Below are 50,301 nucleotides of genomic sequence, written 5' to 3'. Positions count from 1 at the left end.
CCCCCTGGGCCGCCGAGATTGCTGCCTTTGCCCCCGGCGCCCCCGGCGCCGCCGTTGCCGATCAGCCCGGCGTCGCCGCCGGCGCCGCCGGGCTGTCCGGTAGCGCCGGGCGCGCCGTTGCCGCCGTTGCCGTACAACAAGCCACCGGCGCCGCCGGCCTGGCCCGGCGCCGTCGCGTCGGTGCCATTGCCGATCAGTGGGCGCCCCAGCAGCAAATTGGTGGGCGTGTTAATCACGTCGAGCGCCTGCTGCTCCAAGATCTGCAGGACGTTGGTGGTCTCGGCTCTGGCATACACGCCTGCGCTGGCGTTCAACGCCTGGACAAACTGTTGATGAAACGCTTCCATCTGGGCGGTGAGCGCCTGATATGCCTGGGCCTCTTTGGAGAACAGCGCGGCGATGGCCGCCGACACCTCATCGGCGCCCGCCGCCAGTATCGCCGTCGTCGGAGTTGTCGCCGCCGCATTGGCCGCGCCAAGCGCCGAGCCAATATTCGCCAGATCCCCCGCCGCCGCAGCCAATATTTCCGGGACCGTCACCAGGTAGGACATTGCAGCACTCCCACCCGGTCATCCTTGACCGCAGTACATTAAAGAGTATCGCCGTCGCCACGGCCTGAGTTTGCCAATCCGGAACTTTTCGCAAGTCGTTATTCGGAGCTGCCGAGCGCACCCACTGGCCGGGTCGAACTACGCTGACTGCAAATGGCTTTGGGGGGTGGCCCGTCGTCTCGAAATACATCACGCCCCATTACCCGGGTTTCACGGTGGCGAACGCCCAAGGTCTGTTCACTCCCGAGGCGTTCTATCCGCTCACCGGCATCAAGGATTTGACCCCGAATGTGTCTGTGGCCGAGGGCGTTACGATTTTGGAAAGCGCTATAAAGCAGCAAGTCGACGCGGGCAATAACGTTGCCGTTGTGGGCTTCTCGCAGAGCTCCATCATTTCGTCGCTTTGCGCCGGGTCGACCGATGCCAGGCTCGACATCTCGGCATTCAAGGCGGTGGCGAAGTCGTTTGCGCTGTCGTCGATTCAGTCGATTCAGCCGTCGTCGTTCAGCCCGCCGCCGATCACCAATGTCGCGAATACCCTCGCGAGCGCGATCTCGACCAGTTACGCGGTTCTGCTTCCGACGGCAGACTTCGTGACTGCCGCCGTCGTATCTGTCCCGGCGTATGACCTCCACCTCTTCGCGAACGCGATCTTGCAAGCGCTCGGTGGTGACCCGTATGGGCTGGTCAGGGCGATCGGCGACCCGATCGCCGCCGACACCGCGCTGTTCTCGATCGCTGCCGGTTTCGAAGCGATCGTCCTTATAAATGCGGCGCAGTCGATAATCCGGGATCTGAGCGGTCTGACATAGCGCCGAACTCAGTTCTCCCACGATACGAGCATTGATACCTATATCGCAAGATATAGCGTTGACCAAGGCCGGTCGGTTTCTTACACTTCTTGCATAGCGGGCCAATATGCCCGTATTGCGGGAATAGGTGAACGATCATGACGACGACGCAGCGGGCGCCCAGCATGGCCATGAGGCTGTTCAGCGTGCAGGACAAGTCAATCCTGATCACCGGCGCGACCGGTTCACTCGGCAGCGTTGCGGCCAGGGCGCTAGCTGAAGCGGGGGCGCGGCTGACCCTGGCCGGCGGCAACGCCGCGGGTCTAGCCGAACTGGTCGAAGACGCCGGCATCGCAGACGCCGCGGTGGTCACGCGCAGGCCCGAAACCCCGGTGGACGCGCGGGCCATGGTCGAAGCGGCGATTGCCCGCCACGGACGTCTCGACGGGGTGCTGGTGGCCTCGGGCAGTAATCACGTCGCACCCATCACGGAGATGGCGGTCGAGGACTTCGACACCGTGATGGACGCCAACCTGCGCGGCGCTTGGTTGGTGTGCCAAGCCGCCGGGCGAGTGCTGCTGCGGCAGGGCGGAGGAGGCAGCGTCGTCCTCGTCTCCTCTGTTCGCGGTTCGCTGGGTCATGAGGCGGGCTACAGCGCATACTGTCCTTCGAAGGCGGGCACCGACCTGCTGGCCAAAAGCTTGGCCGCCGAGTGGGGCGCCGCGGGCATCCGGGTAAATGCTTTTGCCCCAACGGTTTTCCGGTCGGAGTTGACCGAGTGGATGTACGCCGACGACGCGAAGGCACGCGTGACCCGCGACGCGATGTTCGCCCGAATCCCGTTGCGCCGCTTCGCCGAGCCCGAAGATTTCATCGGCCCACTGATCTATCTGCTCAGCGACGCGTCCAGCTTCTACACCGGCCAGGTGATGTATCTGGACGGGGGCTATACAGCATGCTGAGCTCCCACGGGTTTTCCCGCGCGGCGGTCGTTGGAGCCGGTCTAATGGGTCGCCGGATCGCGGGCGTCCTGGCGTCGGCGGGTTTGGATGTAGTCGTCACCGACACCAACACCGAAATCCTTGACGCCGCAGCGGTGGAGGCTCGCGAGGTGACCGGTGCCGGTCGTGGCTTGGTCACCGCCGTTGCCGATCTCGCGGCCGCGGTACGGGGTGCTGACCTAGTGATCGAGGCCATTGTCGAAAACCTGGCTATCAAGCAAGAACTCTTTGAACGCCTGGCTGCGTTTGCGCCGAGGGCGGTGCTGGCGACCAACACTTCGGTGCTTCCTATTGGCGGCGTTGGTGAGCGGGTGGACGACGGCAGCCGCGTGATCGGGACGCACTTTTGGAATCCGCCGGACCTTATCCCGGTCGTCGAGGTGATACCCAGTGCACGAACCACTCTGGAGACCGCGGACCGCGTTGTTGCCCTGTTGACTGATGCCGGCAAGTTGCCGGTGCGTGTCGGACGCGACGTACCAGGATTTATCGGCAACCGCCTGCAGCATGCGTTGTGGCGCGAGGCGATCGCGCTGGTTGCCGAAGGCGTGTGCGATGCGCGAACCGTGGACCTGGTGGTACGCAACACAATCGGGCTGCGACTGGCGACTCTTGGGCCATTGGAAAACGCCGACTACATCGGATTGGACCTCACCCTGGCAATTCATGACGCGGTGATCCCAAGCCTCAATCACGATCAGCACCCCAGTCCGTTGCTACGCGAACTGGTCGCCGCCGGACAACTCGGAGCGCGCACCGGTCACGGCTTCCTCGACTGGCCCGCCGGGGCCCGCGAGGCCACCGCCGCGCGGCTTGCTCGGCACATCACTGCGCAGCTTGAAAACAGAAGGGAGACAAAGCCATGAGTCTCACTTGGCCCCTCGGTAAAGCCGAGTCACAGTTGCAGTTCTACGACTTGTCGCACCCGTGGGGACACGGTGTGCCGGCGTGGCCGTACTTCGAGGATGTCAAGATCGAGCGACTGCACGGCATGGCCAAAAGCCGTGTGCTCACCCAAAAGATCACCACCGTCATGCATTCCGGCACCCACATCGACGCGCCGGCACACGTGGTCGAAGGCACGCCGTTCCTGGACGAGATCCCGCTAAGTGCCTTCTTCGGCACCGGAGTCGTGGTCTCAATCCCGAAGAACAAGTGGGAAGTCGTTACTCCCGAGGATCTCGAAAAGGCCGGGCCAGAAATCCGGCCCGGCGACATCGTCATCGTCAACACCGGATGGCACCACAAGTACGCCGACAGCGCCGAGTACTACGCCTACTCGCCAGGCTTCTACAAGGAAGCCGGCGAATGGTTTGCGGCCAAAGGGGTTAAAGCCGTCGGCACCGACACCCAGGCCCTGGACCACCCGCTCGCAACGGCGATCGCCCCGCATGGCCCCGCGGCAGCGCAGGGCGGCCTGTTGCCTTGGGCGGTGCGCGAATACGAAGAGCTGACCGGCCGCAGGGCGCTCGACGACTTCCCCGAATGGGAGCCCTGCCATCGGGCCATTCTGTCCAAGGGCATCTACGGGTTTGAAAACGTCGGCGGCGACCTGGACAAGGTCACCGGTAAGCGCGTCACCTTCGCCGCGTTCCCGTGGCGCTGGGTCGGCGGCGACGGCTGCATTGTGCGGCTGGTGGCGATCGTCGATCCGGCCGGCAATTACCGAATCGAGACCGGGCAGGCGGCCTGACCATGAACGTGACGCGCGTATCCGAAGCTCCAACGTATGTGGCGCCCGCGCACCACGATGTGTGCACGATGCGGCTGCAGGGACTCGAAGAGAATGCCCCAACCCAAGAGGAAACCGTCTACGTGGTGCTCGACGGTGCGTTGGTTGTCACCACTCTCGGCGCCGAGACCGTGTTGGGCCGGCTCGACAGCATGCATCTGGCCAAAGGCGAAGTGCGGTCTGTATATACCGTTCGGACCGCGATGCGCTGCTGATGGTCACCGTCGCACACGCACCATCGGAGAAGTCATGAGCGTCGTCATTACCGTCGCCCCGACCGGGCCCATTGCCACCAAGGCCGATAACCCCGCATTGCCGACGACTCCGGAGGAAATCGCGACCGCCGTCGAGCAGGCATATCGGGTTGGCGCCGCGGTGGCGCACATCCATCTGCGGGACGAATATGAAAGGCCCACAGCGGATCTCAGGGTTGCTAGGCGGGCCATGGACCTCATCAGCGAGCGGTGCCCGATCCTGATCCAGATGTCCACCGGGGTCGGCCTGACGGTGCCATTCGAGGAGCGCGAGAAACTGGTAGAGCTAAGGCCGCGGATGGCCACGCTCAACCCGTGCTCGATGAGCTTTGGCGCCGGCGAATTCCGCAATCCACCGGATGCCGTCCGTCGGCTGGCGGCGCGCATGCGCGAGCTGGACATTAAACCGGAACTTGAGATCTACGACACCGGGCATCTCGAGGCCTGTCTACAGCTCTGGGAGGAGGGGCTGCTGGCCGAGCCTTTGCAGTTCAGCATCGTGCTTGGAGTGCGGGGTGGGATGGCGGCCACCGCCGATAACCTGCTGACGATGGTGCGTCGGCTCCCGCCTGGGGCTGTGTGGCAGGTCATTGCGATCGGGAGGGCCAACTTGGAGCTGACTGCGATGGGGCTTGCCCTGGGCGGTAACGCACGTGTGGGGCTGGAGGACACCTTGTACGTGCGCAAGGGTGAGCTGGCGCCGGGCAATCTGGCGCTGGTGCAGCGCACGATGCGCCTTGCCGAAGCCTTGGACTTGCCGGTTGCCTCCGTCGAGGAGGCCGCGGCGCTGTTGTGTTTGCCCGGAGATCACTCGTGAGCGTCAACTCCGAAATTCAGGACGCCCGAAGCGGCATCCAGGTTATTGCCCGTGCGGCCGAGATACTTCGGGTGCTGCAGGCACACCCAGGTGGGCTCAGCCAGGCCGAGATCGGCGAGCGGGTGGGCATGGCTCGCTCGACGGTGAGCCGAATTCTCAACGCGCTGGAAGACGAGGGCTTGGTTGCCGAGCGCGGGGCCCGCGGCCCCTACCGGCTCGGCCCGGAGATCGCACGCATGGCTTCGACGGTTCGACTTGGCGTCGTGACAGACATGCACCCGTTCTTGACGCAGCTGTCGCGCGAGCTGGACGAAACGGTGGACCTGTCGATGCTGAATGGGGATCGGGCCGACTTCATCGACCAGGTCGTGCCGCTGCGGCGGTTGCGGGCCATGAGTGCGGTGGGCGAGGCGTTCCCGCTGTACTGCTGCGCAAACGGCAAGGCGATGTTGGCCGCGCTGCGGCCCGAGCACCTGTCTTCGGCCTTGCCCGGTCGACTGGTGCCGCTGACCGCGAACACCCTCACCAGCGTGGCGGCGTTGCGTGAGGAACTCGATCGCATTCGCGTGGAAGGCGTCGCGTATGACCGAGAGGAGCAGACCGAAGGCATCTGTGCGGTGGGTGCCGTGCTGCAAGGGGTGAGCTCGGAGTTGGTCGCCATCAGCGTGCCGGTTCCGGCGCAACGGTTCTACGGCCGCGAAGGGGAGTTGGCTCAGGCGCTGCTCGCCTGGGTTGGGAAAGTGAACGCAGTGTTCGAGGCGAGGGAGGTTTGAGATGTCAGAATCCTTGCGCGACAAGCTAGTTGGGGCGTGGGAGTTGGTGTCCTATGTGGAGCGGGACAGCGTTGATGGCCCGGTTCGGTACCCGCACGGTGAGGATGCGCAGGGGTTGATCATGTACACCCCCGACGGTTACATGTCGGCTCAGATCCAGTCGGCGGGACGGCCGGACTACGACCGGCCGGTGGCCAGCGGCGGTAGCACCGAGCAGGCCGCGGCCGCGGCGCTGGGATACCTGGCCTACAGCGGGCGGTACTTCGTCGACGAGGCTTCCGGTGATATCCGGCATGAGGCGAAGCTATCCCTAGTGCCGAATTATCTGGGTCAGTTCCATCTGCGGCATAGCGACCTCGAGGGTGACCGTTTGACCCTGTCGTCGGAGTTGACCCTGCCCGATGGGCGGACGGTGTACTCGTCGCTCCTGTGGGCCCGGGCTGCGGGGGCCGGCTCGCAGGTCGCGTAGTGGGGTAGTAGTGCCGCTGCGGTAGGCTGTCGACCTGCCGCCGGTAGTTTCGGTGGCACCGGGCTGTGGCGCAGTTTGGTAGCGCACTTGACTGGGGGTCAAGTGGTCGCAGGTTCAAATCCTGTCAGCCCGACCAAAGAAGTAGCAGGTCATGCCTCGGGACATCGTTGACAGGTGTCCCGAGACATGATTACACCGTGAGCCTGTTTTCTGGCGAGTTTCCGCATTTGACGCCGCGGGGTTGGTAGTCGCGGTTTGGACAGGCCGATGTGGTGTAGGCGGCCGTTGTAGCGCAGGGGGGATGACGCCGGCGGCATCGATGCGGTCGTGGCGCGCCCGGTAGTGCGGTGGGATCGGATGGTGTTGTAGTAGGTCAGGAAGTCATCGAGTTGGGGCTGCAGGTCGGCAATGGTGTGGGCCGGCGGCATGATCGCGACGCGCGAGCTCGTGCGCGGGAAAGCGCCAGCGAAGCAACCGGATTCGCCGGTCGCGACCGGCCGGCGCGCCGACCACGGTCAGGCTCGTGAACTTCTCCGGGCGGCATCGGGGCTAGGTAGTTGGCCGCTCGCCTGATGTCGTTCACCCAAATCGGTCGTGCCCGGATCGGCATTGAGCACGACGGTGGCCACCATCGCTGGGGCTCGTTGCGTGACCTGTGCAGAAGACTACGGCTGCCCATTCGCTCCGTCTTCGCCCAGCAGTAGCCCGCCTTTTCCGCCGGCACCGGGGGCGCCGTATCCGGACTCCGAGGGTGCGCTGCCACCGTTGCCACCGTTGCCGCCATCACCCACCAGGTGGGCGCTACCGCCATCCCCGCCTTTACCCCCGGTGCTCAGATCGAAAATAACGTCGCCACCGGCGCCGCCATCGCCACCGCTACCGAACAACGCGCCCTTGCCGCCGTTGCCGCCGTTGCCGCCCATCCCGACCGCAGCGAACCCGCCTGACCCACCGGCTCCACCGACCCCACCAAAGCCCCAGAGGAAGCCCGCATCTCCGCCGGCGCCGCCACTGCCGCCAAGGGTTGCGCTGGCGCCGCCCGCGCCGGCGTCACCACCATCACCGACGATCACACCGCCGTGGCCGCCATCCCCACCGTCGCCGCCGATGCTGAAGCCCGCACCACCGATACCACCGGCCCCGCCAGAACCAAACAGTCCCGCACTTCCGCCAGTACCGCCGGCGCCGCCGGCGGAAGGCTGACCATTACCTCCGGCACCGCCGGTCCCGCCAAAACCCAACAGCAGCCCGCCGTTGCCGCCCCTCCCGCCGTTCCCGCCGTCCTCGCCGCCGCTCCCGCCGTTACCTCCGTCGCCACCAGACCCGAGTAATCCGGTGTCACCACCGGCACCGCCGGCCCCGCCATTGCCGGGCTGGCCGTTGCCGCCCACACCTCCGACACCTCCGGAGCCATAGAGCAGACCGCCGCGACCACCGGTGCCACCGTCCCCACCGGAACTTCCCTCACGTGCGCCAAGACCGCCCGCTCCACCAGCCCCGCCGTCGCCAAAGAGACCCGCCGAACCGCCTGCCCCGCCAACACCCGCGATTGCGGCACTGCTGACGCCCCCGTTGCCACCGGCCCCGCCATTGCCGAACAGACCGCCCGAGCCACCTGCCCCACCAGCTCCGCCATTGGATAGTCCGGTGCCCCCGGCACCTCCGGCACCACCGCTGCCGAACAAGTCGGTCAATCGACCAAGCACCTGCGGCCAGGACGGCGCCGACCCAGCTGCGGGATGGCGAGACGTCCCAGGAGCGGAAGCCTCAGATGACGGAGCCACGCGCCGATGGTCCCACGACACGACCCGCCAACGAGAACCCCACATCAACTGGCGCCAAGCCCTTATCGGCATCCACATAAGCCCACAACCGTCCCGCCTGCGCCGCCAGCGCCGCCGCCGACTTGCCCGACACCACCCACGGCAGCACCGAGGAGCCCACTTCGGAAACCGACTCAACCTCGGCTAACTCCGGCAGGGCCTGCTCAATGATCACATGCGCATTGGTGCCACTAATCCCGAACGAGGACACCCCCGCCCGCCGCGGGCGGCCATCCTCGGCCGGCCAGAGCCGGGACTCGGTAAGCAGACGCACCTGACCGGACGACCAATCCACATGTGGTGTCGGTTCATCCACGTGCAACGTCGCCGGCATCACCCCATGGCGCATTGCCTGGATCATCTTGATTACCCCGGCGACACCCGCCGCCGCCGCGGTGTGGCCCATGTTCGACTTGATCGACCCCACCCACAACGGATGCTCCGGCGGTCGGTCTTGCCCGTAAGTAGCCAACAGTGCCTGGGCCTCAATCGGATCGCCCAACGTCGTACCCGTCCCATGAGCCTCTACCACGTCGACCTCGGCTGCCGACACCCCCGCGTTAGCCAACGCCGCACGGATCACCCGCTGTTGAGATGGTCCATTAGGTGCGGTCAATCCGTTGCTGGCCCCATCCTGATTGATTGCGCTGCCACGGATTAGCGCTAACACCGAACGCCCATCGCGGCGAGCATCCGACAACCGCTGCAGCACTAACACTCCCACGCCCTCGCCCCATCCCACCCCATCAGCGTTGGCGCCAAACGCTTTACACCGCCCGTCAGGCGCGATGCCCCGCTGCCGCGAAAAACCCACGAAGATGGCCGGAGTGGCCAGCACCGTCGCCCCACCGGCCAACACCACGTCACATTCCCCAGATCGCAACGATGCCAAGGCTAAATGCAATGCCACCAACGACGACGAGCACGCCGTATCCACTGACACCGCCGGGCCCTCCAACCCCAACGTGTAAGCGATACGCCCCGAGGCCACACTGGCCTCCGAACCGGTCAACCCTTCCAACCCCTGCAGTTCCTGCCCCATCCCGTATTCGGGATTCATCATCCCGATAAACACACCCGCGGCTGAGCCCCGCAGCGACACGGGATCAATGGCTGCGTGTTCCAACGCCTCCCACGAACACTCCAGCAGCAGTCGTTGCTGAGGATCCATCGCCAACGCCTCACCCGGGACGATCCCGAAAAACCTGGCATCAAAGTCCGCGGCGTCATACAAAAACCCGCCCTGCTGGCAGTACGTCTTGCCCGCCGCGTCCGGATCAGGATCAAAGAGCCCCTCCAGGTCCCAACCCCGATCGGTGGGGAATTCCGAAACCGCATCGCCATAGCGAGCCACCAGGTCCCACAACCCACCCGCCGAATTCACCCCGCCGGGATACCGGCACCCTATTCCTACGACAGCTACCGGCTCGTTGGACCGCGCGATCAGTGCATCGTTCTGCCGCTTCAGCCACTCCAACTGTGTTACCGCTTTTCGAAGGGCTTCGGTCGCCTTAAAGAGTTGCGTATCCATTTCTCTCCGGAGTTTGAACTAGTCCCGTCCACTCCGGGCTTTGGTCGCCCTGGCGAGCATCACCGCGGGTATCCACATAGACGCCATCAGACCGACGGCGACGAAGAAGACGACGGAATAGGCGTGTGACAGATCGTGCAGCAGGTTGCCGGCGAAGTCGGGATTGCGGGCCGCTCGTGGCAACCTCGACGGGTCAATTGGCACGCCACGCCGAGCACACTCCTCCTGCAGCGCCGCAATCTTGTGCGCACCGGAAATGTTTTCGCTGCGATTGAATTGACTTGTCAGGATCACTGACATCAGAGCGGCGCCTATCGACGCCGCTAGCTGCTGACCGACGCTGAGCAGCGTCGAGCCCGTCGCGAGCTGATGCCGGGCAAGGGTCTGGACAGCGGCCGCGGAGAGAGGCAGGCCGGTGCAGCCCGCCCCCATACCAATGATCCCCAGTGCCACAAGCAATGTAGGCAAGTAATGCGGATACACGGCCACCCCGAACGCGAATAGGGCCATGCCCCCGGTGATCACCGAACATCCGACCACCACGATCGTGCCAGGACCCCGTCTATCCACGATCATCCCAGCGAACGGTATCGCCAGCATGGCACCCAATCCCATGACGACCATGTCCATGCCAGCCTGCACAGACGTGTGATTCAGCAACTCCTGAAAGTAGCTCGGAAAAAGCAACCCGACGCCTGCGTAGCCGACGCCATATATAAACATCACTGAAATGGCAAGTCTGAGCACACGATTAGTGAACAAACGCAGGTCGATCAGGGGGTGCTTGGTGCGGTAGAGGGCGTGAACGACGAATCCGATGATCAGCAGCAAGCCGATGACCGCCGGTACCCACACATGGGAATTGGCCATCGTGCCTCGGTCCGGGATGGATGACACCCCATACAAGAACATCGCCAAACCGGGCGACAGTAGCAACATGCCCACAAAGTCAAAGGGTTCGGACGCTTTCGGCCGATCATTCGGGAGCACGATCGCCGCGAGGATCAACGTGGTCAACCCGTTGGGCAGATTGATCCAGAACGTCCACTCCCAGCCAAAGGAGTCTATGAGCCAACCACCCAGGACTGGCCCGCAAATCGGGCCGAGCACCATCGGAATGCCGAGCACCGCCATCAAGCGGCCGAGCCGCCCAGGCCCGGCCTCGCGGGTGAATATGGTGAGGACCAGAGGAATCAGGAAGCCGCCGCCGAGGCCCTGCACCACGCGAAACACGATGAGCAGCATCATGTTTGGGGCCAACGCGCACAGGAAAGACCCCACATTGAACGCCAGCACCGAGCCCATAAAGACTCGTTTGGTACCAAAGCGGTCGGAGGCCCAACCTGCTAGTGGGGTCACGGTGGCCATCGCCAACATATAGGCAGTCATGGTCCACGCCACGAAGGCCTGAGTGGACCCGAATGCCGTGACAAACGTCCGCTGAGCGACGCTGACGACCGTGGCATCCATACTCTGGGTCATCGAGGCCAGCACACACACGCCTGCGATCCGGAGCAGGCGGCCGTCGAGCTTCTCAGGATAGCCGCGTTCTTCGACCTGCGATGCTCCACCGTCGGGTTCGCTCGGCTTTGATACGACCTCCGACCGAGTCAGCGTTTCCGACGGTCCGGGGTGATCTACACGGCTTTCCACTGACATCCGCCCTAGACCACAGCCGCGGAAAGCCCGGATCCAGAAAGATCACGATGGCGGGGTCCGGGCTCCTGTTCGGGCTCGGGGCCGTCTGACCGGGAGCGGGCGAGGGTGGGCCGGGGCCGAACTCGCATTGGCCACCAGAACCAGCGTCCCAATAGCGCCGCAATCGTCGGCGTCATGAATGAGCGGACGATCAGCGTATCGAATAGCAACCCCATAGCAATCGTGGTGCCCACTTGACCAACAATGCGCAGATCACTGATAGCCATTGTTCCCATCGTTGCCGCAAATAGCAGACCGGCCGATGTCACAACTTTGCCAGTGCCGCCCATGGCCCGGATAATGCCGGTATTGAATCCCGCATGTATTTCCTGTTTGAAACGGGCGACCAGGAGCAGGTTGTAGTCAGAGCCCACGGCCAGGAGACAGATCACCGACATCGCGAGAACTAGCCAGTGCAATTCGATATGCAAAATATGCTGCCATAGGAGCACGGACAACCCAAAGGATGCGCCCAGCGAAATGGCAACGGTGCCCACAATAACAAGAGCGGCAATCAACCCTCGCGTGATTAGCAGCATGATGATGAAAATGAGACACAGCGAGGAAATTGCCGCGATCAACAGATCGTACTTATCGGCATTAGAAATGTCATTATAAACGGCCGCAGTACCTGCAATATAGATTTTTGCGTCCTCCAATGGAGTTCCTTTGAGCGCTTCCTCCGCCGCTGTCCGAATCCTGTCGATACTCTGCACACCTTCGGGCGTTTCAGGATCTCCCCTGTGCGAAATGATGAAGCGGGCATCCTTTCCGTCCGACGAAAGGAACACCTTCATACCCCGCTTGAAGTCGGCGTTGTTGAAGACCTCAGGGGGAAGATAGAACGAGTCGTCGTTCCGAGAGGCGTCGAAAGCCTTCCCCATCGCAGTGGCGTTCTCGCTGTTTTCGGCCATTTGATCGTACATGCCGGCCATAGTGCTATGCATGGTCAGCATCATCGTCCGCATGCTTTCCATAGATTCGATCATGGGTGGGAGCGTTGCGACCATTTCTGGCATAAGCCGATCCATAGTTCGCAGCTCGCCCAACAGCTGATTCATCTTCTCACTGATCTGATCCACCCCGTCAAGCCCATCGAATATCGAGCGCAACGACCAACAGATTGGGATGTCATAGCAATGTTTTTCCCAGTAGAAATAACTACGAATCGGCCGCCAAGTATCTTCGAAATCTGCAATATGATCGCGCAACTCGTCGGTGATTTCTTTCATCTCGGCGGTATCGCCTACCATCCGGTGAGTATTGGCAGCCATCTGCGACATCAGCTCATACGTGCGCTTCATGAGCGCGATTGACTTAGACAACTCGTCGGCCTGTGTTAGCATATCGTTCACACGGTCGCGCTGGTATTTCATGGTCTGTAGCTGACTGGCATTTTGCATGCTCATCTGAAAAGGTATCGACGAATGCTCAATCGGCTTTCCATTAGGCCGAGTTATCGCTTGAACGCGAGAGATACCCGGTACATGAAAGATCCCCTTGGCTAATTTATCCAGGACGAGAAAATCTGCTGAATTACGCAAGTCATGGTCCGTCTCGATCATCAAAATGTCAGGTTTCATACGAGCAGTGGAAAAATGCCGTTCCGCCGCCGCAAATCCGACATTTGCCGGAATAAACTGCGGCATATATTTCCGGTCGTCATAGTTTGTTCTATAGCCTGGCAGTGCCAATAGGCCGACGAGGGTAATGGCGCATGACGCGGCGAGGATGGGCCCTGGCCATCGAACAACCGCCGTACCGACCCGCCGCCATCCCCGTGTCTTGATCTTCCGCTTGCGATCTAACAGACCGAAGCGACTGCCGACGGTGAGAACTGCCGGACCCAGCGTCAGGACCACGGCGACCACAACGACCATGCCCGCCGCGCTAGGGGCGCCCATGCTATGGAAGTACGGCAGCCGCGTGAAGCCGAGGCAACCCATTGCCCCAGCGATAGTCAAACCAGAGCCCAAGATAACGTGAGCGACCCCATGGTAGGTGGTGTAATAGGCCGTTTCGCGATCTTCTCCGGCCTGACGGGCCTCTTGGTAGCGGCCCATGAGGAATATCCCATAGTCCGTTCCGGCCGCGATCACCATTGTGGTCAACAGATTCACCGAGAAAGTCGAAAGCTCAATAATATTGTGATTCCCGAGAAAGGCGACAACACCGCGGGCAGCGGTCAATTCGATGCCAACCGTGAGCAGCAGAATTATCACGGTGACCAGTGACCGGTAGACCAGCAGAAGCATCACAAAAACCACCAGGATGCTGAGTGCTGTAACCTTGGCCATCGATTTATCGCCCGTCTCATTCAGATCGGCGACGATCGCTGATGGGCCTGTGAGGTAGGCTCTGACCCCGGGTGGTGGGGATATGCGGTCCACGATGTGCCGCACTGATTTTATGGATTCGTTCGCCAGGGGTGAACCGGGAGCTCCGGCAAGGTTTATTTGAACATACGTGGCCTTACCGTCGGGACTTTGAGCTCCCTCGGCAGTGAGCGGATCTCCCCAGAAGTCTTGGACATGCTGGACATGCGTCGTGTCGGCTTTTAGGTCGCGTATCAGATGGTCATAGTACTTGTGCGCATCATCGCCAAGTGGTTGGTCACCCTCCAACACGATCATCGCCGAATTGTCCGTGTCGGATTCGTTGAATGCGTGACCGATCTTTTTCGCCGCTACCATTGACGGTGCATCGGCGGGAATAGGTGACACTGAATTCTTCTGCCCGACCTGCTCTAGCGACGGAACAAATAAAGTGAGAACTACAACAAATCCGAGCCAAACTAGGATAATGGGTACCGAAAGTTTGCGAATCGTCCGCGGGATGAACGATTTGGTGTTGTGGCTGACCGTCGAATTGTTGTTCATGATGATTTCACTACGCAGAATGTATAAGCGTTGACTTCATTGGAAATTCTTTCCACTTTGACAACGCCGTCGATGGTTATGCGGCAGCCGATCTGGTCACTATTACCCTGGGCCACGATGCTTCCCGGGAGTGACGGCAGGTCCGATGTGATCTTCAGCGTCCACGGCAACTGGACTCCATTAACTTGCGTCGGATCTGCATTGACGTCGAGATAGTTGATGTCTGCGACCGTTCCTGGTTGGCCAAAGATCTCGTAGACCAGGCGCTTGGGGTTGAACGGCTTGGTCTCGTCACTCTTACCGTCCCTGTATGCAGCACGCTTTTCTGACCCGAAGAAACCGTGAATTCGTGACACCGTGAATCCCGCTACAGCAACCACAATGAGAACCACCAGCGGAATCCACAGCCGCACCAGCAGCTTGAAGACCAGCGTCATCACGGCGTCACCTCCACACCGAGGTGGCCCGCGACGTCGCCGTGCCGAGGTTTGCGGGTTCGAGCGGTGCAACGTACCCGTCCCGCCGCGAGCGAGCCGCTGTGACCAGCGGCTGCGCGATGTTCGAGTTGTAGCTGAGGCAGCATCTCTTACCCGCCGCTACCAGTGGGACGGCTCACCTCAACGGTGATCTGGCGGATCTGATCCATGGGAATTCTCCAGTGTTTCCGCAGGACAAACCAGGACAAAGGTGGATTCACCGGAGATGTCTACCAGCGCGTATGCGCACCGTGGCACAGCCACAATGCCCACAATCCGGCGGATAGGTGGGTCAACCTGCACATAGTGCCGGCACATAAATCGGTGTATTCGATTTATTGACCGCGAGCGTGTCCATCCGAACGGAGAACAGCACAGGTTTGACATGACAGCAGCGCATCCAAATGTAGGCGAGGACTATCGATTGACGATTCGGAGACTGCTGGATGAACCGCTGATGTCTGGCGCTCGTGTGGTGGCCGGTGCCGACAAACTCGACCGTGAGTTGACCTGGATGCTGCCGCTGACCGAAGTGCCCCCTCGGCCGGATCCACTCGACGCCGTCGCGTTGTACGCACGCCCCGAAGCCTTGCTAGCCAACAGCACCATGCTGACCGCTATAGCCAGCCGAGGCGCCACCCTGCTGGTGGTGGACGGTTCAATCCCAGCAGACTTTCCACGCGCCGGGCTGCCGGCTGGACTGGTGATCATTGAGTTGGACTTGCCCGTGGGTTTTGCGGCGCTCAATCGCTTACTCGCGGAACGCACCCTGAGCCAGGAATTGCAGGCCATGCGCTACTCGACCCACGTACACGATTCGCTGGCCGGACTCTTCCACCGCGGCGCGGGCCTGCAGCTCCTCGTCCGGGAGGTGTCCAACCTCGCTCGAAACCCCGCAATGGCGCTCAACGCCCGCGGACAGGTGGTCGCGCACAACGGACTTGGCGCCGACGCGGTCAAGGTGTTGTCCGACTCGGTGCGCCGCATCCTGGCAACCGGTGTGCCCGCCGCCCAGCGTGCGAGCGGGCATGAAACTCGCGTGGACCCAGTGGCCGGGCCGCACAGCGGGGTGTGGACGTGCATTGCCAGCGCCATCCAGCACGGCAAGACATTCCACGGCTGGGTGGTGGTCCTCGTGCCGTTCGCCACCTTGAGCGCTCAAGATCTCTTCCGTCACCGCATCGTGACCGAGCAGGCGACCGCGATCATCGGCTCGGAGATGCTGCGCCAGCACAGCGTCGATGAGGCGGAAGAGCGCGCCCGCGGCGACTTCATCCAGGCTCTGGTGCACGGCAGCTTCTGCAACGAGCAAGAGCTGCGAGCACGTGCCGACCACCACGAGATCGACATCGACTCGCCGTTCGCGGTTTTCGTCGCCCATGGCGTGCTCCCGCACCCGGTGGACAATCCGGTGGCCGGCATGATCCGGTTGGCCCGATACGCCGCCGGCATCTCCCCGGAGTGCTCAGCACGAACCGACGCGACCGTCATCGGCGACGTCTTGGTGGTGATCCGTGCGCTGCGCAATGGCGACGACGCGGCAATGGGGCGCCAAATGGCCGATTTCGCACAGGAAATGTGCACCGAACTCGAGCGGCGGTGCCGCACCGCGGTGGCCGTCGCCTACGGACGGCCCGCCCCCAACGCCGCCAAGGTCTCAGACAGCTACCGCGAGGCCCGCATCGCGTTGGGCATCGCCCGTCGGCTTCGCCGCACCTCCGCCATCTCCTACGAGGAACTGCGCAGCCTCACCGTACTGACCGAGATCGCCGACACCGAGACCAGCCGGCAACTGGTTCAGGAGGTTATCGAGCCGCTGCGGTCGGGCCCCAACCTGCTGGAGACACTGACCAATTATCTGGCCCACGGCGGCAACGTCAACGCCACAGCACGTGGACTCAACGTCCATCGCAACACCACGCTGGCCAAACTCGACCGAATCTCCCGCACGATTGGTCTGGACGTACGTGAACCGGAGAACCAATTCACTCTCGGACTTGCCATCAGGCTCAGCCTGCTGGCTGAGGTGGAAGCGGCCGCCGATCGAGAAGCCGCGTTCCGCTAATCGGACAGCAAATACGCTGCCGCTGAACATTTTTGGCACCTGCCACAGCGCAACGACTCGCAATGCGATGCGGTGATGTGCACCGTGACCTGTATCGCTACCCAAGTCTGGTTATCGTGACCATTCCGCGATACCGGTAGCAGCCGTCAACATCTTCACCAGAGACAATGCCGGCCCGCCGAAACCGAGCGTGATTTCGGAAGTTTGCAAAGGCAGTTCGGTCTCGTCACTGCGAGGTGGGAAGTGTTGAGCATGACCACATTACGTCGAGCATCGGGTGCACCCGCCGAAGTCACTCGCGCATACGATCTGGGCGCGATGCGCAGATTCAAGAAGCGCGAATTCCCGTTCAGCGATGGGACACCCCACGAGGTCGTCGAGACTGGGCCAAGTATCGCAGCCCGATTGGCGACACTGACGTCGCGAATGACGATCAGGCCAATCCTGGCGGTGGGTAGCTATGCCCCCAACCTGCCATGGCCCTGGGGCCTGGTCGACGCGGCATGCCGCATCCTGCCGCAGACGCCGGGGACCATCCGGAGCACCGTCGACTTGCCTCACGCCACCGCGGAGTTGGTCCGCGCGCCCGGAGTGCTACCGGTCGACGGCAATCGTCGCATCGTGCTTTACGTGCATGGCGGGGCGTTTCTGATGTGCGGCGCGAACTCGCACAGCAAAACCGTCACCGCCCTATCAACATTCGCCGATTCACCCATCCTGGTCGTCAACTATCGACTGCTCCCCAAGCACTCGATCGGGATGGCACTCGATGACTGCCACGATGCCTACCGATGGTTGCGGGCAGGCGGATATGAGCCGGATCAGATTGTGCTGGCGGGCGATTCCGCGGGCGGCTACCTCGCTCTGGCGCTCGCTCAACGACTGCAGAAGCAGGGCGAGAAGCCGGCGGCACTAGTAGCGATCTCCCCGCTTCTGCAGCTAGCCCCGAGGCACGAGCAGTCCCAGTCCAGCATCAGGACCGACGCAATGTTTACTGCCAAAGCATTCGATGCGCTCGCTCAGGTGGCCGCGCGGGCCGCGGCCAATCGCACCACCAAGGCCGAGTCCGAAGAGCTGTATGAGCCGTTGGACCATATCGAACCCGGTCTGCCACAAACGCTAATTCACGTCTCCGGTTCCGAAGTCCTGCTGCACGACGCGCAGCTGGCCGCCGGCAAGCTGGCCGCGGCCGGTGTGCCCGTGGAGATCCGGGTCTGGCCCGGTCAGATCCACGCATTTCAGGTCGCCGCGCCGATGGTGCCCGAAGCGACCCGCTCGTTGCGGCAAATCGGAGAATACATTCGCGAGGCGACTGACTAAACGCCCTCGTGCCCAACAGATCCGGATTTTCACGGCGAAGTATCAAGGACTACCAGAAATGAAGCCGATCACCGCGGTGGTAACACCGGAATTAGCGACGATCGACACGCGCTTTGCGTTCATACCACGTCTTCACTCGTGGGATGACCGCTCTCTGTTGTGTCGGCCTGCGTTCGTCGACGGACATATTCGAGCTGCACAGAACCTCACCAAGGCCCGTATCTCGGCCGCGGACCCCGTGTCGTACCGCGACTAGCCTGCGAGATAGCTGGCAACAGTGACAGCCGTCCCGCCCGACAGGTCCCAAAATGTTAGGATCACCAGCATGTTTCGCCCGAGTCCTAGACTACGCGCAGGCGCTGTCTTCGCGGCCTTGCTCGTGACCATGGGTGTCTCCGCTGCGACCTTCCCCAGGATCGCCGCCGCGGATTCCACGGAGGACTTTCCGATACCGCGCAGGATGATCGCCACCACCTGCGACGCCGAACAGATCCTGGCGGCCACCAGGGACACCAGCCCGGTCTACTACCAGCGCTACATGATCGACTACAACAACCACCCCAACGTCCAGCAGGCGACCCAAGACAAGGCGCACTGGTTCTTCTCGCTCAGCCCGGCCGACCGTAGGGACTACTCCGAACACTTCTACAACGGCGATCCGCTGTGGTTCGCCTGGCCCAACCACATGAAGATCTTCTTCAACAACAAGGGCGTCGTCGCCAAGTCCACCGACGTCTGCAACAACTACCCGGCCGGCGACATGTCGGTGTGGAACTGGGCTTAGTCCCCATCTGGGCTTAGCTCGTTCGCGCACTTTAGATATCGCTACTGCGCGCGACGCCGTTGCGAACCGGCGCTCAGCCGCGCTGCCGTCGCCGCGGCCAGGAAGCAACCCAACGCCGTCCATCCCCCGGAACCACTCAGCCCGTTCTTGGCCAATAGAACCAGCGCGACTCCCGACACGCATACCAGCGCACCACTGGCAACCGACCGGGCGCCGGTCGCCCGGAGCGTAGCGTCCCACTCGTCCCACTCGTCCCACCATGGCAGCGCTCGATGCTCAAGCGGCGTCAGCAACCGGAACGCGACGGCCATCACCGCGGCGAACACAACGGCCCGCAGCGCAAGAAGCCCCCAGAACCCCGATGCGTGCACCTCGTATGCGTCGAGGCCAACTGCGTGCAACAGGAAGGCCGCAACTGCGATGGCCGGGATGTGCCAGAGGTATAGCGTCATCGCTCCCCCGTTACCCACCGCCACCATGCGCCAGACCCGGGGCCGTGCCGCCCACCGGCGGATCGCTCCCGCGGCCGCCACGAACACCAACGACATCCACGTGCAGTGCAGCGCGAGCAACAGCGTCGGTGGCGACACGTTGGACATCCGTTCGGCGCCGGTCACTACCAGTGAGACCTCGTATCTCCCGGCGACGGCGAGCGCCACTTGCACGGCAATCGCGGCTCCGGCTGCAACGAGCGCTGCGCTTGGGCCGAGGAGCCGGCGCGCGTAGGCGACGCCGATCACCACCGGGATTAGCCAGACGATCAAGAAGTTCGCCGCACCCGATACGGGAGTTCCGATGACCAACCGAATCCGGTCGATGGCACCCGCTGCCACGAGGAGCGAAGCGACCAGAACCGCGACCGCGCACCCCGCCCGCAGACGTGTCAACGCCGGAACGAAGGCAAGCACCACAAGGTAGACGCCCAGAAACCACAACAGCGCGACGCACTCTCGACCCAGCTCCGCCGCTGACTCCGCCCCTAGTAACGCGCGCACCCCGAGCAGCGCCACCACCCATGCCGCCAGATACCAGAACACGGGCCGGCACAGTCGCTGCGCCCGAAGGAATAGCCACGTACCCCAAGGCATTCCATCGCGCCAGCCGTAGGCACCCGCGGCACCGCCGGCAAGGAAGAACAGCGGCATGACCTGAACCAGCCACGTGACCGGAGCGAGCGCGGGTATTTCACCGAGCAGGTTGCCGATTTGCAAACCGCCGGAGTCGACGGTGGCAAGCAGCAACGCGCAGTGTCCAAACATCACGACGATCAGTGCGCACAGGCGCGCCACGTCGACGGCGCGGTCGCGGTCGGCTGGGGTGTTGTTAGCGATCTCGGATGGATTGCGGACGCGTGTGGTGAACGGCATGCGTTTCAGCTTGCGGGCCTGCAGGCTGCGGCGAATGAGTAGGACTACCTGTCTTTACCGTTCGGCGTCGCTCAGGCCTCACGGTTGGTCGGCGCACGAAAAGTTCTGGCGCCGTGGATAACAGTGCGGATCGAACGCTCTAGGGAGTTGTCGGCGATGAAGAGCAACTCGTCGCCGGCTTCGAGCACGTCGTCGGGCTGAGGAACTATGACGTTGTCACCTCGAAGCACCGTGACCAGAGCGCTGTTCGGCGGTAGATCCATCTCGCCGACTTGCTGTCCCACTAGTGGATTGTCTTCGGGCAGAGTCAGTTTCGTCAGTGCAGCACTGCCCTCGCGGAGTGCCATCAATCGCACCAAGTGGCCTACGTCAATGGCGCCCTCGATGCCGGCAACCATGGCGCCTGGCGTCGAGACTGCCACGTCGATACCCCACGCCTGGGTGAACAGCCACTCGTTGCGCAGGTCGTTGATTCTCGCCACCACTCTGGGCACCCCGAACTCGGTCTTGGCAAGCAAACCCACGACGAGATTGGCCTTGTCATCCCCGGTTGCGGCGATCACGACGTCGCACGTCTCGATGCCCGCCTCATGCATCGATGTCAGTTCGCAAGCGTCGGCATTCAGCCAGTCCGCATCGGCAACCGTGTGTGGTTCGAAGTTGGCCCGTTGCCGTTCGATCAACAAGATCTTGTGGCCGCTATCGAGCAACTCGCGCGCGACTGACCTGCCGACGTTACCCGCGCCGGCAATCGCGATTCGCATCTTTCTCGTCGCCACACATTCATCTTGTCCTATGCACTTTCGCAGAGCGCACGGCGTGCGTACACAGAGCGCCGTGCGGGCCTGGTACTGATTAACTGGCAGCACGCCGAAGTGGGCGCATCCGAACGGGAACGTAATGAGCTTGCAGCAGCTGTATCTGGCTTTGTTGATCGGTGGCCTAGTGCTGCTGGCCAGCATCGTCGGTACTCGGCTGGCTACTCGGATCGGGTTTCCCAGCCTGCTGCTGTTCTTACTGGTCGGCGTCGTGGTCGGCGAAGACGGCCTCGGCCTGCAGTTCGACGACGTGCACCTGGCCAGGAACCTGGGGACAGCGGCGCTGGCTGTGATCCTCGTCGAAGGCGGTCTAACCACCCGCTTCGCCGACATCCGAAAGTTACTCGCGCCCGCGGCCGCGCTGGCCACCATCGGCGTGATGATCAGCACGGTGGTAACTGCTGTCGGTGCATACCTGTTGCTTCGCGTTGACTGGCAGATCGCGTTGTTGTTGGGAGCCATCGTTTCCTCCACCGACGCGGCAGCCGTGTTCTCGGTGCTACGCGTGCTTCCGTTGCCCCGGCGTGTTGCCGGACTGCTCGAGGCAGAGTCCGGCTTCAACGACGCCCCCGCGGTGATCCTGGTACTGATGTTCAGCACGGTGCCGTTCTTGTTCGAGCCCGAGGGCGCTATCACCGATATGGTGTCCGAACTACTTGGCGGCTCCGCAATCGGATTGGCCATCGGATACCTCGGTGCCGTCGGGCTGCGACGGATCGCGCTGCCCGCTTCCGGCCTGTACCCGATCGCGACCTTCGGGTTGGGAGTTGTCGCGTTCGCCGCAGCCGGCGAGTCCCACGCCAGCGGGTTTATCGCCGCTTACCTGGCCGCGGTGGTGCTGGCCAACTCGGGATTGCCACACAGATCGGCAACGCGGTCGTTTGCCGAAGGACTTGGCTGGCTGGCCCAAATCGGATTGTTCGTTCTGCTCGGACTGCTGGTTGACCCGAGTGATCTGGGTGCCGACGTGGTCGCCGCCGTCGTCGTCGGACTCCTCTTGCTGCTGGTCGCCCGGCCGCTGTCGGTCGTGGTCTCGCTTCTCGGGTTTCGTGTTCCGTGGCGCCAGCAGGTTTTTCTTTCGTGGGCGGGGCTACGGGGTGCGGTCCCCATTGTGTTGGCGACGTTTCCGATCGTTGCCGGAGTACCCAACAGTTATCGCCTGCTCAACATCGTGTTCATGCTGGTAGTCGTATTCACTCTGGTGCAGGGCCCTAGCCTGCGCCCAATCGCTCGCAGGCTGGGCCTGATTTCTGGTGAATCCACCCGCGAGATTCAGGTGGAAGCCGCGCCCTTGGACATGCTCGACGCGGAGTTGTTGACCATGACGGTGCAGCCGACCTCCCGGCTGCACAACGTCACCATCCTGGAACTCCGTCTCCCCGACCCGGCCGTGATCACGCTCATCATCCGAGACGGCCACACCTTCGTCCCAACACCCGACACTCGCATCGAGATCGGCGACGAACTCCTCATCGTTACCACCAGCAAGACCCGGGCGGCGGCCGAGTCCCGGCTTCGGGCAGTGAGTCGGCGCGGCAAACTCGCGTATTGGTTCGACGAGTACGGCGAACTGCTCTAACAGACACGGATAATGACAGGCCGCGCGGCGCGGAGCCCGGAGGCCCATCTCAGCCTGATCTGGTTCGCCGTGTGGTCCACGCAGCGAACATGACGGTGTGGCTAAACCCGTGGCGATCTAACCTGGTTCGGTGGCAAACGAGCGAATACCCGGTGGGGTGGTGCACAAGCTGCCTGCAGACCTGCGCGAGGCCCTGATCGCGAACTCCACGGCACTCGCTGCTTGGAATGACATAACGCCCCTAGCGCGCAACGAGTTCATCTGCTGGGTCGACGATGCAAAGCAGGAGGCGACCCGATTGCGCCGCATTCGCCGGACCCAGGAGGAACTGGAAGAAGGCAAGCGTCGTCCCTGCTGCTGGCCGGGGTGCAAGCATCGCGAGCGCACCGGCAATTGACAACGAACAGATAACAAACGTTGCCACATGCGTCGCACGCGACACTAAAGTGCTGTTCGTGCGCGTAAACGTGTTAACCAAGGGCCGGGCCCGGTGGTTGGCACTCGTGGCCTCGATCCTCGTCTCTGCCGCAATGCTGTACGCCCAGCGCACAGAGCCACCGCGCCACGTTGAGATCGCCGCAGCAACCCCGACGCGCCCCGCAGCCGTGCCGGCCGGCGCCCCGCATACCGCCAGTCCCGCGGAGACGGAATTGTTGGCGGGCAGTGCGCCTCTCGCTGCCCAGGGTTTTCAGTTCGCGTTACCTACTGGCCGCGCGCCCGAAGAGGGCTTGCAGGTCAAGACCATTTGGGCGGCCCGTGCCATTAGCCTGCTGTTTCCCCAGATCACGCAGATCTTCGGGTTCCGGCAGGATCCTTTGCCGTGGCATCCCAACGGGTTGGCGATCGATGTCATGATCCCTAACCATGACAGCCCCGAGGGTATCGAGCTCGGCAACCAAATAGCCGGATATGCCTTGGCGAATGCCAAACGATGGGGAGTGCTGCATGTGATCTGGCGGCAGAAGATTTACCCAGGCATCGGCTCGGGGAGTTGGACGGCGGACTACGGCAACGAAACCGCCAACCACTACGACCACGTTCATATCGCGACCGACGGCGGCGGATACCCGAGCGGGCACGAAACCTACTTCATCGGATCCATGAGCCCGGCGCCGCCGGGGTGACCAATTGCCGAAATCGGCACGTCCTACTCATTCCGAGTAGCTCGACGCCAGGCCTCATGAGCTTCTCGCAATGAATCCTCAAGCGGCCGAGTGGTTTCCAATCGGTGCGCGGTGTCCCAACCGGTGTGTTGAGCAGCCAGCGCAGTGGCGATCTCCGGCGTCGCATCGGAATTGCCCGGCTGTCTCGTTTTGATCCGGTCGGCGGCCGTGTCACCCGCCACGGTGCACATGAGCTCGACGAGTGCCGAATGTGTTTCCGTCGCAAGGCGACGCGCCAGTGTGCGAATGTGCGGATCACGCCAGGTGCCGTCGAGAATTACCGATTGCCCATTTGGCAAACACACACGCGCTCGCCTCAGTGCCTCCTCGTAGACGGCGGTGACGTTTTCCCGGCTGTAAAGCCCTGCGTCCAAGACACCGGGATCTCCTGCGATGTCTCCCCGCTCCCGTAGTTCCCGACGCACCCCGTCTGTTGAGATAACTTGGGCCCCAACTTGTTCAGCAAGTGCGCGCGCCAAGGTTGATTTCCCGGTACCGGGACTGCCACCGACTAGCGCCAACCGGACGGCACCGCTTTCCAGGTGCTGGGTTGCGATGGCAATGTGCCGAGACGCGTCCACAGCAGCCTCCGATTTGCCCTGTGACAGCCGGACGCAGTCAACCTTCGCTCGTACTAGTGCGCGATAGGCGATATAGAAGTCCCGCAGCGACATTGGCGACGAATCGCCGGAATGCGCGATGTAGCGATCGAGGAAGTAATCACCGAGGTCTTGGCGGCCTAAGAACTCGAGGTCCATCGCGAGGAACGCGGCGTCGTCGATGCGGTCGATGTAGCGAAGTTCGTCGTCGAACTCCAGGCAATCGAGCATGGCCAGCTCACCATCGACCCAGAAAATGTCGTCGGCGAGCAGATCGCCGTGGCCGTCGACGATGCATCCGTCCGCGATCCGCCGGGTGAACAATGCCGCACGTCCGGAAATGAAGTCAGTGGCGAGATGCTCAATCCGCGCGATCGACTCTTCGGAAAAGCCGTCTCCCGCATAGCGATAAAGTTCATGCAGGTTTTCGCTCCAGCGTTGGTTAACCGCCTCAGGCGTGCCTTTGGCATCGATCAGCTGACCGCGTTCGGCATGCTCGTGGAAGCGGGCCAGGACCGCGGCGATGGTGTCCAGCACACCCCGAACCGACTCGTCGGCGCCGCCGGCCTCGCTGCGTGTGACCAAGGCCGCCAACCGGTCGCTATCGCGATACCGCCGCATCACGACAAGTGGTTCGGGGAAACCTCCCGCGGGGTCGTCGAGATGAGCAACGCCAAGGTAACTACCCGGAGACAGACGGCTGTTCAATTCGACTTCGCGTAGGCACGCGGCCTCGCGCTGCTCCGCTGAACGGAAATCAAGAAAGTCGGTCAATACCGGCTTCTTGGCCTTGTACGCTCGCTCGCCGGCTAACACCACCACACCGGTGTGGGTTTCGTGAACATCGACATACGGCGCCGCAGCCGCCGCCGATGACCCGGCAGTCCCGGTGGTTGGGATCGCGTCATCCATAGCGATACTTCAATTCGGTCGTAAGCTCGGAAGTCGGCGAGCCGTCAATTCCCACCATAACCGGAGCCTGCTCGGGATGAGCGGGATGAGGCCCCGTCGACATTCCTCCTGGCCCATGACTGCTGTCGGCGCCCAGCAATCGCTCGTCCCAGATGATCGGGCCACGAGCCTGTGCTTGATACGGGGATTTCGTTATCGTGCTGGGTATTTCGTGAAATCCTAGGTTGGGCGTGCCACGATCACCGGCGTACGGACCGAGTGCACTACGGTATTGCTGACCGAACCCAGCAGCATGCCGGTCAAGCCGCCTCGACCGTGACTGCCCACGACGACAAGCTGAGCGGACTCCGACTCTTCCGTCAGGGCTCGGCCGGGGTGATCAAGAACGACAACTCGCTGCACCTTGACGTCGGGATAGCGCTCTTGCCAGCCCGCCAGAAATTCGGCAAGACTTCGCTCCGCTTCCGACTTCCAGTCCAGCCACGGGAGCTGGTACACCGCAATGTCACTCCACGCGTGCAGAACCGTGAGCTCGACACCGCGACGCGTCGCTTCGTCGAATGCGACAGCAAGGGCAAGCTCAGACGCCGGCGAACAATCGATGCCTACCAATACCGGAGCACGATTGGAACGCGGCATCCACGAAGCTTCGTCGCGAATAACCGCGACCGGGCACCTCGCGCTGTGCACCACACCCGAACTAACGGACCCCAACAGCACTCGCCCGACCGCGCCACGCCCATTGCAGCCGACCACGATCATCTCGGCCTCGTCGGACATATCGACGAGCGTCGACACGGGGGGTGAACACTTCAGTTCGCTTGCTATTGCGATCGTTCGGTCTCGCAGCACAGCGTCTTCGGCGATCTTGACGGATTGCTCAAGTACCCGCCGGCCGTCGTCTTCCTGCCAAAGCGCAATACCATTCGGCATCGGTACTTGTGGATAGGTCGGCACGAATGCTCTGAACATGTGGACCAAGGTCAGCCGGACATTGCGCAGCGCCGCTTCATGCGCTGCCCAAAAGACGGCGGCGTCCGATGCGGCCGATCCATCGACTCCGACGACGATGCCATAACGCTTCACGGTTGTGGACATAATGTTCTCCTTCAGTGCGTCACCGAAACGGTAGTGCCCGAACAGCCGTGCGTCATGGGCCATTAGTCCTCAACCACAGCAGCTCCAGGGCAAGACCGTGGGCCGGACGGATCACAAAGCGGCTAACTAACTTTGGTCCCTAATACGCAGGACCTTCGGCCGACGCTTCATCTAGCCTGCGGCAATAGCATCGTCCGTATGAAATACCCTAACGATGAAGGTGTGACCGTCCTGCCAGTGCATGAATGCTGGGACCTGCTGGCAGGTAGGACGCTGGGACGGCTGGTGACGAGCGTTGACGGACGCCCCGAGATCTTCCCGGTAAATTACGCCGTTCAGGGCCGAACGATTTTGTTCCGCACCGCACAGGGCACCAAGTTGGTCAGCGCCGCGATCAACAATCACGTGGTGTTCGAGGTCGACGATCACAATGTCGCCGAGGGCTGGAGCGTGATCGTGAAGGGCACCGCACGCCCGGTTCGTACCGATGAGGAGATCGAGCACGCCGAGCGCGCCCAGGTATTGTCGTGGACCGGCTCCGAGAAGTCGCACTATGTGCGAGTGATCCCCGAAACGGTCACGGGCCGGCGGTTCCAATTCGGCCCAATGCCTTCACGCCATGCCAAAGTCCCATGCCCAAAGGCCTTTTGTCACAGGGTATTGCGCGACTACACCAACGACATGATCCTGCCGGCCATCGAGAACCGCTGAGGTTCAAGCGAATTGGCGAGTTCGCGTCAATTTGGTCGGGATCGACGCTGACAAGATCAACTGCGGCGCGATGGAGCCACAGATCCAACTCCCGTCCCCCGGGCTCACCGAAGCGCGTTTCGACCACGATGGCCGTCTCCAGGTAGGACGCTGTCGACATCAGCCGAACATGATCTGCTTCCACGGCTGTCTCGAACCGTCCGGCCTCGGGCGCCTCGTTGAGCATCGCCGCCCGCGCGGATGTGTCGATCATCATCAGGCGGGCAACCCTTTGGTCGTCGTAGCCGAGGATCTCATCCGCGGTTCGAGTATCGAGCACTGGCAAGGCCGCGCGTCGGCGGCGGATCGCCGCCAGCTCTTCGCCCAGCGGAATGGACCTAGTGCGCCCGGTCTGGCGGGCCAGTCGTTCGCGCAACGCGACCACGACTGCTTCTGTCAAAGTCTCGCCAGTGCGAGCTGCCAATTCCCTGGCCAACCGGTCGGCCTCGGGATCCTTGATGCTCAACGCCACAATAAAGATGATCTATTGATCGCTAGTTTCTAGACGCGAGAAGGCATCAGTCGCACAAGCGCTACGGCGACGGCACCTTCGGCTGGGCGATGACTTTCACGTCACGCCCGGCGCCGGCCGCCATGGTGGCAGCCTCACCACGAGCCAGTGCCACCGTCGCGACGATCACCAGCACCGCTGCCGCTATCAGCAAAATCCACTCTGGACCATTGGCTTCCAGCGTCTCCTTGAGGACAGTGATCCCCAGCACGGTGGCCACCACCGGCTTCGCGACGGTGATCGCCGGCAGGGACGCGGTCAGCGCGCCGGCGCGAAATGCTGACTGCTGAAAGATCATCCCGGCCAGCCCGGCGAGCACCCAGGCATACAGCTCGGGCGCATGCAGCAAGTGGCCTGCGCCGGTGTGGAGCACCTCGACGAGCCCCTTGGTCAGCACCGCGAACAGCGCCAACGACGAACCCGACACCACCGCCAGCAACACCGCCGCGGACGCACGATCCGACCAGATCCGGGCCCCCAGCACACACAACGCCAACGCCGGACCCATGACGAGGGTCACCACGATCCAGGCTGTCGGCGAGCCACGGGAGTGGCCGGCCGTCGGGTCCCCGGACGTGATGACCGTTGCCAACGCTCCGACCAGCAATACCGCCCACATCCACTCCCGACCGGTTATCCGATGATGGGCCAACCGCGCATAGATGGGTAAGGCGAACAGCAGCACCGTCACCTGCAATGCCGTGACTAACATGACCGAGCCCCTGTCGAGGGCCGCAGCAAGTAGGCAGTAACTAGCGACGTCGCCCAAACCGCCCAGCCACCACCGGGTGTTGCGCACCAACATGCCGAACAGCGTCAAGTGGCCGACCGGTTCGTCGGTGATCTCCTGCGCGGACCGCTGACGGATCACGTTCCCGATCGCGGCCGCCAGCGCGGCGCACAGAGCGAGAATCGCCGCGATATCGGTATTCGACATGGGTGGCCTCCTCGCCGACGTCCGACCCGGAAGCCGTTACGCACGCGCAGTTCACCGGCGCTTCTTCCGCGGTTGGTCTTGTGTGCACAGAATGCTCAGCCGCCCGCGCGGTGAAACCTCCTCAATTCCTACCCGAACAATCTAGGCATGCGCTGTGGGTAGGCTGTCGAGGCTCAAAGCGGAAACTTGGTGCCCGTGAGCTGTTCGGAAAGCTCCCAAAGTGCGTCGGCGCTGGTTGCGCGCATCGCGAGCAAGCTACGCCAGATCGGCTGAGTGCGGCCATACAGGCCGAATCGCGGACCGACAAACGTATTGCCCGGTAGATCCTGCGATACCGCATACAACGTCTGCCGGGCGCCGAAGTGGGCGTCCGTTGACACCACACGGTCGGCGGCCAGTACTACCGCGTCGGTCAACTTGCGGCCCGAGCGGCCTTGCAGGTTCGTGTGCGACCAGCCGGGGTGGGCCGCCAGCGCGCGCACCGAAGAGCCGACGGCATCGAGGCGCAGCTGCAGTCCGCTGGTAAACAGCAGGTTGGCGAGCTTTGACTGGCCGTAGGCCAGCCACCTCGAATAGGGCCGGGACTGCCAGTTCAGGTCTTTGACGCTGATGTAGCCGATCATGTGCAGCAGCGAGGACACCGTCACCACCCGGTCGGTGAGCTTGGGCAGCAGCAGGTTGGTCAACGCGAAATGACCCAGATGATTGGTGCCGATGTGACGCTCGAATCCGTCGGCGGTCAGCGCGAAGTCGGTGGCCATGATGCCTGCGTTGTTGACCAGGACGTCGACCTTATCGATGCCGTCGGCAAAGCGCCGCACTGAGGACAGGTCCTGCAGGTCGAGTTGGCGCACCTCGAGTTGGCCGGTCTTGGGGCCGGTCATGAGCGCGGCCGCGGCGCCACCCTTCTCCGTGTTGCGCACCGCCAGGATTACGTGGGCACCGACGCGGGCCAACTCCCGGGCGGTCACCTCGCCCAGTCCACTGTTGGCCCCGGTGACAACGGCGGTGCGTCCCTCGAACGAGGGCAAGTCTGCGGCGGTCCAACCGGCCATGGCAGCCACAGTAGCTTCGAATTCGCGATGGGCTCCTGACGCAGAGTTCCGGGCGTGATCTCGCCCACGCGCACGTCGCGGGTATCGTCCCGGGGATGACCAGCGGAATCCCTCGTGGGCGCCTTGACTTCCGCATGTATTTAGGCGTCGTCGTCAATCCGCTCGCACGCCGGAACCGGGCTGTAGCGGGTGATCGCAGCGCCGAACTACGTCAGATCGTCGGCCCGTGGGGCGAGGTGCATGAAACCGCCTCCGTCGAGGACCTCCGCGGGGTCGTGCAGCAGCTCAATCCGCGGGTCAGCCACCTCGTCGGCGACGGCGGCGACGGCGCGCTGCACTGGTTGGTCAATGAAACCTGGCAGTGCATCGCCGATCCGGAGCGCTGGCCGACATTCGTGCCCACCAATGGCGGAAGTGTCAACGCTGTCGCTCGCAAAGCACGAGTACGCGGACGGGCCGATGCGATTGTGCGCGCACTGACGGCCGCCGCCCAGGCGGATCGGCCGCCACCCGAAATGTGCCTTGACACTCTGGAACTCGAAGGCGAAACCGCGGACGGCGCAGCGTTTCATCGCGTCTGCTTTGGGCTGGCCGCCGGAGGCGTCGGCAACCGGTTCTACGACAAGTACTACGCCAATCCCGACCATAACCGGACGGCCGTCGCTCGAACGATCGCTCGCACGTTCGGCGACTACGTCGCCTCTAAAGTTGCCCCCGGCCGCTCCAACAGGAGCGACTACGCCTCGCATCTCTTCACTCCGACGCACGCTCGCGTGCTAATTGACGGCGATGAGGTCCCGACACGAATGCACAGGTTGCTGCACGCCGGGGCGATCGACCTCCGTATCGGCGGTCCGTTTCGGCTCTTCCCTAAGGCTTCCGAACTTGGTGCGCTGCATTTCCAAGCCGGAGAGACATCACCGTCGAGGATCATCGCGCAGCTTCCCGCCGCGCTGACCCGGGGCACGATCCGTGGTGCACGGGTGCGCGACGTCATCGGCAAAGAGATGATCATCGAGGCTGATCAAGAGCCGCTATCGCCGATCATCGATGGCGAGCGTTTCGTCGGCATCGTCAGGCTTGTGGCCAGCGCCGGGCCGCGCATCCGCATCGCCCAGGTAGGTGCTTGAGGCCAGCCTCAGCAGGCGTCAGCGCTGAGCCTGAATGGTGCGTGTGATCTGGGCCGAGAGCTTGGGGTCGCTCAGCAGTTGGTCGATGAGCGCGGCGAGGACCTCTTGTCCGGTGACCCGAGTTAGGCCGATGCGGTCGGCGGCGTCGCGCTGCCAGATGTCGAGGGCGCGGTGTTGGGCGGGCGTGAGGTCGACCGTTCGTCGGACGCTTGTTCGTTGGACGCGTGTTCGTCCGAGGGTCACCGGTTGGGTCGGCGCCGCCGCGATGCGGTCGGAGGCGGAGTTCATCGTGGTGATCTCCTGTCGGCATATATCGGATGTCAGTAGGTAGGAATATCAGTATATCCGTAGATCATGAGCGGCTTCGGCGCGGATGCCGTGGCGCGCAGTGGCTGACCATGCCGTCCGGCGACGGCTTGCGGAGATTCGCCTGGCGTCGCCGACTGCGGCCCCGGTGCCCGGCTGGCGGATTTGACTCAATGCCGCTGGCGGCATTGCACACGCGCATGAGGAATGCTCAACTTTGACAGCATGACTAATTGCTAGGAGTGTGCTACATGAGAGCTCTATTGAAGCACAGCACCGCAGAGCAGTTCTTTGCGAATAACCGGTCGATATTGGCCAGAACAATGGCTTAGCCCGCTTTGGTCGAACGACATTTACCGCAGACATCATTCGGTACGGAAATACTGAGATCCGCACACCAGTATCGACGCATTTGCTGAACAAGCCGATTTACCTGGTCATTCTTGCTCTACTGACTTACTGATAACAGTATCTACTGGACTCTTGAACTTCTGATACGCGGTGGGCATAACCAGCGGTTAACACAGCGACATTCGTCACATATATAGGCATATTTACTTGTTCGCCAGATTAACATTGTGAGGTCAATATGCGGTACCTGTAAAATCGCTTATAGGCTTTGCTTGAGCTCCATCAGTAGCGTTACGATTTTCTTGATCAATCGTGTTGACGGAGGTCGTTCTGATGATTTCGGTGCATCCGGCACGTCGCGCAGCGGTTGATGCCTCCGCGGCAAGGCCAGGAGCGATATCTAGCCTGCCGACCGCGGAGACGACGGACTGGACGACGGCAACCGACCTGGGAAGGGGAAAGGGAATGACTCCTACGATGGAGACGCTCATTGACTACCTGCGGATGTGGGAAGCGCGGAGACCGGACCAAACCCTTTTCCGGTTCGTCGATGCCGAAGGCCGCGAACTCGAGCACTACCCCTACCAGACCTTCGCCGAGCGGACGCGCGAGCTGGCCGCCTACCTGTCCGCAGAAGCCGGGCTCAGGCCCGGTGAGCGGGTACTGCTGGTCTATCCCCCGGGTCTGGAGATGGTGGCCGCGTTCTTCGCCTGCGCGCGCATCGGAGTGATCGCCGTACCGGTCAGCGCTCCGTTGCCCATGGCCTTCGAAGCGGGATTGGCCAAGCTCAGCTTCATCGCGCGGGACTGCCAGGCCAAGGCCGTGCTGTCGACTAAGCAGTTTGAGTACGACTACCGCCAGCTGCTCGGCCTCAAAGGGGGTGCGCACGGCGCGTTGCCCTGGCCCGAGGCCGAGCGGCTCCCGGAACTGCCCTGGTTCGCGACGGACGGCACGCAGGACTTTGGCGGCGCCCCGGTGGCGGACACACCCGGCCCGGTGCTCTTCCTGCAGTACACGTCCGGCTCCACCAGCGATCCCAAAGGCGTCATCGTCAGCCACGCCAACGTCATCGCCAACGCCTCGGCCTTGAGCGGTAACGAAGTAGCGGTCAGCTGGCTCCCCCAGCACCACGACATGGGTTTGATCTCCGCATACCTGTTCGTGTTGGTGGGCGGCGGGACTACACATGCGATGTCGCCGGTCGACTTTCTCCAGCGGCCGTCGGCGTGGCTGCGGCTCATCAGCGACGTGCGCGCCACCCACAGCCCCGCGCCGAATTTCGCCTTAGAGTACTGCCTGCGGGAGGACAAGCTGCCCACGTCCGAGCTGGCCGGGATCGACCTGAGCAGCCTCGACAGCATTGTCGTCGGGGCAGAGCCCCTGCGGGCCAACACCTTCGCGCGCTTCCGGCAGCGCTTCGCTCCTTACGGTCTGCGGCCCGACGCGTTGACCGGCGCTTTCGGCTTGGCCGAAAACACCCTGGCCGTTTCCATCCGGGGGCGTCAGACCCTGACTCTGAACAAGCGAGCGCTGGAGCAGAATCTCGCGCGCGTCGAAAAGGCCTTGCCCGAGAACAACAACCAGGCCCCGGTGGTGAGTTGCGGCAAGCCCGTTGCCGGGAACGTGGTCCGCATCGTCGATCCCCAATCGAGGCAGGTCTTAGGCGAGGGCCGGATCGGCGAGATTTGGCTGGACGGACCGTCCAAGGGAGGCGGCTACTGGCACCGCCCCGACGTCACCGCGGAGGTCTTCGAAGCTCGCATCGTAGGCGATGACCAACACACGTACCTGCGAACTGGGGATCTCGGCTTCCTGTACGAGGGCGAACTGTTCGTGTGCGGTCGGACCAAAGACCTAATCATCGTCCGTGGCGTCAACTGCTACCCCTCGGACATCGAGGCCATCGTGGGGCAGGCCGCGCAGGTCCGCGACGGCTGCGTCGCGGCCTTCTCGGTCGAACGCGAGGAACAGGAAGTGCCGGTCGTGGTCGCCGAGGTGCGCGACGAACACGTGCGGACTAGCGCTCTGCCAGATGGAAGAGCCCTGGCGCGCGCGATCCGCCGGCACTGCCATATCGATCCGCACACCATACTGTTCGTGCCGTCACACAGCATTCCCAAGACCACGTCGGGGAAGATCAGGCGCGCGCAAACCCGCAAGCTCTGGCTGGACGGGAAACTGTCCGTGGTCGCCCGCTACACCCACCAGACCCCCGACGCGCCGGACGCCACCGCGGGTCCGCTGGAACGCTTCCGCTACCTCATCGATAGCTACGACCTCACCGGCCAGGAGGACTGCTCCTTCGCGGATCTCGGGATCGACTCACTGGCCTTAGCCGAGCTGCGCGCCGACCTGCAGGCCTTGCTCGCGGAGCACGGCGCGGGGGCGGTGGCCGAGGAGGTCAACACGCGCCTGCTCCAGCGGCTCACGGTCGCCGAGTTCTTCCGGCTCATGCGGCAATTCGGCGGCGAGTCTGGGGGGTGCGGGCAACCGCTGGATGCCCTGCGGCAGGCGCTCGATCAGATTTCCGCCGACTATGAGGAATACGAGACCACGCAGATGCGCGCCGACGCACAGCTGCCCTTGCCGGCGCTCCCAGCAGTGCGAGCTGGCGCGCCCAGCGACATCCTGCTGACCGGCGCGACCGGGTTCCTGGGACCGTTCCTGCTGAGCAGCCTGCTCGGACAGACTTCCTACACCGTCCACGCACTGGTCCGCGCCACGGATGAGGCGCACGGCCTGGACCGCATCGTCGCCTCGCTGCGGCGGGCTCAGTTGTGGTCCCCGGCGCTCGAAGCCGAGGCCCGGGCGCGGGTTCGGATAATCTGCGGGGACCTGGCTGAGCCTCATCTGGGAATCGGTGAGGAGGCGTTCCAACGACTGGCTGAGAGCGTCGATGCCATCGTCCACAACGGCGCCCTAGTCAACTACGTCCGGACCTACGACGCGCTGCGGCCCGCCAACGTGGCCGGCACGTGGGAACTCTTACGTCTGGCCATGACCGCGCACCGGAAGACCTTCCATCTGGTCTCCAGCACCTTCATCTATGGCTGGAGCACCAAGCCGGTCGTCGGGGAGTCCTACGCGAACGAGGAGATGAGCGGCCTGGACTTCGGCTACTCGCAGACCAAGTGGGTCGCCGAGCAGCTGGTGCTGGCCGCGCAGCGGCAAGGACTCGACGTGCGCATCTATCGCCCGTCGCTCATCTCCCCCACCAGCTCGGGTTTTGGCAGCCAGGACGACATCTTGGTGCGCCTCACGGCGTTCATGATCGAGCACGGCGTGGCCGTCAGCGCGCTCAACCAAATTAGCCTGCTGCCGGCCGACCTGATCGCGGATCACATCGTCGCGCTGATGGGACTCCCGGCCGAGGCGGGCAACGCCTGCGGTCACGTTTTCAATATGACCGCGGATGGCTACTACAACCTCATGAACATCACGCGGCTGTTGTCCGAACGCTACGGCTACCGCTTCACCTACTACGACATCCCGGATTTCGCCGAGCAGTTGAACCTCAGGTGTGGGCCCAGCGACCCGCTTTATCCGCTGGTCGATTTCCTCACCCGGTCGTCCAACAAGATCGCGGCAATGCGGGACAAGCGCTACGACAACACCCAGTACCGGCAGGCGCGTGCGCTGGCCGAGGTCCGGCTGCGCGAGCCGGCTCTGACCGACACGGTCGACGACCTCGTGCGGTTCCTGCAGCGCGAGCGTCTGATCACCGAGGAGACCGAAGAGGCGCAATCCATTGCATAGCGACTCCATTGGGGAGGTTCACCATGTTCACTGTCGATGACCAGGCAGCGGGTCCGCACGACGCCTCACTCGATCACGAGCGGATCGTCCTGCAGGCGCGTGACGTCGAGTTCGACTGGGCGAAACTGCCGTTCTATTACGTGCCCAACGAGCCCTTCGCCACCCATTTCTGCAATGTCTTGCACCTGCTGCTGCCAGCGGGCGAGGAGTTCATCGTCGAGGTGTTCAAGAAGGCGTTGCCGCTGATCAAGGACGACCAACTGCGGCGCGACGTGCAGGGCTTCATCAGCCAGGAGGCGATGCATTCCCAAGCACACTCGGGAGTGCTCGAGCACTTCTCCGCCAAGGGAATTGACGTTTCGCCCTTCACGAACCAGATCGCCTGGCTGTTTCGGAAGCTGATCGGCGACCGGCCCCGATGGAGCCCGCGCCGACGGCAGAGCTGGTTGGCAGAGCAGGTATCGATCGTGGCGGCCATCGAGCATTACACCGCCATCCTGGGTGAATGGATCCTCGACACCCCGCAACACGACGCCCTCGGCACCGACCCGGTGATGCTGGATCTGTTGCGCTGGCACGGCGCGGAAGAAGTCGAACACAAAGCGGTCGCCTTCGACACCATGAAACATCTGCGTGCCGGGTACTGGCGGCAGGTGCGCACCCAGCTGCTGGTGACACCGGCGATGCTGTGGTTGTTCATCCGCGGCGTGCGATTCATGTACTCGGTAGACCCATACCTGCCGTCGGGAACCAAACCGCGCTGGCGCGACTATTTCGACGCGGCGCGCCGGGGTTTGGTGCCCGGGCCGTTCGAATTCTTGCGAGTCATTGGCGCTTACTACACTCCGAGTTTCCATCCGTCCCAGCTGGGCGGGGTGGGACGCGCCGTCGACTACTTGGCCAGATCACCTGCCGCCCGAGCGTCTCACTGACCATCGAGGACGACCCATGGTTACCCATACCGTTGTGACCGCGTCGGACGGCGTGCCCCTTGCCGTCCACGTCTACACCGAGATCGACAAACGGCGCCCGACCATCCTGGCCGTGCACGGCTATCCGGACAACCACCATGTGTGGGACGGGGTGGCGGACGAACTCGGTCAGCGCTGCAGTGCCCAATACCATGCCAAATACAACCTTGTGGCCTACGACGTGCGCGGGTCCGGCGAATCAGGATCCCCGGATGACCGATCGGGATACCAACTCCCCCAACTGGTTTCGGATATCGGCACGGTAATCGACGGCCTGGGAGTGGATGAGGTCCACCTGTTGGGCCACGACTGGGGATCGGTCCAATGCTGGACGGCGGTCACCGACGACTCGGTGCTGGGCAGGATCGCCTCCTTCACGTCGATCTCTGGGCCGCACCTGAACTATGCGGGCAGATTTCTGCGGTCACCGCGGACACCTCGCGCGGCACTCGACGTCGCCAAACAGATCCTGGCGTCCTCGTACCTCTGGTTCTTCTTATGCCCGGTTGCACCCGAGGTGGCGATCCGGTCCGGGGTGACTGTGAAAGTCATTGAGGCGGTTGGACGTATCGGTCGGTCAAGCAGCCACAGCCAACGTCGTGCGGTGCCCCGGTCGATCGATGACTACCTCAACGGGCTCAACCTATACCGCGCCAACATCCCCGCGCCGATTCTGGCGCCGCCGCCGCTGCTACCTCAGACACGCGTCCCGATGCAGGTGCTGGTGGCGCGCAAGGACTTTTTCGTGTCACCCGCCCTACAGCGGTTCACCGGGTCAATTCCCGCCGGCAGCAGGGTCATTCCCATCGAAGGCGGGCACTGGGTGGTGAGCTCGCGTCCCGACGTCATCGCCCGGCTCACCAGCGAGTGGGTCGACCTGGTCATCGAGGGAGCGGCTCCGGCGGGCAGATCCCTGAGCGACCCCGCCAACGCAAGCCCCCGCGAGGTGCGAGGCAAGTTCGCGTTGGTCACCGGGGCGGGCGCCGGGATCGGCCGGGCGACCGCGGTGGAGTTGGCCCGTCAGGGTGCGCGTGCCGTCGTGATTGTCGACCGAGATCTCGCCGGTGCCAACGAAACTGCGGAGGCCGTTCGGGCGGCCGGAGCCGAGGCCGCGGTCTATCAAGTCGACGTCAGTGATGAAACGGCGATGAATAACCTTGCCGCACAAGTGCACAACAAGCATGGTGTGGTCGATATCCTGGTGAATAACGCCGGCATCGGGATAGCGGGCCGGTTCCTGGAAACGACGTCGGCGCACTGGGACACCATCATGGGGGTCAATGTGCGCGGCGTCATCAACGGCAGCAGAGCCTTCGGCGCCGAGATGGTCGAGCGCGGCCAGGGCGGAACCATCATCAATGTGTCGTCGGCCGCAGCGTTTCTGCCATCAAAATCCATGGTGGCCTACGGCACCACGAAGGCGGCGGTGCTCGCGTTGAGCGAGTCGTTGCGCGCCGACCTCGCCGACGAGGGCATCACGGTCACGGCGGTGTGCCCGGGTTTCGTCAACACCAATATCGCCAAGAGCACCATCTATGCGGGCATGACGGACGAGCAGCAGGAGCGTGCCCGCGAGAAGGCCGACGCTGGGTATCGGCGGCGCAATTACACCCCGGAAGCCACCGCCAAGGCGATCGTCAAGGCAGTCCGGACCGGCCCGGCGGTGTTGCCGATCGCGGCCGAGTCCAAGATCGGCTACGCGCTGCGCCGCATCAGTCCGTCGCTGGTTCGGCGGTTCGCGCGGTTCGACATTCGACAAAGGTAGGGAATTCGCTGTGTCGCAGACCATTTGGAGCACTCGACCCGCAGACTTGTACGGTCGCCGCAAGCGCGACCGCTTCTACACCGCGTTGTGGGGCGTGGGTGTTCTCTTCGGCGGCTTCGCTTCGGCGTCGCGGTGGACGACATCTCGGATAGCGCCGGTGCGGCGGACCAACTCCGCGGTGGTCACCAAACGCGAACTGCTGGCACCCGACGTGGTCGCCTTGACGTTGGCGGATCCCGATGGCGGATTATTGCCGTCCTGGACGCCCGGCGCGCACATCGATGTTCGACTGCCCTCGGGCCGCCGTCGGCAGTACTCGCTGTGCGGTCCCCCAGGCCGGCGGACCGATTACCGAATCGCTGTGCGCCGGATCGCCGACGGCGGCGGCGGGTCGATAGAGATGCATGACACCTTCGACGTGGACGACATCCTGGTATTCGAAGGTCCACGCAACGCGTTCCATCTCGTCACCGACGAGCATGAGGTGTTGTTCGTGATCGGCGGAATCGGCGTGACACCAATCCTGCCGATGATTCAGCTGGCTCATCAGCACGGAATCAACTGGCGTGCGGTGTATGCCGGGCGCAGTCGTCAGTACATGCCACTTCTCGACGAGGTGACGGCGGTGGCTCCCGATCGGGTCACCGTGTGGGCCGACGACGAGCGCGGCCGACTGCCCACCGCGGCGGACCTGCTGGCCGATGCCGGGCCGACAACGGCTGTTTATGTGTGCGGCCCGCCCGCCATGCTCGAGAAGGTGCGCACCGCCCGCGACGAACACGCCAACGCGCCGCTGCACTACGAACGGTTCAGTCCGCCGCCGGTCGTCGACGGTGTCCCCTTCGAGCTGGAACTCGCGCATTCGCAGCGGGTGCTCAGGGTGCCAGCGAACCGGTCGGCGCTAGACGTCATGCTCGACCACGACCCGACGACCGCGTATTCGTGCCAGCAAGGGTTCTGTGGAACCTGCAAGCTCAAGGTGCTGGCCGGTGAGGTCGATCGCCGAGGGCGCACCACAGAGGGCGATGACGAAATGCTGGTTTGCGTGTCGCGGGCGAAAAGTGATCGCGTGGTGATCGACGCCTGAGGGAGCACGCTCAGCGCAGCACGCGAAAGCGCTTCAGTCGTCCAGTGGCGCCGGCCACCAGCGTCACCCGCGCCCGGGGTACTCCGAGATGCTCTGCGAGGAGGCGGGACACAGCGGCGTTGGCCTTGCCGTCCACCGCCCGCTCCGGCAAGTAGATCGTCAGGTCGGTGTCGACGCCGGCCTCGACCAAGGGGCCCTTCCGGCTGCCAGGTTTGACCCTGACGCTGATGATTTCGACGCCGCTCACCACGCTCCCAGATCGTACGTCGCCCTTGCGGAAGGCCTTGCGGCGCCGCTCGTCACTTGCGACGAGCGACTCGCTCAATCCTATGGCCATGACGCAGACATCGAACTAATTGCCTGACGCCGAATGGCCTGGCATTGCCGACCTATAGTCTGATGCCCTGAACGCCTGTGCTTTTTCGAGAGGTAACGACATGCCTGCACCATCAACCGAGGTCTTCGACCGCTTGTGTCAGCTGGCCGCGATCAAAGACATCGACACACGTCCGACCAAGACGATCGATGAGGTCTTCACCGGCAAGCCGCTGACCACGATCCCAGTCGGCACCGCCGAAGACGTCGAAGCGGCATTCGCCGAAGCCCGTGTGGCACAGATTGATTGGGCCAATCGTCCGGTCACCGAGCGAGTTGAGGTCATCCGCCGTTATCGCGACCTGGTCATCGAGAACCGCGAGTTCCTCATGGACCTCCTGCAAGCCGAGGCGGGCAAGGCCCGATGGGCGGCGCAGGAGGAAATCGTCGATCTGATGGCGAACGCGAACTACTACGCACGCGTCGCCGCTGACCTGCTGAAGCCTCGCACGGTGCAGCCGCTGCTGCCGGCGATCGGCAAGACCACCGTTGGCTATCAACCCAAGGGTGTGGTTGGGGTGATTTCGCCGTGGAACTACCCGATGACGCTCACGGTGTCTGACTCAGTGCCTGCACTTCTTGCGGGCAACGCGGTGGTGCTCAAGCCGGACAGCCAGACGCCATACTGCGCGCTCGCTTGTGCCGAGCTGTTGTACAGGGCGGGCCTGCCGCGACCGCTGTATGCGATCGTGCCTGGTCCGGGCTCGGTGGTCGGCACCGCAATCACCGACAACTGCGACTACCTGATGTTCACGGGTTCGTCCGCAACTGGCAGCCGGCTCGCGGAACACGCGGGCCGGCGGCTCATCGGTTTCTCGGCCGAGCTTGGGGGCAAGAACGCGATGATCGTCGCGCGGGGGGCCAACCTCGACAAGGCCGCCAAGGCGGCCACCCGTGCATGCTTCTCGAACGCAGGCCAGCTGTGCATCTCCATTGAGCGGATTTATGTGGAGAAGGACATCGCCGAAGAGTTCACGAGCAAGTTCGGCGCTGCGGCGCGCAACATGAAGCTCGGCACGGCGTACGACTTCTCGGTGGACATGGGCAGCTTGATCTCGGCGGGGCAGCTGGAGACGGGGTCGGGGCACGTGAACGACGCAACGGCCAAGGGCGCCAAGGTGATTGCCGGTGGCAAAGCTCGACCCGACATCGGACCGCTGTTCTACGAGCCGACTGTGCTCACCGACGTGACGCCGGAGATGGAGTGCGCGGCCAACGAGACGTTCGGGCCGCTCGTCTCGATCTACCCTGTCGCCGATGTGGATGAAGCCGTTGAGAAAGCCAACGACACCGAGTACGGGCTCAACGCCAGCGTGTGGGCGGGGTCGACCGCCGAGGGCCAGAAGATCGCGGCCCGGTTGCGGTCTGGGACAGTGAACGTCGACGAGGGCTACGCGTTCGCGTGGGGCAGCCTCAGCGCGCCGATGGGCGGCATGGGCCTGTCCGGCGTCGGCCGCAGGCACGGTCCCGAGGGCCTGTTGAAGTACACCGAATCGCAAACGATCGCGACCGCGCGCGTGCTCAATCTCGATCCGCCGTTTGGCATTCCGGCGACGCTTTGGCAGAAGTCGCTACTGCCAATCGTGCGCACAGTGATGAAGCTGCCCGGTCGCAGGTGACTGTTCGCCATTCCTTACGGCGGCGGGTAATTGAATACCACCGTCCCGACGCCGCTGGGGCTGTTCGAGATATACACCGGCCCCAATGCGAAAGGCATAAGCCCGGTATTCATCGGGACGTTTCCGGTAACAACTGGGCTGTCGGTCGCTGTGGTCGTATACGAATACAGCAGCGTCTGATTGTCGTTCGTGGAGATCGAAATAATTGTTCCCGGAGGAACGATTCCGGATGTCTGACCGGTCCCGAGGATAATCCCCGGAATGGTGCCGTGGTTTCCACCGGAATCAATAATCGAGGTAACTGAGTAGTAGGGCCCGAGGGGGTCGTAGCCGCCGAACTGTACGTTCAGAGTGGTGATCGGCACTCCGGTAACCGAGGTGATGGGAGTGCCCGTGTTGGGACCGAACTGCAGGTAACCCTGGGGCACGTTGATGAGTTCACCCTCATTTAGTTGACCCGGCAACGCCGTAGTCACAACGTTGCCGTGTCCACCCACATTAGCGTTGATATTCGGGCCGATACCCAATATGCCGTGTCCGCTAGGACCGAAAGCATGCCCCGTAGCGATAAGCGTAAGGCCCTGGAGAGATGTGGGAAATGGCAGGATACCGACCTGAACACTGGTCGGCGCAGTGACGGCTCCACCTCCGAAATCCACCGTCGTATTGAAATCAGCGTAGAGAATGCTCACCCCATTGCCGTAACGAATGACATTGAACCCTGTGGGTAAGCCGAGGTGCTGTAACCCGATGTCCCAGAATGGGACAACAAGGCCAGCGGCTCCGGTGTCAAGCAGCACAGGTACACTCGGTCCGCCATTTATCGAGACATTTACCACCGGAAAGTTATTGTTCATGTACAGCGGGACGGATACGTTTACCGGTGAACCAATTCCAGCGGCCCCGTTGTTGCCATACAACCAGCCGCCGATGCCTCCGGGCCCACCAGCTGCGTTGGGGCCGCCGGCACCCCCGGTACCTCCGTTGCCAATCAACCCCGCCGGACCACCGGATCCGCCGACCACCCCCGGCGTGGTCTGGGAATAGCCAGTGCCGCCGTTGCCGTACAGGAGCCCCCCGGCCCCGCCATTCGGGCTCGCGGCCGTGCCGTCTGCTCCGTTGCCGATCAGCGGACGCCCCAACAACAGCTGGCTGGGCCCATTGATCACACCCAACAAGCCCTGCTCAATCGTCTGCAACGGCGACGCGTTCGCGGCCTCCGCCGCGACGTAAACCCCAGCCCCCGAGCTCAGCGCCTGCACAAACCGCGAGTGGAACGCGCTGGCGTGCGTGCTGAGCGCCTGAAACTCCCGACCGTGCGCGGCAAATAGGCTCGCCACCGCCGCAGATACCTCATCCGCGCCGGGGGCCACAAGCCCAGTGGTTGGAACGACGGCCGCCGCGTTCGCCGCTGTCAGCGCAGAACCGATCTCCTGCAAGTCCCCCGCTGCCGACACCAACCACTCCGGGGCCACGATCAGTTGCGACACATCGCCCTTCCCGTCAATCCGAGCCCTGTGCGCATGAAGCTTATCCAGCCGCCGCCTTAACAACTCGGTTTTGCGCGGCTTGACCTGCCGCAGTCCGCCGGGTATGCCACAACAATGGTCAACGACGGCGCCGCACAACGCGCTGCGAGACGCAGTTGGTCGATGAAACATCTTGATATGACGCCTTTTCGCTGACCACTGCCAGCTCGGCAGGCCCATCTTGCGCGATTCGAGGTTCTACTACCCTCGCTCGATCGGCGGAGAGATTTTCATCCGTCAAATCCGCCATTCGTCTGACGCACACACAGCCAGCGCCCGACGAGAGTGGTTGGGGGCCTCTGACACCGCTATAGCCAAAGAAACCGCGAAACTAACCGGGTGGGAGTGGATCAGCGCCGATAACCGACTGCCTTCACATCGCAGAAAGTACAAAATCAACGAATGTTTCTAACTCAGCACCTTCCGTACCGCCGATGCGAAACAGCTCGCCCGTGAAAAGTGTTCGAGCGGCAGCCGCCACTCGATGGCAGCCGGCGGCCCGCGGGCGGATAAAACGCATCCTTGCGGTGTGCATAGTCCTCACGTTGACCGTCGCATTTTGCGCTGCCGAGGTTTTCGCCCGCGACAAGGTGCGCGCGATGATCGTGGATAGTGCGCGACGCACGCTGCACACCACAGCGCTAACAGTCGGCATCGGCTCATCATCAATGGTGATTAACCTGATTACTGACCACATCTCAGCGGTATCCATCGCGGCCAAAGGCGCCTCGTTATGTCAGTTTGACGGCGTTGACATATCAGCCGTGCTGCACGACCTATCAGTAATTGGCGGGCCGACCGCTTCACACACCGATGCGACAGTCACCATGAACCCTAGCGCGATCCGGCAAGCCCTATCCGAGGCGAACGGCATGGATCCGGCGATGCTCGCGGTGACAATCCACGACGGGCTCATCCGCCTGAACACCGGGCCCTCGGGAAAGCTCACCGTCGATCTTGGCCCCACGCTGGACGGGTCCGACCTGGTCTTCACCATCCGTTCGATGGCGCTTGAGGGCCACCCGATCGATCCCCGGCAGGTCTCGGCCCTCGGCCGTGGCGGCAGCATCCAACGCCGCAGAAGCCTTGTCGGTCTACCGCTCGGGCTGACCGTCAAGAGCATTAAAGTCACCGATTCTGCTCTGATGCTCTACTTGACCGGTGGGCGCGCTCAGCTAGCCGTCGCCCCGTCACAACAGTGCCGTTATCACTGATCTGCGTACGCGACGCTTCACTGCCGCCCCACCCAACGACCTTTGCCAGGCCGATGTCACACACGAGCAGCAGGCCGATGACACCGAGGCGAAAATCCGCAACCTCCTCGACGACCACTGCCGGCTCGCCCCCGGCCCACCAGCACGCGAGCTGGCGGCGTAACCGGACCGCGACGAAACGCAGCGATCACAGTAACTGTGATACTGTGAAACTGTGAAGAATATCACCGTCTCTGTTTCCGACGACATCTACCGCCTAGCGAGGATTCGGGCTGCAGAGCTCGGCAAGTCCGTAAGCGCCCTCGTTGCTGAATATCTGAATTCGCTTTCCGAGCGGGAGGCCGAATTCTCCCGGCTTGAGGCAAAGCAGCGGCGGGTCCAGAATGAAATCCGCCAGTTTCGCGCACGCGACCGTCTGAGCCGAGACGAAGTCCACGACCGTGCGGTTCATTGACACCAACGTCCTGCTCTACGCGATCTCACGCGATCCAGACGAGCAGGACAAGGCGAACTGTGCAAACGAAATCCTGGCCGCCCGCGACCTGGCGGTGTCTGTTCAGGTTCTTCAGGAGTTCTACGTCCAGGCAACGCGCATGAGCCGGCCGGACCCGATTACCCACGAGCAGGCCGTCGACCTGGTGGAGTCGTTTATGCGGTTTTCCGTCGCCCCAATCACGGCCGAGCTAATGCTGGCCGCCTTTACGACATCTCGGCGCTTCCGGATCTCGTACTGGGACGCCACAGTCCTCGAGGCCAGCCGCGCTCTCGGTTGTGATGTCGTCCTATCCGAGGACCTAAGCGACAGCGAGGACTACGCCGGCGTACGGGTGGAGAATCCGTTTCGAGCTAGTCGCACTCAGCAGGCTAAGTGATGACCCGTAATAGGTTGGACGCCTTGCGGTTCCAGAGTCCGGCGATGATCTGCCGGCTGCGGTGTCCGGTAGTGGTCATTGTGGATGATGCGTCGCGGTAGCCGGGCTACGGGCTACGCCCGAATGATTCTCTGCGCGTTTGTAATTCACCGCGGAGCTGGGACAGCCCATCGGGTCGTAATTCGCCCAACACGTGGTCCCCAGCTCAGCAAGATGGAGGTGACGGAGACGGCGTCCGCGTTCGCTAACCGCCTCTGACATGCTACTTCTGCTGCAAGATCCGCGTTAGGCTCCTCAATGTCAGGGTTACATCGCTCATTAGGAGGCCGCCATGGTCGACGGCGACGGACATGAAGCGGAAGACGCCCGTCGGCTACGCGAGTTCACCGCATTCGACAAATTCACGGATCATGAGTTGGAGCGTCTCGTCCGGGCTGCACATCACACTTCACACTCCGTGCCATGGCCGCTGATTCGCGAGCAGACTCCGTCGGACGCTTGCTACATCCTGCTCAGCGGCGAGGTAGGAGTGTACGTCGGTCAAGACCGCATTGCTGTTTTGGGGCCGGGCGAGGTGATCGGCGAATCTGCGCTCCGCCGGGGGAAATTGCGGTCTGCGACCGTAACGACGATCGGGCCGGCCGAGGTGCTGCGCGTCGAGCGCGATGATCTCGCCCCCTTGCTCGACGAGATACCCGCACTGCGTGAAATCATGGAGGCGACTGCCGCCCAACACGTGCCCGTCAGCCCGCTGCCGAAGCCAAAACCGCCGCGCTCCAAGGTAAATGCCTCAGTCCCCACGGAGCTGGTCGAGCGGTTCGAACAGGCCGCCGACAGTGCGGGTGTGGGCGCCGCGGCCGCGCTCGCGGACGCGCTCAACCAGTGGATCGAGCGGAACAGCACGGCGTAGCCGTCGGTTCTGGCGCCGCAGCGGCGTCGCGAGGCTATTCGCCGTAGGCCTGGCATCTACTACCAAGCGTAGTATTGGGCTGTCCCGTCACGCACAAGGAGGTGCAATGTGAGGCGGAGTTTCGCCCAAGTCGGGCTGTTGCTCATTTGTGCATTTCATGTCATTCAGGCGGTGATCGGTCTCATCGTCGAACCTAGCTTCGCGACGGGGCCCAACGCGCCGACCGTCCAGCTGCTCGGAATGGACTACAACGGCTGGCACGCGGTCGCCGGTCTGGCGCTATTCGCCCCGGGCCTAGTGTTCGCGCTACGCAAGTCGTGGGCCGTGCTGTACCTGGTCTTCGCCGCGATAGCCGGTGCGCTGCCGGGCATTTGGGCGTTCTTCTCGCATCAGGTCGCCTATATCTTCACCTTTCCCAACAACACCACCGACGCGGTCGTTCACCTGGTAACCGCGGCGGTGATGATCGCGGTGGCAGCCATCCAGATCCGCATGGACGGTGGGCTTAGAAACTCCCTTGCCGACCTGCGTAAAGTGCGGTGACTCAACCGGTTAGCGGCTGGCGTCGACGAGGCTCCGCGTCGCCAGACGTACGCTGGCGGACATGGCAACCGAATCCGCAATGCTCGACCTCGGCACCCCCGCGCCGCCGTTTGCGCTGCCCGAGCCGGCCACCGGCGCCACGGTCGGCCTTGACGAGCTGACAGGTCCCGCGCTGGTCGTCACCTTCATCTGCAACCACTGCCCGTACGTCCAACATGTCGCCGACGGGCTCGCCCAGCTTTATCGAGACCTGAGCGACCGAGGCGTCGCTATGGTCGGCATCTCGAGCAATGACGTCGTCACCTACCCGCAGGATGGACCCGATCAGATGGTCGCCGAGGCCCGCCGTCACGGCTGGACGTTCCCGTACCTGTACGACGAGACCCAGGACGTTGCCCGCGCCTTCTCCGCGGCCTGCACGCCGGACACGTTCGTATTCGACGGTGAACGCCGACTCGTCTACCGAGGCCAACTCGACGATTCCCGCCCCGGTAACGGCCTACCGGTGACGGCCGCTGATGTGCGGGCCGCGGTTGAGGCCGTTGTTGCCGGGCAGCCCGTTGACCCCAACCAGCGGCCGTCGATCGGGTGCAGTATCAAGTGGCGTCAAGGCCCGCCTCGCACCCGGTGATTCCGCTAGCAGTCGAGCTTCATCGGAACGTCTCGTCGAATAGGTCGAGCATGGCCCGCCATGAGCGCTCGGTAGCGATTGGATCGAACCGCAGCCCGGGGACCCCGATGCTATCGACTTCTGGATGAGTGAAACTGTGCTGGGCGCCGCCATAGAGGTTCATCCGCCAGTCCACCCCCGCCGCACGCATCTGCTCTTCAAACATCAGCCGCTCGCCGACCGAGATCAGCGGATCCTCTGTACCGATGCAGACGAGAACCTTGGCGGTAATGTTTGCCGCGTCCAGGGGACGCGGCGTGGCCAGCCGGGGATGGAATCCGACGACCACCGCGAGGTTCGTCCCGGCACGGGCCAGTTCCAACACCACAAACCCGCCGAAGCAGTACCCGATGGCGGCGACCTTCGTCGGATCCGTACGAGGCTGGTCGAGCAGTATCTTCAGGCCCGCGCGGGCCAGCTCACGGGTGCACTCCGGTTCATGCCAAAGCTCGTCAAGACGGGCCATCATGGCTTCCCGGTCAACCATCGCCACCCCACCGCCCTGATAATCGAGCGCGAACGCCACATACCCGAGCTCTGCAAGATGATCGGCTCGGCGGCGCTGCTGCTCATCCAGACCTGGGCCCTCGTGGGCAATGAGAACCGCGGGACACTTGCCGTCGCCCTCCGGCATGGCAAGCCGACCGACCATGGTTTTGCCGTCGGCCTGATACTCAATGTCCGTCACCGTCGTCATAACTGACTGTCTACCAGGCTCGGTAGTGGCTCAGGGTGACCCCGCGAACCTCAACGTGCGACAACATCGGCCCAGCGGCCGATATTCGGTATCCAGCACAGCGCACTTCACTGCACCGGCCAGTGAAACGCGAAATACGCTAGGAATCAGTGCGATTCAGATGATGACTTTGTCACGGCGCCCATTAATTGACCGAGATGCTCCAGTGCGGAGGCGTATTCGTGTTCCAGCGGTGTCCCGTAGCCGATGACGATTCCCTCGGTGTGGTGCCCTGTTCCATGCCAGAAGGGGGTTAGGCCGGTGAGTGCGACTTTGCGCTGCTGCGCGGCGGTCAGCACATCGGCCTCCGAAATATGTTCGGGCAGTGAGACGACGGCATGGAGCCCGGCGGCGATTCCATGAATCGACACCGCGGGTGCGTAGCGGGCGAGCGTAGCGATGAGCGCGTCGCGGCGATTCCCGTAACGGCGGCGCATCCGTCGGATGTGTCGGTCGAGAGCCCCCGACTCGATCAACTCCGCGAATGCCAACTGCGCCAGCACATCGGTGCCACGGTCAGCTCGCCGTTTGGCTTCGATCACCGCGTCGACTAGGCCGCTGGGTAACGCCAGCCAGCCCAGGCGGAGCCCGGGAGCCAGGCTCTTGCTGGCACTGCCCGCGTAGATGATGTGCTCGGGCGCGAGTCCCTGCAAAGCACCGACGGGATGGCGGTCGTAGCGGAACTCGCCGTCGTAGTCGTCTTCGACCAGATACACCCCCCGTGCGGCGGCGATCCGCGCGAACTCGGCGCGCCTCTCGGCGTTCAGCGTCGCGCCCAGCGGAGCCTGGTGTGCCGGGGTAAGGACAGCGGCAGCAGATCTGGTGAAACCTTCCGGTCGGGCACCGCTGCCGTCGACGTCTAGCGGGACCACGGCGAGTCCGCTGGCTTCCGCGATTGCGCGGTGATCGGGAAGGCAGGGGTTCTCGAGGGCGATCGACCGGGCCGTGCCGGCGGCCAGCGCGTCACACACCAACCGCAACCCCTGCGTGAACCCACTGCAAATCACGATGTGCTCGCAGGTGGTGAGGACTCCGCGTACTCGGCCTAGGTAGTTGGCGAGTACTGCGCGCAAGCGCGGCGATCCGCGTGGGTCTGCCGGGCCGAGCTCGGAGTGCGCGGTGGTCTGCAGCGCTCGCCGAAGCGCGCGCAGCCACTCGGCGCGTGGGAACATGCTCAGGTCGGGGCGGCCCAGGCGGAAATCGGCGACGACGCGCGCGGTGACGGGTTCTGCGGTGACCCGTGACGGGGCGTGCGGCCCATGAGCCACTTCGGTCGCCGCGCCGGGCCGGGTGCGTAGGTATCCTTCGGCCGCCAGTTGTGCATAGACCTCGACGACGGTTCCGCGCGCCACCCCGAGCTGTACGGCCAGGGCACGCGAGGACGGCAGCCATTCGCCTGGTGCGAGACGCCCGTCGCGAATGGCTTGTCGCAGAGCAACTTCGAGCGCCGAGCGTCGACCCCGTCCAGGTGGAAGGTCGAGGTGTAGGTCGATTCCGCCAGCACTGGTACACGAATCTGCCATGGAATTGGACCATACAGATGAACCGGCTCTCTCGTAATGTCGAAGCGGCGATGGTTCCTGCACCAGAGGATGGCGAGATGGTTGATGTAGCCAACCGGCGTCTTGACCGCACCGCGAGTTTGACCGCCCAGCTCAACGCGGCCCAGCGCGCCGCGGAAACGCTGCGGCCACCGGCCCGTCGCCTCCTCGACGACCCGTACTCGCGGCATTTCGTCGAACACCCGGCGTTGCGGGCGATCCTGGCCCACCCACGTTCGGCCGATGCGGCACTTCGCGTGATCGACTCCGTGTGGGGTGGACTGCACGCCCACATCGCGCTGCGGGTGCGTTACGCCGACGACGCGTGCCAAGCCGCGATCAGCGATGGCATCGACCAACTGGTGCTGCTCGGCGCCGGCTTCGATACCACCAGCCTGCGGCGTGCCACTGCGCCGGTGCGGGTCTTCGAGGTCGACGCTCCAACCACCCAAGCCCACAAACGCCCCGTGATCGAGCGGCTGTCACCAGCCCATTGTGAAACGGTCTGGGTGCCATGCGATTTCGAGCATGACGTGCTGCGTGAACGGCTCCTCGACAGCGGGTTCGATTCGGCCAGGGCAAGCCTGGTCATCTGGCTGGGAGTCACTCCGTACCTAACCTGCGACGCCATCGACGCGACCCTTAACGACCTTGCCAAGGTGTGTGTGCCAGGCAGCCGTCTGGTCGTCGACTACATCTGTGCCGGCGTCGTCGCTGCACGCACCCCATGGAAAAGCGCGAGCCGCGTTGCCCGCATGGTTGCCCGGCGCGGCGAACCGTACCGCAGCGATTTCACCGAGGCCGGCCTGAACGAGATGCTGACCGCCCACGATTTCCAGCCTCGCGAGCATCTAAGTGTCTCCGCGCTGCTGGGGCGTTACGACCCCGCGAACGAAAGCCGATTGGCAGCCGACGACTGGCTCGCTATCGCCACCGCGCTACGCGGGTGATACCGGCCTGGGGCCCGCGGCATGATCTCGATACCGTTGGCACGCGAGATTAGCGGGATGTTTCCGGAGGAAGCCGCCGCCTCACCTCCACCGTGCGAGTCGGGTCGGGAGCTGGAAGGTAGATGATGTCTGACGGTAGGACCCAGGGCCTTTGTGCCGCCGGTTTCCCGGTCGGGTGTCCATCCCCTGGTGCCCGTGGTCAGGTCGGTTCCCTTCCAGCTCC

At 63.3% G+C, this 50,301-nt stretch carries 43 protein-coding genes, 1 tRNA gene and 5 pseudogenes; 30 read left to right on the top strand and 19 right to left on the bottom strand.

Going from position 1 to position 50,301, the window contains the following annotated elements; translation table 11 throughout:
- Positions 1–551, bottom strand: a 551-nt coding sequence (locus tag MSIMFI_RS29285) for a PE family protein (RefSeq protein WP_191498273.1), incomplete at its 3' end; no start/stop codon positions are given.
- 215 nt (positions 552–766) lie between these two features.
- Here MSIMFI_RS29285 and MSIMFI_RS16460 point away from each other — a divergent pair.
- The 9 genes and pseudogenes from MSIMFI_RS16460 (at position 767) to MSIMFI_RS16420 (ending at position 6,524) form a co-directional block, all read left to right on the top strand.
- Entirely contained in the window at positions 767–1,363 is a 597-nt protein-coding gene (locus tag MSIMFI_RS16460) for a PE-PPE domain-containing protein (RefSeq protein WP_224770285.1), read from the top strand.
- 137 nt (positions 1,364–1,500) lie between these two features.
- Positions 1,501–2,304: an SDR family NAD(P)-dependent oxidoreductase gene (locus MSIMFI_RS16455; RefSeq protein ID WP_191498272.1), complete on the top strand. Its 804-nt coding sequence runs from the start codon at positions 1,501–1,503 to the stop codon at positions 2,302–2,304.
- Positions 2,298–3,209: a 3-hydroxyacyl-CoA dehydrogenase family protein gene (locus MSIMFI_RS16450; RefSeq protein WP_191498271.1), complete on the top strand. Its 912-nt coding sequence runs from the start codon at positions 2,298–2,300 to the stop codon at positions 3,207–3,209. Before MSIMFI_RS16455 ends, MSIMFI_RS16450 begins: the two co-directional genes overlap by 7 nt.
- Positions 3,206–4,036, top strand: a complete 831-nt coding sequence (locus tag MSIMFI_RS16445) for a cyclase family protein (protein ID WP_191498270.1) — start codon at positions 3,206–3,208, stop codon at positions 4,034–4,036. Before MSIMFI_RS16450 ends, MSIMFI_RS16445 begins: the two co-directional genes overlap by 4 nt.
- Before the next feature lie 2 nt (positions 4,037–4,038).
- Positions 4,039–4,328: pseudogene (locus tag MSIMFI_RS16440) on the top strand (cupin domain-containing protein).
- Entirely contained in the window at positions 4,325–5,146 is an 822-nt protein-coding gene (locus MSIMFI_RS16435) for a BKACE family enzyme (RefSeq protein ID WP_186243082.1), read from the top strand. Before MSIMFI_RS16440 ends, MSIMFI_RS16435 begins: the two are co-directional and overlap by 4 nt.
- On the top strand, positions 5,143–5,919 hold the full coding sequence (locus MSIMFI_RS16430; protein ID WP_191498269.1) for an IclR family transcriptional regulator: 777 nt from the start codon (positions 5,143–5,145) through the stop codon (positions 5,917–5,919). The genes MSIMFI_RS16435 and MSIMFI_RS16430 overlap by 4 nt, the downstream gene beginning before the upstream one ends.
- Before the next feature lies 1 nt (position 5,920).
- The gene (locus MSIMFI_RS16425; RefSeq protein ID WP_191498268.1) at positions 5,921–6,388 is read left to right on the top strand and encodes a lipocalin-like domain-containing protein; all 468 of its coding nucleotides are present in this window, start codon (positions 5,921–5,923) and stop codon (positions 6,386–6,388) included.
- A 59-nt stretch (positions 6,389–6,447) separates the two neighbouring features.
- Positions 6,448–6,524 (top strand) — tRNA-Pro (locus tag MSIMFI_RS16420).
- Between the two features lie 529 nt (positions 6,525–7,053).
- On the opposite strand, the gene MSIMFI_RS16415 is transcribed toward MSIMFI_RS16420, so the two are convergent.
- From MSIMFI_RS16415 to MSIMFI_RS16395, 5 genes and pseudogenes are all read right to left on the bottom strand, one after another.
- Complete coding sequence (locus tag MSIMFI_RS16415) at positions 7,054–8,193, bottom strand: hypothetical protein (RefSeq protein ID WP_449870807.1); 1,140 nt, start codon at positions 8,191–8,193, stop codon at positions 7,054–7,056.
- Positions 8,192–9,742, bottom strand: a pseudogene (locus MSIMFI_RS16410) (type I polyketide synthase); the annotation flags it as partial. The pseudogene MSIMFI_RS16410 and the gene MSIMFI_RS16415, both read right to left, overlap by 2 nt.
- An 18-nt stretch (positions 9,743–9,760) precedes the next feature.
- Positions 9,761–11,401, bottom strand: coding sequence for a DHA2 family efflux MFS transporter permease subunit (locus tag MSIMFI_RS16405; protein WP_191498265.1), 1,641 nt, complete (start codon positions 11,399–11,401; stop codon positions 9,761–9,763).
- 5 nt (positions 11,402–11,406) lie between these two features.
- Positions 11,407–14,319 carry an MMPL/RND family transporter gene (locus MSIMFI_RS16400; protein ID WP_191498264.1) on the bottom strand — a complete coding sequence of 971 codons (2,913 nt, stop codon included), beginning with the start codon at positions 14,317–14,319 and terminating at the stop codon, positions 11,407–11,409.
- The gene (locus tag MSIMFI_RS16395; protein WP_191498263.1) at positions 14,316–14,756 is read right to left on the bottom strand and encodes an MmpS family protein; all 441 of its coding nucleotides are present in this window, start codon (positions 14,754–14,756) and stop codon (positions 14,316–14,318) included. The genes MSIMFI_RS16400 and MSIMFI_RS16395 overlap by 4 nt, the downstream gene beginning before the upstream one ends.
- 424 nt (positions 14,757–15,180) lie before the next feature.
- Between MSIMFI_RS16395 and MSIMFI_RS16390 the strand changes: the two genes are divergently transcribed.
- The 3 genes from MSIMFI_RS16390 to MSIMFI_RS16380 all read left to right on the top strand — a co-directional run bounded on the left by MSIMFI_RS16390 (position 15,181) and on the right by MSIMFI_RS16380 (position 18,964).
- Entirely contained in the window at positions 15,181–16,860 is a 1,680-nt protein-coding gene (locus MSIMFI_RS16390; protein WP_191498262.1) for a helix-turn-helix domain-containing protein, read from the top strand.
- A 252-nt stretch (positions 16,861–17,112) separates the two neighbouring features.
- Positions 17,113–18,180, top strand: a complete 1,068-nt coding sequence (locus MSIMFI_RS16385) for an alpha/beta hydrolase fold domain-containing protein (RefSeq protein ID WP_224770283.1) — start codon at positions 17,113–17,115, stop codon at positions 18,178–18,180.
- 325 nt (positions 18,181–18,505) lie between these two features.
- Positions 18,506–18,964, top strand: coding sequence for a DUF5078 domain-containing protein (locus tag MSIMFI_RS16380; protein ID WP_186243119.1), 459 nt, complete (start codon positions 18,506–18,508; stop codon positions 18,962–18,964).
- A gap of 41 nt (positions 18,965–19,005) precedes the next feature.
- On the opposite strand, the gene MSIMFI_RS16375 is transcribed toward MSIMFI_RS16380, so the two are convergent.
- Positions 19,006–20,331 (bottom strand): acyltransferase family protein, encoded by a 1,326-nt coding sequence (locus MSIMFI_RS16375; protein WP_191498261.1) that lies wholly within the window; start codon positions 20,329–20,331, stop codon positions 19,006–19,008.
- A gap of 71 nt (positions 20,332–20,402) precedes the next feature.
- Positions 20,403–21,095 carry a potassium channel family protein gene (locus MSIMFI_RS16370; RefSeq protein WP_191498560.1) on the bottom strand — a complete coding sequence of 231 codons (693 nt, stop codon included), beginning with the start codon at positions 21,093–21,095 and terminating at the stop codon, positions 20,403–20,405.
- A 136-nt stretch (positions 21,096–21,231) separates the two neighbouring features.
- On the opposite strand from MSIMFI_RS16370, the gene MSIMFI_RS16365 reads away from it, so the two are divergent.
- From MSIMFI_RS16365 to MSIMFI_RS16355, 4 genes are read left to right on the top strand one after another with little or no spacing between them, the layout of a single operon-like run.
- Positions 21,232–22,728 carry a potassium/proton antiporter gene (locus MSIMFI_RS16365; protein WP_186243117.1) on the top strand — a complete coding sequence of 499 codons (1,497 nt, stop codon included), beginning with the start codon at positions 21,232–21,234 and terminating at the stop codon, positions 22,726–22,728.
- Between the two features lie 12 nt (positions 22,729–22,740).
- Complete coding sequence (locus MSIMFI_RS29715) at positions 22,741–22,821, top strand: DUF6632 domain-containing protein (protein ID WP_396820378.1); 81 nt, start codon at positions 22,741–22,743, stop codon at positions 22,819–22,821.
- A gap of 37 nt (positions 22,822–22,858) precedes the next feature.
- The gene (locus MSIMFI_RS16360) at positions 22,859–23,125 is read left to right on the top strand and encodes a YdeI/OmpD-associated family protein (protein ID WP_191498260.1); all 267 of its coding nucleotides are present in this window, start codon (positions 22,859–22,861) and stop codon (positions 23,123–23,125) included.
- A gap of 49 nt (positions 23,126–23,174) precedes the next feature.
- Positions 23,175–23,852: a glycoside hydrolase gene (locus MSIMFI_RS16355; protein ID WP_396820260.1), complete on the top strand. Its 678-nt coding sequence runs from the start codon at positions 23,175–23,177 to the stop codon at positions 23,850–23,852.
- Positions 23,853–23,875: 23 nt separating this feature from the next.
- On the opposite strand, the gene MSIMFI_RS16350 is transcribed toward MSIMFI_RS16355, so the two are convergent.
- Both MSIMFI_RS16350 and MSIMFI_RS16345 read right to left on the bottom strand, forming a co-directional pair.
- On the bottom strand, positions 23,876–25,402 hold the full coding sequence (locus MSIMFI_RS16350; RefSeq protein ID WP_191498559.1) for a bifunctional aminoglycoside phosphotransferase/ATP-binding protein: 1,527 nt from the start codon (positions 25,400–25,402) through the stop codon (positions 23,876–23,878).
- A 219-nt stretch (positions 25,403–25,621) separates the two neighbouring features.
- Positions 25,622–26,500 carry a universal stress protein gene (locus MSIMFI_RS16345; RefSeq protein WP_191498258.1) on the bottom strand — a complete coding sequence of 293 codons (879 nt, stop codon included), beginning with the start codon at positions 26,498–26,500 and terminating at the stop codon, positions 25,622–25,624.
- Between the two features lie 198 nt (positions 26,501–26,698).
- Between MSIMFI_RS16345 and MSIMFI_RS16340 the strand changes: the two are divergent.
- Positions 26,699–27,103 (top strand): annotated as a pseudogene (locus MSIMFI_RS16340) (pyridoxamine 5'-phosphate oxidase family protein); the annotation flags it as partial.
- A 130-nt stretch (positions 27,104–27,233) separates the two neighbouring features.
- Here MSIMFI_RS16340 and MSIMFI_RS16335 read toward each other — a convergent pair.
- The 4 genes and pseudogenes from MSIMFI_RS16335 to MSIMFI_RS16320 all read right to left on the bottom strand — a co-directional run.
- Positions 27,234–27,467 (bottom strand): annotated as a pseudogene (locus MSIMFI_RS16335) (PIN domain-containing protein); the annotation flags it as partial.
- Positions 27,467–27,722, bottom strand: a pseudogene (locus MSIMFI_RS16330) (type II toxin-antitoxin system VapB family antitoxin). The pseudogenes MSIMFI_RS16330 and MSIMFI_RS16335, both read right to left, overlap by 1 nt.
- A 61-nt stretch (positions 27,723–27,783) precedes the next feature.
- On the bottom strand, positions 27,784–28,698 hold the full coding sequence (locus MSIMFI_RS16325) for a DMT family transporter (protein WP_191498256.1): 915 nt from the start codon (positions 28,696–28,698) through the stop codon (positions 27,784–27,786).
- A 173-nt stretch (positions 28,699–28,871) separates the two neighbouring features.
- The gene (locus MSIMFI_RS16320; RefSeq protein WP_191498255.1) at positions 28,872–29,753 is read right to left on the bottom strand and encodes an oxidoreductase; all 882 of its coding nucleotides are present in this window, start codon (positions 29,751–29,753) and stop codon (positions 28,872–28,874) included.
- Between the two features lie 134 nt (positions 29,754–29,887).
- Here MSIMFI_RS16320 and MSIMFI_RS16315 point away from each other — a divergent pair, with 134 nt between their 5' ends.
- A complete protein-coding gene (locus MSIMFI_RS16315) occupies positions 29,888–30,883 on the top strand; it encodes a diacylglycerol kinase family protein (RefSeq protein WP_191498558.1) in 996 nt (331 codons plus the stop codon).
- A gap of 18 nt (positions 30,884–30,901) precedes the next feature.
- Here MSIMFI_RS16315 and MSIMFI_RS16310 read toward each other — a convergent pair whose 3' ends face one another.
- A complete protein-coding gene (locus MSIMFI_RS16310; protein WP_085250799.1) occupies positions 30,902–31,171 on the bottom strand; it encodes a hypothetical protein in 270 nt (89 codons plus the stop codon).
- Positions 31,172–32,017: 846 nt separating this feature from the next.
- On the opposite strand from MSIMFI_RS16310, the gene MSIMFI_RS16305 reads away from it, so the two are divergent.
- The 4 genes from MSIMFI_RS16305 to MSIMFI_RS16290 are packed head-to-tail and all read left to right on the top strand — an operon-like array spanning position 32,018 to position 39,119.
- Positions 32,018–35,296, top strand: coding sequence for a thioester reductase domain-containing protein (locus MSIMFI_RS16305; RefSeq protein WP_191498557.1), 3,279 nt, complete (start codon positions 32,018–32,020; stop codon positions 35,294–35,296).
- Positions 35,297–35,319: 23 nt separating this feature from the next.
- On the top strand, positions 35,320–36,228 hold the full coding sequence (locus MSIMFI_RS16300) for a metal-dependent hydrolase (protein ID WP_191498254.1): 909 nt from the start codon (positions 35,320–35,322) through the stop codon (positions 36,226–36,228).
- 16 nt (positions 36,229–36,244) lie between these two features.
- The gene (locus tag MSIMFI_RS16295; RefSeq protein WP_191498253.1) at positions 36,245–38,032 is read left to right on the top strand and encodes an SDR family oxidoreductase; all 1,788 of its coding nucleotides are present in this window, start codon (positions 36,245–36,247) and stop codon (positions 38,030–38,032) included.
- A gap of 10 nt (positions 38,033–38,042) precedes the next feature.
- Positions 38,043–39,119 (top strand): PDR/VanB family oxidoreductase, encoded by a 1,077-nt coding sequence (locus MSIMFI_RS16290; protein WP_191498252.1) that lies wholly within the window; start codon positions 38,043–38,045, stop codon positions 39,117–39,119.
- Positions 39,120–39,129: 10 nt separating this feature from the next.
- Here the strand turns inward: MSIMFI_RS16290 and MSIMFI_RS16285 are convergent, their stop codons facing one another.
- Positions 39,130–39,366, bottom strand: a complete 237-nt coding sequence (locus tag MSIMFI_RS16285; RefSeq protein WP_224770315.1) for a DUF167 domain-containing protein — start codon at positions 39,364–39,366, stop codon at positions 39,130–39,132.
- A 190-nt stretch (positions 39,367–39,556) separates the two neighbouring features.
- Here MSIMFI_RS16285 and MSIMFI_RS16280 point away from each other — a divergent pair, with 190 nt between their 5' ends.
- Positions 39,557–41,113 carry a succinic semialdehyde dehydrogenase gene (locus MSIMFI_RS16280; protein WP_191498250.1) on the top strand — a complete coding sequence of 519 codons (1,557 nt, stop codon included), beginning with the start codon at positions 39,557–39,559 and terminating at the stop codon, positions 41,111–41,113.
- A 14-nt stretch (positions 41,114–41,127) separates the two neighbouring features.
- Here the strand turns inward: MSIMFI_RS16280 and MSIMFI_RS16275 are convergent, their stop codons facing one another.
- On the bottom strand, positions 41,128–42,603 hold the full coding sequence (locus tag MSIMFI_RS16275; RefSeq protein ID WP_224770282.1) for a PecA family PE domain-processing aspartic protease: 1,476 nt from the start codon (positions 42,601–42,603) through the stop codon (positions 41,128–41,130).
- Between the two features lie 584 nt (positions 42,604–43,187).
- On the opposite strand from MSIMFI_RS16275, the gene MSIMFI_RS16270 reads away from it, so the two are divergent.
- From MSIMFI_RS16270 to MSIMFI_RS16245, 6 genes are all read left to right on the top strand, one after another.
- Positions 43,188–43,856, top strand: coding sequence for an LmeA family phospholipid-binding protein (locus tag MSIMFI_RS16270; protein ID WP_191498248.1), 669 nt, complete (start codon positions 43,188–43,190; stop codon positions 43,854–43,856).
- Positions 43,857–44,070: 214 nt separating this feature from the next.
- Positions 44,071–44,310, top strand: coding sequence for a hypothetical protein (locus MSIMFI_RS16265; protein ID WP_191498247.1), 240 nt, complete (start codon positions 44,071–44,073; stop codon positions 44,308–44,310).
- Positions 44,297–44,728, top strand: a complete 432-nt coding sequence (locus tag MSIMFI_RS16260; protein ID WP_191498246.1) for a PIN domain-containing protein — start codon at positions 44,297–44,299, stop codon at positions 44,726–44,728. Before MSIMFI_RS16265 ends, MSIMFI_RS16260 begins: the two co-directional genes overlap by 14 nt.
- 331 nt (positions 44,729–45,059) lie before the next feature.
- Positions 45,060–45,638 (top strand): cyclic nucleotide-binding domain-containing protein, encoded by a 579-nt coding sequence (locus MSIMFI_RS16255; protein WP_191498245.1) that lies wholly within the window; start codon positions 45,060–45,062, stop codon positions 45,636–45,638.
- A 108-nt stretch (positions 45,639–45,746) separates the two neighbouring features.
- Positions 45,747–46,181: a DUF4383 domain-containing protein gene (locus MSIMFI_RS16250; RefSeq protein WP_191498244.1), complete on the top strand. Its 435-nt coding sequence runs from the start codon at positions 45,747–45,749 to the stop codon at positions 46,179–46,181.
- A 61-nt stretch (positions 46,182–46,242) separates the two neighbouring features.
- Complete coding sequence (locus tag MSIMFI_RS16245; RefSeq protein WP_191498243.1) at positions 46,243–46,812, top strand: thioredoxin family protein; 570 nt, start codon at positions 46,243–46,245, stop codon at positions 46,810–46,812.
- Positions 46,813–46,831: 19 nt separating this feature from the next.
- On the opposite strand, the gene MSIMFI_RS16240 is transcribed toward MSIMFI_RS16245, so the two are convergent.
- Positions 46,832–47,548, bottom strand: a complete 717-nt coding sequence (locus MSIMFI_RS16240; protein ID WP_191498242.1) for a dienelactone hydrolase family protein — start codon at positions 47,546–47,548, stop codon at positions 46,832–46,834.
- A gap of 146 nt (positions 47,549–47,694) precedes the next feature.
- Positions 47,695–49,080 (bottom strand): MocR-like pyridoxine biosynthesis transcription factor PdxR, encoded by a 1,386-nt coding sequence (gene pdxR, locus MSIMFI_RS16235; RefSeq protein WP_191498556.1) that lies wholly within the window; start codon positions 49,078–49,080, stop codon positions 47,695–47,697.
- 107 nt (positions 49,081–49,187) lie between these two features.
- On the opposite strand from pdxR, the gene MSIMFI_RS16230 reads away from it, so the two are divergent.
- Positions 49,188–50,078, top strand: coding sequence for a class I SAM-dependent methyltransferase (locus tag MSIMFI_RS16230; RefSeq protein WP_191498241.1), 891 nt, complete (start codon positions 49,188–49,190; stop codon positions 50,076–50,078).
- Positions 50,079–50,301 lie beyond the last annotated feature (223 nt).

Source organism: Mycobacterium simulans, assembly GCF_900232995.1.
In the GTDB taxonomy this organism is placed as follows: Bacteria; Actinomycetota; Actinomycetes; order Mycobacteriales; family Mycobacteriaceae; genus Mycobacterium; species Mycobacterium simulans.
Note: the sequence above shows the minus strand (reverse complement) of the source record. Positions and strands in the feature narration are given on the sequence as shown.

Bases quoted from the DNA above. Each gene is read 5' to 3' on its own strand.
- MSIMFI_RS16455 (WP_191498272.1), top strand. From the start codon at position 1,501: ATGACGACGACGCAGCGGGCGCCCAGCATGGCCATGAGGCTGTTCAGC.
- MSIMFI_RS16450 (WP_191498271.1), top strand. From the start codon at position 2,298: ATGCTGAGCTCCCACGGGTTTTCCCGCGCGGCGGTCGTTGGAGCCGGT.
- MSIMFI_RS16445 (WP_191498270.1), top strand. From the start codon at position 3,206: ATGAGTCTCACTTGGCCCCTCGGTAAAGCCGAGTCACAGTTGCAGTTC.
- MSIMFI_RS16435 (WP_186243082.1), top strand. From the start codon at position 4,325: ATGAGCGTCGTCATTACCGTCGCCCCGACCGGGCCCATTGCCACCAAG.
- MSIMFI_RS16425 (WP_191498268.1), top strand. From the start codon at position 5,921: ATGTCAGAATCCTTGCGCGACAAGCTAGTTGGGGCGTGGGAGTTGGTG.
- MSIMFI_RS16405 (WP_191498265.1), bottom strand. From the start codon at position 11,401: ATGTCAGTGGAAAGCCGTGTAGATCACCCCGGACCGTCGGAAACGCTG.
- MSIMFI_RS16400 (WP_191498264.1), bottom strand. From the start codon at position 14,319: ATGAACAACAATTCGACGGTCAGCCACAACACCAAATCGTTCATCCCG.
- MSIMFI_RS16395 (WP_191498263.1), bottom strand. From the start codon at position 14,756: ATGACGCTGGTCTTCAAGCTGCTGGTGCGGCTGTGGATTCCGCTGGTG.
- MSIMFI_RS16390 (WP_191498262.1), top strand. From the start codon at position 15,181: ATGACAGCAGCGCATCCAAATGTAGGCGAGGACTATCGATTGACGATT.
- MSIMFI_RS16385 (WP_224770283.1), top strand. From the start codon at position 17,113: ATGACCACATTACGTCGAGCATCGGGTGCACCCGCCGAAGTCACTCGC.
- MSIMFI_RS16380 (WP_186243119.1), top strand. From the start codon at position 18,506: ATGTTTCGCCCGAGTCCTAGACTACGCGCAGGCGCTGTCTTCGCGGCC.
- MSIMFI_RS16375 (WP_191498261.1), bottom strand. From the start codon at position 20,331: ATGCCGTTCACCACACGCGTCCGCAATCCATCCGAGATCGCTAACAAC.
- MSIMFI_RS16370 (WP_191498560.1), bottom strand. From the start codon at position 21,095: ATGCGAATCGCGATTGCCGGCGCGGGTAACGTCGGCAGGTCAGTCGCG.
- MSIMFI_RS16365 (WP_186243117.1), top strand. From the start codon at position 21,232: ATGAGCTTGCAGCAGCTGTATCTGGCTTTGTTGATCGGTGGCCTAGTG.
- MSIMFI_RS29715 (WP_396820378.1), top strand. From the start codon at position 22,741: ATGACAGGCCGCGCGGCGCGGAGCCCGGAGGCCCATCTCAGCCTGATC.
- MSIMFI_RS16350 (WP_191498559.1), bottom strand. From the start codon at position 25,402: ATGGATGACGCGATCCCAACCACCGGGACTGCCGGGTCATCGGCGGCG.
- MSIMFI_RS16345 (WP_191498258.1), bottom strand. From the start codon at position 26,500: ATGTCCACAACCGTGAAGCGTTATGGCATCGTCGTCGGAGTCGATGGA.
- MSIMFI_RS16325 (WP_191498256.1), bottom strand. From the start codon at position 28,698: ATGTCGAATACCGATATCGCGGCGATTCTCGCTCTGTGCGCCGCGCTG.
- MSIMFI_RS16320 (WP_191498255.1), bottom strand. From the start codon at position 29,753: ATGGCCGGTTGGACCGCCGCAGACTTGCCCTCGTTCGAGGGACGCACC.
- MSIMFI_RS16315 (WP_191498558.1), top strand. From the start codon at position 29,888: ATGTATTTAGGCGTCGTCGTCAATCCGCTCGCACGCCGGAACCGGGCT.
- MSIMFI_RS16310 (WP_085250799.1), bottom strand. From the start codon at position 31,171: ATGAACTCCGCCTCCGACCGCATCGCGGCGGCGCCGACCCAACCGGTG.
- MSIMFI_RS16305 (WP_191498557.1), top strand. From the start codon at position 32,018: ATGGAGACGCTCATTGACTACCTGCGGATGTGGGAAGCGCGGAGACCG.
- MSIMFI_RS16300 (WP_191498254.1), top strand. From the start codon at position 35,320: ATGTTCACTGTCGATGACCAGGCAGCGGGTCCGCACGACGCCTCACTC.
- MSIMFI_RS16295 (WP_191498253.1), top strand. From the start codon at position 36,245: ATGGTTACCCATACCGTTGTGACCGCGTCGGACGGCGTGCCCCTTGCC.
- MSIMFI_RS16280 (WP_191498250.1), top strand. From the start codon at position 39,557: ATGCCTGCACCATCAACCGAGGTCTTCGACCGCTTGTGTCAGCTGGCC.
- MSIMFI_RS16255 (WP_191498245.1), top strand. From the start codon at position 45,060: ATGGTCGACGGCGACGGACATGAAGCGGAAGACGCCCGTCGGCTACGC.
- MSIMFI_RS16245 (WP_191498243.1), top strand. From the start codon at position 46,243: ATGGCAACCGAATCCGCAATGCTCGACCTCGGCACCCCCGCGCCGCCG.
- MSIMFI_RS16240 (WP_191498242.1), bottom strand. From the start codon at position 47,548: ATGACGACGGTGACGGACATTGAGTATCAGGCCGACGGCAAAACCATG.
- MSIMFI_RS16230 (WP_191498241.1), top strand. From the start codon at position 49,188: ATGGTTGATGTAGCCAACCGGCGTCTTGACCGCACCGCGAGTTTGACC.